This is a genomic window from Sphingomonas sp. (genome assembly GCF_013812825.1).
Taxonomy (GTDB): Bacteria; Pseudomonadota; Alphaproteobacteria; order Sphingomonadales; family Sphingomonadaceae; genus Sphingomicrobium.
The window spans coordinates 1-44399 of record NZ_JACCSU010000017.1 but is presented as its reverse complement, the minus strand read 5'-3'; the positions used below and the strand labels follow the sequence as shown (position 1 = coordinate 44399).

The following is a 44399-nucleotide window of genomic DNA, read 5'->3' as shown; positions in this document are numbered from 1 at the left end:
CCCTTGAGTTGCACAAGCATCATCGCGCGCTGGGGCTAGCGACCGCCCCGACCGGCACCCGCCGAGGTGCCGATATCGCCAAATTGCGTCCGGCCCAGCCGGTGACGCTCCTGCGTCCGCGCGCCGCGCGCCGCGCCGCCCGCTTCTTCGTCGAGAAGTTTCCGGGCCGCTCGCTCTATGCGGTCAAGGCCAATCCGTCGCCGGACCTGCTGCGGCTGCTGTGGGACGAGGGCATCACTCATTACGACGTCGCCTCGATCGGCGAAGTTCGCCTGGTCGCGCGGACTTTGCCGCAGGCGGTGATCTGCTTCATGCATCCGGTGAAGTCCGAGGAAGCGATCGCCGAGGCCTATTTCGACCATAAGGTTCGCGCGTTCAGCCTCGACTCGCTCGACGAGCTCGACAAGATCATGCGCGCGACCGCCAGCGACGGGGTCGCTGCGACCGATCTCTACCTGCTGGTGCGCCTGCAGGTCAGCTCGGAGCACGCCAGGCTCAGCCTGTCCGCCAAGTTCGGGGCCGAGCCGAACGACGTGAAGCCGCTGCTGTTCGCGGCCCGCCAGGCCGCGGACGCGCTCGGCATCTGCTTCCACGTCGGCAGCCAGGCGATGACCCCGGCCGCCTTCTCCGACGCCATGGCCCGGGTCCGCGACGCGATCGTCGAGGCGGCCGTCACGGTCGACGTCGTCGATGTCGGCGGCGGCTTTCCGTCGACCTACCCGGGGATGGAGCCGCCCCCGCTCGAGGCCTATTTCGACGTCATCCACGCCGGCTTCGAGGCGCTTCCGATCAGTTACTCGGCCGAGCTGTGGTGCGAACCCGGTCGCGCTTTGTGCGCCGAATATGCGAGCCTCGTCGTGCGCGTCGAGAAGCGCCGCGGATCGGAGCTGTACATCAACGACGGCGCCTATGGAGCGCTGTTCGACGCTGCGCACATCGGCTGGCGCTATCCGGTGCGGCTGCTGCGCGAGGCGCAATCGAATGTCCGGCCGATGGAGTTCAGCTTCTACGGCCCGACCTGCGACGACCTCGACCAGATGGCCGGGCCGTTCGAGCTTCCCGGCGACGTCGGCCCCGGCGATTACATCGAGATCGGCATGCTCGGCGCCTACGGCTGCGCGATGCGCACCGGCTTCAACGGCTTTGGAGTCGATGGCGTCGAAATCGTCGGCGACGAGCCGATGGCGACGCTTTATGGAGCGGCCGCCGAGCGCAAGCGTTCGAGAGCTGTGCGGCTTTAGAACAAGCGAGCCCCGGCGGAAGGCCGGAGCCCAGTCCGAAAAGCAAAGCTGCACCCCGGCGTTCGCCGGGGAACAGCAATATGGAGCGAAGAATGAACATCCCCGCCCCGGTCAACGACGCTCCGGTCAACGACGCCCCGGTCAACGACACCCGCAAGGCCGAGCTGCTGGCGAGCCCGGTCGAGCATATCGACATCACCAGCTTCGACGCTCGGCCGATCGTCGAGGCGATGGGCAAGATGAGCTTCACCAGCCGCGACCTGGCGCGCGCCACGGGCATTTACAATGCGATGCTCGAGGACCCCGACTGCTCGATCTTCCTGGTGATCGCCGGCTCGACCTCGGCCGGCGGCTGCATGGACCTGTACGCCGAGCTGGTGCGGTCGAACATGGTCGACGCGATCGTCGCCACCGGAGCGGCCATCGTCGACATGGATTTCTTCGAAGCGCTTGGCCACAAGCACTACCAAGCGCTTGAAATCCCCGATGATAAGGTGCTGCGCTCGCTGTACATCGACCGCATCTACGACACCTATATCGACGAGGGGGCGCTGCAGCAGACCGACTTCACGATCGGCAAGATCGCCGACGGGCTCGAGCCGCGGCCCTACTCTTCGCGCGAGTTCATCCGCGAGATGGGCAAGTGGCTGGTCAAGAACGGCAAGAAGGACAACAGCCTGGTCAAGCTCGCCTTCGAGCACGACGTGCCGATCTTCTGCCCGGCATTCACCGACAGCTCGGCCGGCTTCGGACTCGTCAAGCACCAGGTCGACGCCAAGAAGCGCGGCGGCCACTGGATGACCCTCGACAGCATCGCCGACTTCCGCGAACTGACGGACATCAAGATCGCCGCGGGAACCACCGGCCTGCTGATGATCGGCGGCGGGGTGCCGAAGAATTTCGCCCAGGACACGGTGGTTTGCGCCGAGATCCTCGGCCACGAGGACGTCGAGATGCACAAATATGCGGTGCAGATCACGGTCGCCGACGTTCGCGACGGCGCCTGCTCGTCCTCGACTCTCCAGGAAGCGTGCAGCTGGGGCAAGGTCGACACCGCGCAGGAGCAGATGGTGTTCGCCGAAGCGACCAGCGTTCTGCCGCTGCTGGCGTCCGACGCCTGGCACCGCGGCGCCTGGCGCGACCGGACCAAGCGGCGCTTCGCCAAGCTGTTCGACTAAAGCGCGTTTGCTTAATGCGTGTGTGTGCCGGCGGCGGCGGTTGAGACGCCGTCCGGCCGCCCCTTGCTTGCAAGCGCGTAGCCGGCGAGGCTCCGCTTGCGCCCCGGGGCCAGCTTGAGCGCCGCCGCATAGGCTTCGGCGGCCTCGGCTTGCCGGCCGAGCGCCGCGAGCTCGTCGCCGAGCAGCTCGAAGCTCGGTTTTTCGACCATCGGCGGACCGAACGGCACCTCCATCGTCCGCTCGATCTCCGCCGCCTTTCTGAGCGCGGCCAGGCCCTCGTCGCGCCGGCCCGCGGCGAGCGCGTCCAGCCCGTCGGCCTGCACGAGGATGATGTTCTGCCGCTTGGCTGCAAGCGGGTGCATGCCGGCGAACGGCGACTTGGCGGCCGCTGCCTTGAGGCGCGCGCGCGCGGTGGCGAGCGGCGCCGCCTTGCCGCGGACGAGCAGTAGGTCGCCATAGGCGAGGTCGAATTCCTGGGCCGGGAAGCGGGACGGATCGACCGCCAGCGCCGGGGTCGGCGCAGCGCCCGTCTCGACGATCGTCTGAGCGCGCATGGTGGCATATGAGCGCGTCGGGCTGCCCCGCCCGGGATCCTTGACTCCGGCAAGCTCCGCCGCCGCCCGCGTCCGACACGCCGCGAGGATTGGAGCCGCCTTGTCCGCCTGGTCGACCTGGAAATGGGCGTAGTGCATCCATTCGAGATAATGGCCGCACGCGCCAGGTTTGCGCCCCTCGGCGGCGCGATCCCTGTTCACCACCTCCATCGCCTTGCGGTTCGCCTGGATCGTCGCCGGCCAGTCGGGCAGCGCGATGAAGATGTGGCTGGTCATGTGCTGGGCATGGTGCGAGCCGGGCGCGATCTCGCCGTAAAGGCGCGCTGCGCGAAGGCCGAGCGGCGCATGCACGGGGTCGTCGTAGCTGTGGATCAGATAATGGACGACGCCGGGGTGCCGCCGGTGGCCCGGGAAATGCTCTTCGAGGATCGCGGCGGAGCGCATGTAAAGCCCGAAGTGGCGGCCCTTGTGGGCGAGCCCGAGCAGCGACAGCGCGTAAAAGGACGCCGCGTCGACGTCCCTGGGATAGGCCCGGTAGAGCTGCTCCATCCGCGCCGAATAGGCAAAGTCGCGCTGCTCCTTGCTGCCTTGGCCGTAGAGCGCCTCGACGGCTTCGAGGAAGCCGCGCTCGCGGGGGGTTTTCGCTTTCGCCAGCCGTGCCGCTCTGTTGGGACCCAGCTTGGCGAGCGCTGCGCGCGCTTTGTCCGGGTGCTGCTCCATCCAGACCGTATAATTCTCGGCCATCGCTTCGCCCCAATAGGCCATTGCGAAGCCCGGGTCGGCTCGCTGCGCTTCCTGGAAGGCCTTGACCGCCTGCGGGTACTGGAAGTTGTGGAGCAGGCCGACGCCGCGCTGGAAAGAGGCCTGGGCGGCGGGCGCGCCACTGTTGGCGAAAGCGACCTCGCCCTGCGATGCCGGAGCTTGGGCCGACACGCTGCCCGAAACCAGCCAAACGGCTGCCGCTGCTGCAAGCAAGGTGCTGCGTCGCATGACTCGACTCCCCCTGAAATCGTGCGCGGGAAGAAAGCACGAACCCGGCGCCTGCGCAACGCGGCGGTGCCATTGCACGCAGGCGCTTGGTGACGCACAATCGCGGCGGCAAACTAGGGGGTGAATGATGGACTACAGCCCGATTCTGATTCCGGTCGTGGCGCTGGTCGCCTGGTCGCTCGTGATGTTCCTGTGGATGCTCGCGGTGCGGCTTCCGGCGATGCAAAAGGCCGGGATCACATTGTCGAGCGCGCCGCCGGGGGCGAGAGGAAGCCAGCTCGACGGGGTCGTCGACGACCGGGTCCAGTGGAAGTCGCACAATTACAACCATTTGATGGAGCAGCCGACGCTGTTCTACTCGATCGCCATCACGCTTGCGCTGATGGGTATGGGCGAGGGCCTCAATTACTGGCTGGCGTGGGGCTACGTCGGCTTTCGGGTGCTCCACAGCATCGTCCAGGCGACGGTCAACCGCCTGGTGTACCGGACGCCGTTGTTCATGCTCGCCTCGCTGTGCCTGATCGCGCTCACGGTGCATGCCGTGATTCGAGTCCTCCACGACTGCGGCTTGATCTAGCCCGAGATGAGCCAATCGGCGGAGCGGTTGCGGCTGCTGAACTGGGCGGCGGTGCTGCTGTTCGTCGCCTACGGCGCGATCTACGTCTCGACCCTGGATTTCGGGCACCTGCTCCCGCGCGACTCGAAGCAGCATGTCATCGGCCGGGATTTCCTCAATTTCTGGATGTACGGCCGAGCGGCGTTCGAGGCCAATCCGGGGCAATATTATGACCTCCGGACCTACTGGGCGGCGGCCGATGCGGTCACCGGCCCCGGCTACCCGCCCCAGCTGTGGTCCTACCCGCCGAGCGTGATGCTGCTGGCCGCGCCGTTCGGGGCGCTGCCTTACCTGGTGGCGCTGGCGATCTGGACCGTCATCGGCATCGCCGCCTTTGTCGTCGCACTGAGGCTGTGGACCCGGGATCCGCGCTTGCTGCTCCCGCTCCTGCTCGCTCCGGCGGCCATCTTCGGGTTGGTCTCCGGCCAGTTCCATTATCTGGCGACCGCCGCGATCCTGACCGTCCTGCGCTGGCGGGAGTCGCGACCGCTCCTCGCCGGCCTCATCCTCGGACTCCTCACCGTCAAGCCGCAGATCGGGCTGTTCTTCCCGATCCTCCTGCTCGCGACACGCAGCTGGACGGTGATTCTCGTCGCCTCGCTGACCGCGCTTGCGGTGGCCGGGCTGACCGCCCTGGCCTGGGGCGTCGAGGTCTGGCTCGCCTATTTCAGCGCAGGGCTCGCCAACCAGTCGCTGGTCCTCACCGATCCCGAGAATCTGAGCGAGCAGTGGATGGCGACGCCGTTCATCAATGCTCGATCGGCGGGACTTCCGGTCGCTGCGGCGGGCGTGGTCCAGGCCGTCGCTTCCGCACTCGCGGTGGCGCTGGTGTGGCGGACCTTCTCACGCCGCCCGCGCGCCGACGATCTTCGAGCCAACGCGATCTTCCTCGCCTGCGCGACCTTCGGCACTCCCTACATGATGTCCTACGACACTCTGCCGCTGGTCGTCGGAATGCTGCTGTTGATGCCGATGGACCCCGTGGGGCGCCTGCTGACATTGCTCGCCTGGGGGCTTCAGCTGCTGCAGTTCGCTTTCGGAGTGCTCCATCTGCCGGGGCCGGCTCTGATCCCCATCGTCATCGCCCTCTATCTGGTGAAGCAGCCGGCCAATTCGACATGGGTTGACCAGCGGAACTGGCCGACCGGCCGCACCCAGGAGAGTGCGTAGCCGCCGCCAGCAAGCGTCTTGGCGTCGCGGGCGAAGGTCGCCGGGTTGCAGCTGACGTAAGCGATCCTAGGCACGCGCGACGAGGCCAGCGCGGCGATTTGTTCGGCGGCGCCGGCGCGCGGCGGATCGAGCACTACTACTTCGAAGTTCGCCAGCTCCGAAGCATCGAGCGGACGGCGATAGAGGTCGCGGTGCTCGGCCGCGATTGCCTTGCCGGACGTACCCGCCGCCCGCTTGAGCGCCAGCACCGAGTCGCGCGACGCTTCGGCCGCATAAACCTGACCGGGCAGCGACAGGGCGAAGGTGCCCAGCCCCGCGAACAGGTCGGCCGTTCGCTGAGCCGGTCCGGCCGCCTCCCGCACGGCGGCGACCAGCGCCGCTTCCCCGTCCTCGGTCGCCTGGAGGAAGGCGCCGGTCGGGAATGGCACCGGCGTCCCCGACAGGGTCACGGTCACCGGCACCGGCTCGTAGAAGGTTTCCGGCCCCAGTCCCTGGTCGAGGCTCATCCTTGCCAGCCGGTGCCGGGCGCAGAAATCCGTCAGCCGCTCGATCGCTTCGAGACCCGCCGCCTCGACGCCCTTGAGCCCGACGTCGACGCCCTGGTCGGTCAGCGCCAGCTGCGCCTCGCCGGTCTGCCGCGGCTTCAGCAGATCGCCGAGCAGCGCGCGCAACGGCGCGACCAGTGCGAACAATTCGGGCCGCAGGATGTGGCACTCGTGCATGTCGACGATCTGGTGCGAGCGCTCGGCGTTGAAGCCCAGCACGGCTCCCTTTCCGAGCCTCAGCGCCCGCAGGCTGGCCCGGCGGCGGCTGTTGGGCGGCGACAGATGCGGCTCGCGGATCTCGGTGGCGAGGCCGTGCTGGGCGAGAGCGCCCTCGACCCGCGACACCAGATAGCCCCGATAGGCGTCGTCGTCGGCGTGCTGCAGCTGGCAGCCGCCGCATTCCGGAAAGTGACGGCACGGCGGCACCTGGCGGTGCGGGCCGGGCTCGATCCTGCCGTCGTCCAGGAGCCGGTCGCCGGGAAGCGCGAATGGCACGTGGCGGCCGCTTTCCGAGACTCCATCGCCGCGCGCGGCGATGCGCACGATGGCCTCGCTCACAGCGCCGCCGGGATGGCGGCAGCCAGGTCGTCGGCGATCATCTCCGGGCCGGCGATCTGCGCCGAGCGGCCGTGAATCCACACCGCTGCGGAGGCGCCCTCGAACGCGTCCAGCCCTCTCGCCCGCATCGCCGCGATGATTCCGGCGAGCACGTCGCCGGTGCCCGCCGTGGCCAGCCAGGCCGGAGCCGGCGGGGCGAACCCGAGCCGCCCGTCGGGCGAGGCGACCACGGTGTCGGGCCCCTTGTAGACCACCACCGCGCCGCTGCGCCGCGCCGCTTCGGCCGCCTGGTCGGCCTTGCTGCCCTCGAGCTTGCCGAACAGCCGCTCGAACTCGCCCGAATGCGGCGTAATGATTGCATCCTGGCCGCGCAGCCGCTCGGGATCGCCGAGCAAGGTAATACCATCGGCGTCGATCACCTTGGGTGCCTTGCTGGTCAGCACCAGGGTCAGCAGTTGCGGGATGTCGCCCATGCCCGGACCGACTAGCAGGCAGCCGATCCGCGGGTCGTTGACCTCGGCGGTCTCGAGCTGGACGACGGCGGACGGAATCCCCTCGATCGGGCGGGACGTGCTGACCCGGACATAACCCGCCCCCGAACGCGCTGCCGCGGTCACCGCGAGCGCGATCGCGCCCGGCATCGTCCCGGCGAGCGCGTGAACGAGGCCCCGGTCGTATTTGTGACCGAGCGGATCGAGCGCCGGCAGTTGGGGCGGAGCGATCTCGTGCCAGTCGCCGGCCGCCGCGATGCCGATGTCCGCCAGCACCACCCGCCCGCAGCGCCGCATCGCCGGCATCAGCCGGTGCGCGGGCTTCAAGGCGCCGAAGGTGACCGTCAGGCCGAAATCCGGGACGGCGCTGAGCTCGGCTCCGGAATCGCTGTCGATCCCGCTCGGAACGTCGCAGGCGACGCTCGCCACGGCGGCGCCGCAAAGGCGCGAAAGCTGTTCAGTTACAGAATCTTCCAGCCCGCGCTTCAGCCCGGTCCCGAACAGCGCATCGATCAGCAGCGGCGCCGGCTCGGTGCTCGAGCCCAATTGCTCGACCCTTCCCTGCCAGTGCGAATGGCGGGCGGCTTTCGCCGCTTCGGTGCGGGGCTCGGCGAGCGCCGCAATGCGCACCGGCACCCCGCGCGCGGCGAGATGCCGGGCGGCGACATAGCCATCGCCGCCGTTGTTGCCGGGGCCCGCGAGCACCAGCGTCGGCCGCGGTCCGGCAAATCGCAAAGCGGCCTCGGCGAGCGCCGCACCGGCGCGCTCCATCAACTGCTCCACCGCAGTGCCGGCGTCGATCGCTTGCTGCTCGGCGGCGGCGATTGCGGATGCGGTCAGGATCGGGCGCCCGGCGGTCACGGCCGACCCCTTAGCGCAGGCTGGTCGCGAGGCGCCACCACTGCTCGGGAACGGCCGCGGCAGCCCGGTCGCGCTCGGCGTCGCTGGCGAACAGGGCGAAGCAAGCGGCCCCGCTGCCCGACATGCGCCCGAATTGAGCTCCGGGCTGGCCGCGAAGCCAGTCGAGCACCTCGGCAATCTGAGGCACCAGCGTGATCGCCGGCGCCTCGAGGTCGTTGCGGCCATCGCGCCAGTCGCCCAGCGGCCCGCGGTCGACTCCGTCCCAGCGCTGGAACACGTCGCGGGTCGACAATCCGACGCCGGGGTGGACGAGCAACAGCGGAGCCCCCGCGATCGACGGGTCATCGACGAGACGCAGCTGGTCCCCCGCACCGTCGCCGCGGCAGGTCATGCTGAGCAGGCAGGCCGGCACGTCCGCGCCAAGCCTGGGAGCAACCGCCGCCGCGTGCGCCGGATCGACCCCCCACATCGCCGTCAGCAATCGCAGCGCCGCTGCCGCGTCCGCCGAGCCGCCGCCGAGCCCCGCGGCGACCGGCAGTCTCTTTTCCAGCCCGAGCTTGGCCTTGCATTCGACCCGCGCCTGGCTGGACAGTTCGAGCGCGGCTCGAATGACGAGATTCTCGTCCTCGCTGTCGAACAGCGGGGCGGCGAACGGCCCGTCGATGGTCAGCTCGAGCTCGCCGGCCTCCTCGGCCGTCAGCCGGTCGCCGTCGATGCAGAAAGCGAACAGGGTCTCGATGGCATGGCGGCCGTCCGGGAGCTTGCCCCGGACATGGAGCGCGAGATTGATCTTGGCCGGAGCGATTTCCCGCCAGCGCGGCTCGCCTCCCTCGTTCACGGTGCCCCGCTCAAGGCGCGGCGGTCGCCGGGGTCAGCCCTGTGTCGAGTTTTGCTCGGACCCGGGCGGCGATATCCTCCTCGGCCGTGAGCAAGGCGGCGTTCCACGCGAAGCGCGCCTCGTACCGCCGGCCGCTCGCATAGAGCGCGTCGCCGAGGTGCTCGTGGATCTCGGGCTGCCCCGGGTCCTTGGCGGCGGCTCGCTGCAGAGCCTCGATCGCGTCGGCGTAGCGACCGCGCTTGTACAGCGCCCAGCCGAGCGAGTCGGTGATCGACGCATCGTCCGGGGCAAGCGCGCTCGCCTTGCGGATCATCGCCTCGGCCGCGTCGAGGTCCTCGCCGCGCTCGAGCTTCGCATAGCCGAGGAAATTGAGGATCAGCGGCTGGTCGGGCGCAAGCGCCATCGCCGAGTGCAGCGCCTGCTTGGTCTCGGGCCAGCGGTCGGCGTCCTCGAGCGCGCTCGCCTGCAGCAGATAGAGCGGCCAGAGCTCGGACTGCAGCCCCTGCGCCCGAGCCAGGTTGACCGCCCGCCCGTAGGCGTCGGCGGCCTCGTTGTAGCGCTTCATCCCGGCGTAGACGTCGCCGAGCCGGGCAAGGTCGCTGACGGTTGCATCGGAAGCGGACGCCTGCGAACGGGCCAGGCGAAACGCCTCGTCGAAGCGTTTTTCGTCGATCAGGATCCTCGCCGCGGTGTCCTGCGCCTGAGCGGCGAGCGGATCGGATGCCGGAACCGAGTCGAGCACCTGGAGCGCCTCCGCCGCCCGCCCTCTGCCGTCGAGCAGCAGAGCGAGCAGCACCGCCCCGGCGGCGTTGCCGGGATCGGCGTAGCGCGCGACCTGGACCATTGCGATCGGCAGCGAGCGATTGTCGAGCCGGTTGAGGTCGACGGCCATGCCGAGCAGCAGCTCGGCATAGGCCTTGGCCGGCTCGTCGATCGTCGAGCCGGTCCGCTTGCCGGCTTCGATCCGCCGTTTCGCGACTCCGGTCTCGGTGCCCATTTCGCGCACCATTGCCAGGGCGCGCTTGCGGTCGCCGGCGGCGAGGAAGCCGTCGGCCAGGGCCAGCCTCAGCCGAGTCTCGCGGGGCCCGGCGGCGGCGAGCGCCTTCAAGGCATAAGGTTCGGCGTCCGCGGCGCGGCGGAATTTGAGCAGGATGAAGGCGATATTCTCGTCGCGGAACGGGCCCAGCAGCGCGCTCGGCGGGATCTTTTCGAGGACCGCGAGCGCCCCCGCCAAGTCCCGGCGCTCGGCCGAGTTCCAGGCGGTGAGCAGCGGCGAGAAGAAGGACAGGCTGCCATCCGCCAGCGGCCCCGAAAGGAGCCCGATCGCCAGGTCGGAACGGCCGCGCTTCAGCTCGTCCGCGACCAGCAGCATGCGCCCGTCCACCGGCAGCTTGGCGAGCGGCAGCCTGCGCGCGAGGCGCAGCGCGAGCGGCATGTTGCCGGCGCTGATCGCCTCGGCCAGCGCCTTGCGGTTGATGGTCGTGTCGTCGGCGGTCATCTCGGCCAGCGCCGCGAGCAGCTCGGCCGAGCGCCGGTGATCGCCGCTCATCGCCGCGGCGCGCGCCTGGACGTAGGTCCACGCCGGGTTGTCGGTCGCGGGATTGCGAGCCGAGGCCGGCGCCGCGACCAGAGCCGCTGCTCCAATCATCGACGTCGTCAGTGACCTCGCGATCGATTTACATGTTGGGATAGTTGGGGCCTCCTCCGCCCTCGGGTGTCACCCAGTTGATGTTCTGCGTCGGGTCCTTGATGTCGCAGGTCTTGCAGTGCACGCAATTCTGGGCGTTGATCTGCAGCCGCATCTCGCCGCCGTCATCTTCGACAAATTCATAAACGCTCGCCGGGCAGTAACGCTGCTCGGGGCCGGCATAGACCGGAAGATTGATCGCGGTCGGTATGTCGGCGTCCTTGAGCGTCAGATGAACCGGCTGGTTTTCCTCATGGTTGGTGTTGGAGATGAACACCGACGACAGCAGGTCGAAGGTCAGCACCCCGTCGGGCTTGGGATAGGCGATCGGCGATGCATGCTCCTTGCGCTTGAGGCGGGTGTGGTCGGCATGGTGGCTGAGGGTCCAGGGAACGCCGATTCCCAGCTGGCCGAGCCACATGTCGAAGCCGGCGTAAACCGTTCCGAGAAGGCCGCCCCAGCGCGCCACCGCCGGCTGGGCGTTGCGGACCATGCGCAGCTCCTTGTCGACCCAGCTCGAGCGCAGCGCTTTGGGATAGGCGTCTAGCCGGTCACCGCTCCGATCGGCGCAAATCGCCTCGAACGCGGCCTCGGCGGCGAGCATCGCCGACTTCATCGCCGTGTGGGTGCCCTTGATCCGCGGCACGTTGACGAAGCCGGCCGAGCAGCCGACCAGCGCGCCGCCCGGAAACACCAGCTCGGGAATCGACTGCCAGCCGCCCTCGTTGATCGCCCGGGCGCCGTAGGACACGCGTTTGCCGCCCTCGATTTCGGCTCGGATCGCCGGATGGGTCTTCCACCGCTGGAACTCGTCGAACGGCGACAAATACGGGTTTTGGTAATCGAGCGCGATCACGAAGCCGAGGGCGACCTGGTGGTTCTCCTGGTGATAGAGGAAGCCGCCGCCCCACGCGTCCTCGAGCGGCCAGCCTTGGCTGTGGACCACTCGTCCGGGCTTATGCTTGTCGGCAGGAATATCCCACAATTCCTTGATTCCTATGCCGAAAACCTGCGGTCCGCTGTCCTTGCGCAGGTCGAAGATCTCGGTCAGCCGCTTGGTCAAATGGCCGCGCGCCCCTTCCGCGAAGAAGGTGTAGCGGGCGTGGAGCTCGATCCCCGGCTGGTAGTCGGGACGGTGGCTGCCGTCGCGGGCGACCCCCATGTCGCCGGTCGCGACCCCCTTCACCGAGCCGTCGTCGTGGAACAGGATTTCCGCCGCCGCGAAGCCGGGGAAGATCTCGACCCCCGCTTCCTCGGCCTGGCCGGCCAGCCAGCGGCAGAAATTGCCGAGGCTCAGCGTGTAGGTGCCCTTGTTGTGCATGAACGGCGGCAGCATCCACTCGGGCATCCGCCATTTGCCCTTGCTGGTCAGCACCCAGTGATGATTCTCGGTCACCGGAACGGTCAGCGGCGCGCCTTTGGCCTTCCAGTCCGGGATCAGCTCGTCGAGGCCTTTGGGGTCGAGGACCGCGCCGGACAGGATGTGCGCCCCGACCTCGCTGCCTTTCTCGAGCACGCAGACCGAAAGATCGCGCCCCGCCTCGGCCGCCAGCTGCTTCAGCCGGATCGCCGCCGTCAGCCCCGCCGGGCCGGCCCCGACCACGACGATGTCGTACGGCATTGATTCCCGCTGGGTCATCGGCTCCTCTCGTCCCCGCGCTCTGGCGCTGGTGCGTCTCGTCGCGGTCGCGGCACAACTCGACTCATGTGCACTGCCAATTCCTTGACCGCGCCGTCAATGGCCGGGAGGGTCGCCGGCGATGGGTGGGGACCAGGATCGGATCGGTGCGGCCGAGGCCGCGAGCGCGCTTGGTTGGTGGCTGGAAGCCGGAGTCGACGTCGCCGTCGCGGAAAGCCCGCGCAACTGGCTGGAGCGCAAGGCCGAACCGTCCAACGTGCGCGAGCCGTCGCCCCAAGCCGTCAGCCAGGCGCTGGAGACTCTCCACCTGTTCCGCGACTGGCTCGGAACCGCGCCTTCGCTGCCGCTCGGAAGCCTGGGCACCAAGCGGGTCCTGCCGCAAGGGCCGGAAGCGGCTCCGGTCATGCTGATCGCCGAAATGCCGGGGCCGGAGGACGCGGCCGAAGGCAGGCCGATCGGCGGCGAGGCGTGGCTGTTGATGACCAGGATGCTGGCCGCGATCGGGATCCGAGCCGAGGATGCGTACAGCGCCAGCCTGTCCTGCTTCCACTCGCCGGGCGCCAGGATGAACGCCGGCGAGCTTGCCGAATGCGCGGACATCGCCCGCCAGCATATCGCTCTCGCCAAGCCCAAGCGCCTGCTTCTGCTGGGCGACGCTCCGGCCCGGGCGCTGCTCGGCAAGCCGCTCGCCGCAGCGCGCGGCCATGTTCACAAAATAGAAGGGGTGCGTACGCTAGCGACCTTCCATCCGCGGTTCCTGATGAACCGGCCTTCGGACAAGGCGCTCGCCTGGCGGGACCTGTTGCTGCTGATGGAGGAAGAGGCTTGAAACCCGGTCTGTTCGCTCTTGCAGCGCTGCTGTGCGCTTCGCCCGCCTGGGGCCAGGACCCGCTGGCGCCGGTCCCGGAAACGCCGCCGCCCAGCGCTCCTGCGCCGGCGCCGACCGTCAGTCCGCCGCCGCAAGCTGTCGCTCCCCCGGCCATCGTCGCACCGGCGCTTCCGCCCATCCAGGTTCCGCTCGACTGGCGCGGAGTGTTCGCTGCGATCCGCGGCGGCAATTGGCGCGCGGCCGAGGCCGGCATCGCTTTGCTTCCCAGCCATGTCCTGTCGCCGGTCGCCAGAGCGCAGCTGTACACCGCCAAGGGCTCGCCGACGGTCGATCTGGGGCGGCTTCAGGCGCTGCTTGCCGAAGCTCCCGATCTTCCGCAGGCCGAGCAGCTCGCTCGGATGGCGCTGAGTCGCGGTGCAACCAACAGCCCGATGGTGATCCCGAAACGGCCGCTGGCGTGGCTCGGCTCAGCGCCCCGGCGCTCGCGCGCTCGGCCGGTCCAGGGCGAGCCGGCCGCCGACCAGCTGCGCACCGCGCTCGAGCCCCTGCTCAAGGTCAACTCGGCCCCCGAGGCCGAGGCGCTGCTTCTCCAGACGGCGCCGCTGCTGTCGGTCCAGGCCCGCGCCGAAGCCGGGCAGCGGATCGCCTGGGCCTATTACCAGCTCGGCCGCGACGTCGACGCCCGCCGGGTCGCCGATTCGTGGCGCCACGGAGCGAGCGGCGACTGGGCCGCCCATTCGGCGTGGGTCTCGGGACTGGCGTCATGGCGTCTCAACGATTGCGAAGCCGCCTCGCGCGCGTTCCGCGAGGTCGCCGGGACTTCGCGCGAGCGCGAGCTCGGCGCCGGCGGCTATTACTGGGCGGCGCGCTCGGAGCAGGCATGCCGACGGCCCCCGTCCGTCGCTCCACTGCTCAAGGCGGCGGCGCGGTCGACCGAAAGCTTCTACGGGCTGATCGCCCGCGAGGCACTGGGCCTCGACACGCGCCTGCCGCCCAATCCGCGCAGTCACTCGGCCGTCGTCGAGACTCTGCCGAACGTCCGCCGGGCGCTCGAGCTGGTCGCCATCGGCGAGCGCTGGCTGGCCGAGGACCTGCTTCGCCACCAGGCCCGGATCGGCCGCCCGGCCGAGCATCACGGCCTGATCGAGTTCGCCAAGCGGCTCGATCTCGCCGGCGCCCAGTTCTGGCTCGCTCACAACGGCCAGCCGGGCGCGGTTTCGGATCCGCGCGATCGCTATCCGGTGCCGCGCTGGGCGCCGATCACCGGCTGGCGGGTCGATCCGGCGCTGGCCTTCGCCCACGTCATCCAGGAATCGACCTTCCGAGCCGACGCGGTCAGCCCCGCCGACGCGGTCGGGCTGATGCAGGTCCGGCCAGGCACCGCTCAGGATATGGCGCGGGCGCGAAACCTGCCTTACTCGCGGGCCAGCCTGACCGACCCCGGCTTCAATCTCGAGTTCGGGCAGAGCTTCATCGAGCAGATGCGGCGCTCGTCGGCGACCGGCGGCCAGTTACCGCGCATCATGGCAGCCTACAACGCCGGCCCGACTCCGGTCGCCCGCTGGGCCTGGATTCCCGACCGCGGCGATCCTTTGCTGTGGATCGAGAGCATCCCCTATTGGGAAACCCGTTTTTATGTGCCGGCGGTGTTCCGCAACATGTGGGTCTATCAGGGGATCGCCGGAGCCGACGCGCCGACGCTCAAATCGATGGTCGAGCACAGCTGGCCCGCCTTCCCCACCGGCCGCACCGATTTTACCCAGTCCGTCGGCGGGAACTGAACGCCTTCAAGGTCGCTTAATAACCATAACGGAGGAGTGACCTATGTATATTGGAATTGGCGGCCTGATCCTGTTGATCATCATCCTGGTCCTCATATTCTGACGGAAACCAGGGCCCGCTAGCCGATCCGGGCTAGCCTTTGTTCTTATATGTTCTGCAGTCGGCGTACCTTCACGGAATGCCGGTTGAGTCGACCCGCGGGCGCGGAGCAACGCGCAATGCCGCCCCCACGCGCTTCAACCTGAAGGAGCGCGCGATCGATGGCGACTGGCTCGACACGGTCGAGGCGCTCGACGGCGTCCCCAGGCGGCGGACGACCGTGACCATCGAACGCCCCAAGTCGATCCTCACGCGCAACAGCTCCCCCGACGTCGGCTTCGACCGGTCGATCAACGCGTACCGCGGCTGCGAGCACGGCTGCATCTACTGCTTCGCCCGGCCGACGCACGCGTTCCACGACCTGTCGCCCGGAGTCGACTTCGAATCGCGCCTGTTCGTCAAGCCGAACGCGGCGCAACTGCTCCACTCGGCGCTGTCGCGGCCCGGCTACAAGTGCGCGCCGATCGCGATGGGCACCAACACCGACCCCTACCAGCCGATCGAGGAGCGCTGGCGGGTGACGCGCTCGGTGATCGAGGTGCTGCTTGAGACCCGCCACCCGTTCACCATCACCACCAAGTCGGACCGGGTGCTGCGCGACCTCGACCTGCTGAAGCCCGCGGCCGAGCTCGGAATCGTGGCGGTGGCGCTGTCGGTGACGTCGCTCGACCCCAGCATCGCGCGAACCCTGGAGCCGCGCGCGCCGAGCGCCCGCAAGCGGCTCGAGGCCGTTCGCCAGCTGAACTCGGCCGGAGTCCCGTGCAGCGTCGCAATCGCTCCGGTGGTGCCGCAGATCACCGACCACGAGCTCGAGGCGATCGTCGAGGCCGCGGTCACGGCCGGAGCGAGCGGCGGATTCTATCTGCCGGTGCGCTTGCCGCACGAGGTCGCGCCCTTGTTCCGCGCCTGGCTCGACGAGCATTACCCGGACCGGGCGGCGAAAGTGATGGCGACGATCAATTCGATGCGCGGCGGCCGCGACAACGACCCCAATTTCTTCAGCCGGATGCGCGGCCAAGGGCCGTGGGCGGAGCTGCTTGCAACGCGTTTCGAAATCGCCGCGAGGAAATACGGCCTCGGCCAGGCCAAGTTCGAGCTCCGCCGCGACCTGTTCCGCCCGCCCGAGGGCGCTCAGATGCGATTGCTGTAAGCTCGGCGAGAAGCTAGGCACGAGGCCTGAAACGCCGTCCGCGGCGTTGACAGCCAGCCAAGGAGAAAGCCGATGCGTGCTGCAATCATCCTCCCCGCCCTTCTGCTCGGCGCGTGCCAGGTGAGCACCGACGACGCCAACGATTCGATGACGGTCGCCTACAACCAGGATCTCGCCGAGAATGCCGCCGCGGACGCCGCCAACACCGCCCAGGACATCGGCGGCGACATCGCCAACGACGTCGAGCGGACCGGCGACAAGGTCCAGAACGAGGTCGGCGACGTCGATGTCGACGTCGACGTCGACGTCGATCGCAACGCGCCAGCCAATTCCAACTAAACGGCCAATTTGAATTAGGGCTGTTCAGCTCCTCGGCGGATGGTCGGGGAGACAGGATTCGAACCTGCGACCCTCTGCTCCCAAAGCAGATGCGCTACCAGGCTGCGCCACTCCCCGACGCGTCGGCCAGTTAGCAGCGGTTGGACGGGCCGTCACGGGAGTAAATCCCGTGACGTCGATCGATCCGGCTTGGCGCCGGTCGTCGGCCGGCTCTTGCTGTAGTCACGATTGGCTCGCGCTAATCGTGCTCAGCGCGAGCGGTGGGCCCGGAGGGAATCGAACCCCCAACCAAGCCGTTATGAGCGGCCGGCTCTACCGTTGAGCTACAGGCCCTGCCCGGCTTCCAACCGATTAGCGGTGCGCGAGGCCCCAGCGCAAGTCACAGGCCCGCAAGTGACGCCGCAAGTTACAGCTCCGGCAGAGCAAGCGTGATCCGCGCCTTGGTGATCGTCAAATTACCGCCGGCGATCCGCGCCAGGCCGCGCACCAACCGCAGGCTGAAGCCGCCGCTGGCCGGATCGCCGTTCGATGAGTCGAGTCCCGGCGGCGGCCGGACCCACAGCAGGCAGCGGCCATTGCTGTTGTCGAGATGGACGGCAACCTGCTTGCCGTCGGCCGCAGCGCTGAGCAGCGCGGTGCAGAAGCGGGTGATGAGCCGCTCGGCGAGCGCGGGCTCGAGCGCGCAACGGCGCCTGCGGGTCTCGATCGACAGCTCGAGCTGCGGAGCGTCGCTCGATGCGCCCTGGCGCATCCCCGCCCCGATCTGCTCGAGCAGCATGGCGAGATCGGTCCCGCTTCCCGGCCGGTTGCGGTCGGACTGCAGCTTGGCGGCGAAGTCGAGGTCGTCGATCGCCGACAGGAGCAGCCTCGCTTGGGCGACGATTTCGGCGGCCCGGGTTCGGTAACGGCGATCGGCCGGCCCGAGGAGCTGGGCGTCGATGATCTCGGCAAAGCCGATGATCGCGTTGAGCGGAGTCTTGATCTCGTGGACCAGCTCGCGCAGCGAATTGGGGTCGGTGAGCAGCCCCGACTGGCCGTAGCGGGCCGGGTCGAGCGCTGCGCCGGCCTCGCGAAGCGCGATCCCGCGATAGCCGGCAAATCGGCCGTTGGCGGGCTCGAAGGCCGGGACTCCGCTGATCTTCCATTCTCCGGCCAAGGTGCCTTCGCCCGGGAGCGAGAAGCGCGCGTCGCGGAACGGCGAGCGCATCGCGAATGCGCGCTCGACTTCCTGCTCGACGCCTTCGCCTTCCTCGGCGCGGCCGATCGAGCGGCCGATCAGCGGGCCGCGCGGCGCGCCCTCGACCCAGATGATCTCGCCCGACGGTCCGCACTCCCAGCGAAACAAGGTCGGAGCGCCGGCCGCGGCGGCCGCGGCCTCATCTGCGCCGGCCGCAGCCTGCGCCCGCCCCCGCCGAAGCCGCTCGATGCGGGCGACGACGTCACTGATCGACGGGACCTGCGGGGCCTCGGCCGGTTCGACATGTGGCTCCTCGGGTGCAGGCTCCACATGCGGCTCCTCGGGTGGTTCAACATATGACCCGGCGGGTGCGCGCTCGGCCGCGGGCTGCGGAAGCGGCAGGTCGGGATGAAGCGTCAGGATGAACCGGCGGGTCTCTTCGTCGGCCAGCGTCAAGAGCCTCTGCCAGTCGTCGCGCTCGAGCCGGGCGGCGGCGAGGATCGGGGCCGAAACCGCCATCGTGTCGGATGCGAACAGCGCCACCAGCTCATAAGGCAGCGGCAGCGCGGCGACGGCCCGCGCCGCAGCCGCCCGAAGCGAATCGTCCACCAGCGGCCGGTCGGACCGGATCAGGTGCAGCGCCTGTTCGACCAGCGGGTTGTCGGCCTGGCCGCCGGCGCGTGCGACGAGGTCGACGAGTTGGCGCCACCGCACCGCCCGATCGTGCGGATCGGTGGCCGGCTGGTCCAGCACCGTCATCAGGCGATCGTCGAAGCGCACCGGCTAGTTCCGCATCCTCAAGGTCGGCATGGCGGCTTGCTCTATCCGACGTGCGCGGGCGCGTAACGAGGCGGCTCTTAACCATCCCGAAATGGGACAGGAGTTTGGAAGGTCGCACGGCGGGTTTCTGGAGCGCCGGCCAACGCCCCAGATCACCAATAGTCTGTGCGGTTACGCCTGCTTGCTAGGTACGCGCCGCAACGTAGACGAGCCAATATTTGGCAAGCTCGGCCCGCGGTCCCGTGACCGCGTTGAGCGCCGCGGTCGCGCCGGCCTTGTCGCCCGCGCGGGCGAGCGCCATTCCAAGGTGGAGATTGATCAGGCTCGTGTCGGCGCCGGACTTGCTCAGCGCCGCTCGGTAAAGCTCGGCCGCTTTTGCATATTCGCCGTAGCCGTACAGCGCATCTCCAGTCCGGACCGCCAGCCTCGCCGCCGGGTCCGCGAGGGCGTTCCTGGTCAGTTCCGGCAAGGATTCACGGGTCATCGACCGGTCGGCGCGAAGAGTGGCGATGATATCCTTGAAAAGCGGCTTGCCGGGATCGATCTGCCTGGCCGCGACCGCCTCATCGACCACCGCCCTCGCCTCGCCCGCCGCCGCGTTCTCGGCGGCGGTGAACGCGTAGACGTGGAAGTCGGCATCGCCCTCCAGGGCCCCGGTGGCCCGGGCGAGCCGCAGAGTGTCAAGAGTCGTCAGCTCGTCGGGTTTCGCGAGCTTTCGGTAGATCCTCAGCGCATCGCGCCAGCTGGCCGGCGACGGATAGGCCGCGACCCACTGCCGGCTGAGCTCCATCGCGCTTGGAAGCTGCGCCTGGTAGGCGATCGCGATCGCGCGCTTGTACCAATTCTCCTCGGCTTTCTGACCGCCCGCGGACTTGGCGCTGATGGCGCGCTGCATGAGGCCCGCGGCCTGGCTTGCCTGGCCTTGCGAGTTCTTCGTCTCGGCGAGCAGGGCCAGTGCGTCGGCATTGTTGGGCTCCCCCGCCAGAACGCGCTCGAATGCGGCGGCCGCTTTCGAATAGTCCTTGTTCTTGAAATGGATATTGCCAAGCTCGCGGGTGAAGGCAGTGATCTTGGCCGGCTCGAGTCCGCCCGAAGCGAGCATCGCCTCGATCGCGGCGGCGATGGCGGCCTGGTCTTTCGATTGAGTGGCGGCCTTGAGCTGCATTCGGGCGACGAAATATTTTTCGTCGGCGGTCCGAGCGACGGCCTGGGCAGCCGCGAGCCGGGCCGGAATATTGGCCACGTCGTTCGATTCGACGGCCGCCTGAAGCTCCTGCAACGCCTTTGCGGCTTGCCGGGAGATGTCGATGGTGCGCTCGGGCCCCGGGCTTTGCGCGGCCGCCGGGATCTCCTGTCGCGGCGGCGGCGGGGCGTTGTACTGGGCGCTTGCCGGGGCGCCGGCGAGCGCGGCTGCAGCCAGTGCCAGCGGAGCGTTGGTCAGCGTCGACTTCATCAATTTCTCCTGTCCGCCCGGATCGGCTCCCGCCGCGGCTCCCGCCCTTGGCAGGCGCCCCATAAGCCTTGCCGCCTCGGCAGCAAAGCGGCACGCACAGATTCCCGCAAATGGCGGTGTGGGGAAGCTGAGTCCCGCGCCGAACCGGGCGATTGCCCTTCGTGCGCGTGCCTGCGCGTGCCCGCGCGCGCGGGGTGGCGCTCGCGGTTTTGATCGGCTAGTCGATGGACGGTGGGGCGCGTCCCGAACGGCGCATCCAGACCCTGTACGGTAATCTCTAGCTCAGGATAGACAGCACTTGGCCACCGAACCGCCGGTCGAGGACCGCGACGACAGCAGCAGCGGCGGCCCCGGAGGCGGCGGAGGCGGCGCAGGCGGCGATAGCGACATCGCCCCGATCTCCATCGTCGAGGAGATGAAGACCAGCTACCTCGACTATGCGATGAGCGTCATCGTCAGCCGGGCGCTTCCCGACGTCCGCGACGGCCTGAAGCCGGTCCACCGCCGGATTCTCTACTCCGCCTACGAGAACGGCTTCACCTACAACCGGGGCTACCGCAAGTCGGCGCGAATCGTCGGCGACGTCATCGGCAAGTACCATCCGCACGGCGACACGGCGATCTACGACGCGCTGGCGCGAATGACCCAGAGCTGGTCGATGCGGGTGCCGCTGATCGACGGCCAGGGCAATTTCGGCTCGATGGACCCCGATCCGCCCGCGGCGATGCGCTACACCGAGGCGCGGCTCGCCCGGGTCGCCAATTTCCTCCTCGGCGACCTCGACAAGGACACCGTCAACTTCCAGCCCAATTACGACGCCAACGAGACCGAGCCGCAGGTCCTTCCGGCGCGCTTCCCGAACATCCTCGTCAACGGCGCCGGCGGAATCGCGGTCGGGATGGCGACCAACATCCCGCCGCACAATCTGGGCGAGGTGCTGGCCGCGTGCCGTGCCTACATCGACGACCCGGCGATCAGCTCCGAAGGCTTGATGGAGCATGTGAAGGGCCCGGACTTCCCGACCGGAGCGCTGATCCTCGGACTGAGCGGCATCCGCAGCGCCTACACCACCGGCCGCGGCTCGATCCTGCTGCGCTCGCGCCACAAGGTCGAGGAAGGCCGCGGCGACCGAGTGTCGATCGTCCTCACCCAAATCCCGTTCCAGGTCGGCAAGAACGGCCTCGTCGAAAAGATCGCCGAAGCCGCCAAGGACAAGCGCATCGAGGGCGTCAGCGACATCCGCGACGAATCCAACCGCGACGGCGTGCGGATCGTCATCGAATTGAAGCGCGATGCGACTCCCGAGGTCGTTCTCAACCAATTGTGGCGCCACACGCCCGCGCAATCGTCATTCCCGGCGAACATGCTCGCGATCCGCGGCGGCCGCCCGGAAACGCTGACCCTGCGCGATTTCATCGAGAGCTTTGTCCGCTTCCGCGAGGAAGTCATCACCCGGCGCTCGAAGCACGAGCTCGCCCGAGCCCGCGAGCGCGCCCACATCCTGCTTGGGCTGGTCGTCGCGGTCACCAATCTCGACGAGGTGGTCAAGCTGATCCGCGGCTCGGCGAGCCCGGCCGAAGCGCGCGAAAAGCTCCTCGACCGCAAATGGCCGGGCGAGCAGATCCGGCCCTACATCGCGCTGGTCGAAGCGGTCGAGCCGCAAAAGGCCGGCGAGAGCTATCGCTTGTCCGAAGCCCAGGTCAAAGCGATCCTCGAGCTTCGCCTCCACCGGCTGACGGCGCTCGGCCGGGACGAGATCGGCAAGGAGCTCGAGACTCTGGCCGCCTCGATCGGCGAATTGCTCGAAATCCTCGCCAACCGGGCCCGCCTCTACGAGGTGATGCGCGAGGAGTTCGACGAGGTCGACTCAGAATTCTCGACTCCGCGGATGAGCGAGCTGGCGGCCGCCGCCGACGGCATCGAGGACGAGGATCTGATCGAGCATGAGGACATGGTCGTGACCGTGACCATGACCGGCTACATCAAGCGCACTCCGCTGGCCGTGTTCCGCGAGCAGAAGCGCGGCGGCAAGGGCCGGTCGGGAATGACGACCAAGGACGAGGACGCGGTCACCAACCTGTTCGTCACCTCGACCCACAACCCGGTGCTGTTCTTCTCCAACCTGGGCCGGGTCTACCGGATGAAGGTCTGGCGGCTGCCCGAGGGCGGCCCGAACGCCAAGGGCCGGCCGATGGTCAACCTGCTTCCGCTCGCCGAGGGAGAAACGATTTCGACCGTGCTGCCGCTGCCCGAGGACGAGTCCGAATGGGGCGGGCTGCACATCATGTTCGCGACCGCCCACGGCACCGTCCGCCGCAACAGCATGGACGCGTTCACCAACGTCCCCACCGCCGGCAAGATCGCCATGCGCTTCGGAGTCAGCGACGGCGAGACCGAAGGCGAAGAGCCCGGCGACCCGACCGACCGGCTGATCGGAGTGGAGCTCCTGACCGAGGACGACGACGTGCTGCTCGCCACCCGCAACGGCAAGGCGATCCGCTTCCAGTCAACCGACGTGCGCGAGTTCCAGGGCCGGACCTCGACCGGGGTGCGGGGAGTCCGGCTGCTCGGCGACGACGAGGTGATCTCGATGTCGATCCTTCACCGCGTCGGCACGTCGCAGGAGGAGCGCGAGGCCTATCTCAAATGTCCGGTGTGGCGCGAGCGCGAGGACGTCGAATGCTCGCTTGCGGCTGAGCGCTTTGCCGAGATGGCCGAGAAGGAGCAGTTCATCCTCACCGTCACCGAGAACGGCTACGGCAAGCGTTCGTCGGCCTACGAATATCGCCGCACCAACCGCGGCGGCCAGGGGATCACCAACATCGACACGTCGGAGCGCAACGGCCGGGTCGTCGCCAGCTTCCCGGTCAAGCCCGGCGAGCAGCTGATGCTGGTCACCGACCAGGCGAAGATGATCCGCACCACGGTCGGCGACATCCGGATCATGGGCCGCAACACCCAGGGCGTGACGATCTTCCGGGTCGGCGAGGGCGAGCGAGTCGTCAGCGTCGCCCGGATCGAGGAGACCGACGACGAGATCGAAACCGAGGCGGGCGACGAGCTTGCGCCGGACGAGGGCGCGACCATTGGCGAGGACCTTGCTGCCGGGAGCGGCGAATTGAGCGACGAGCCGAGCGACGAGTAGCGGAACGGCGCGAAGGGCCTCCGCGTTCGCCTTGGTGAAACGACCAAGGAGAAACTCATGGCCCTTCCCCACAATGCGCTGGTTCTGGTCGCGGACGGCCGCAAGATGCTGTTCCTGCGCAATCACGGCGACGAGGCGCAGATCGACTTGCGCACCGAAGCCCACGACAAACGCGAGGATTCGAAGGACAGCGAGCTGAAGACCGACTCGCCCGGCACCCAGTCGCCGCGCGTCGGCATCGGCCGCGACACGATGGAGGAGACCGATTACCACCAGCAGGAGGAAGACATCTGGGTGAAGGAGGCCGCCGACCAGCTCAAGAAGCGCGCGCTGCGCAATGATTTCGAAGCGCTGGCGATCATCGCCCCGCCCAAGGCGCTCGGAGTACTTCGCAAGGAGCTGCACAAGGAGGTCGAGAAGCGCATCGTCCTGACCCTCAACAAGGAAATGACGGACCGGCCGATCCCCGACATCGAGGAGCTGCTGGTCGGCGAAGCCGCGCCGCCGGCCTAGGAGCTGGCGCCCCGCCTTGTCCCTTGAGCCGGATCCCGGGAAGAATGGCCCGCCGCTGTTCACCGTCGGCCATTCGACCCGAACCATCCCGGAATTCGTCGACGTCCTACGGCTCGGCGAGGTCGATCTGGTCGTCGACGTCCGGTCGATCCCGCGGTCGCGGACCAACCCCCAGTACAACCTCGAGAACCTGCCAGGCGCCCTCGCCCAGTTCCAGGTCCGCCATCACCGCATTGCCGAGCTCGGCGGCCTCCGCGGCCGGGCCCACGACGTCGCGCCCGAGGTCAACGTCTACTGGCGCAATCGCAGCTTCCACAATTACGCCGATCATGCCCTGTCCGACGAGTTCGCGGCCGGGCTCGACGAGCTGCTTCGCCTGTCGGCCGAGCGGCGCACCGCGATCATGTGCTCGGAAGCCGTCTGGTGGCGCTGCCATCGCCGGATCATCGCCGATTATGCGCTGTTGCGCGGACGGCGGGTGGTGCACCTCATGAGCAACACCCGAATGGAGCCCGCCAACATGACTCCGGGGGCGAAGGAGCAGGCCGAGCGCCTGGTTTACCCCGCCGCCTGATCGTCGGTCAGGCGAACAGGTCGACCACCTCGGCGTGCGGCGCGACGGCGGCCAACAACAGCGTCCGGTGGCACCCGGCGGGGTCGCGCTCGTAGCACAGCAAGGCGCTCGGTTTTTCCCGCGCCAGCTCGACCATTTGCGCGCCCGCCGCGATCGCCTCGGGAAGCTCGAGCTGGCCGGCGTAGATGCGCTTCAAGTCCTCGTGCCGCCCCTTGCGCGCCGCCTCGCGCCCCGCCGCCGGCGTGCCCAGCGCGCGCAGATGCACATATTCGATCCCGGCCTCGGCAAGGGCGTTGCGCAGCGGCGTCTTCGAAAAGCCCGGCCGGCGTGAATTGGCAACCGCCCGCACGTCGATCACCCGCTTGACGCCGGCGCCCTGTAGCGCCGCAATGAACTCACCCGTGGTGGTTGCTTCATAACCGATGGTGAAGATGCGCATTTCTTCCCCACTGCCGTTCGTCCCGAGCGAAGTCGAGGGGCCGCGTCTCGACTTCGCTCGACACGAACGGATAAAGGATGGCCATGCCCCACGACATTCACATCATCGGCGGCGGGCTCGCCGGCTCCGAAGCCGCGTGGCAGCTCGCCGAGGCCGGTCTACGCGTCCGCCTCAGCGAAATGCGCGGCGGCGGGGATTCCACGCCCGCCCACGAGAGCGACCAGCTCGCCGAGATGGTCTGCTCGAACAGTTTTCGAAGTGACGATTGCGAGCACAACGCAGTCGGCCTGCTCCACCAGGAGATGCGGGCCCTGGGCTCGCTGATCATGCGGGCAGCGGACCAGCACCGGGTGCCCGCGGGATCGGCGCTGGCGGTCGACCGCGAAGCCTTCGCGGCGGAGGTGACTTGCGCGGTCAAGCAGCATCCCAGGATCACGGTGGCGCGCGAGCGGGTCGATGCGCTCCCCGATCATCCGGCGATCATCGCCACCGGCCCGCTGACCGGCTCGAAGCTGGCCGAGGCGATCGCCGCCGAGACCGGCAGCGACGCCCTCGCCTTTTTCGATGCGATCGCGCCGATCGTCCACCGCGACAGCATCGACATGGACATATGCTGGATGGCGGCCCGTTGGGACAAGGGAGGGAAGGACTATATCAACTGCCCGATGGATCGCGGCCAGTACGAGGCCTTCGTCGCCGCGCTCAATGCCGGTAAGAAGACCGAGTTCAAGGACTGGGAGCGTGACACGCCCTATTTCGAGGGCTGCATGCCGATCGAGGTGATGGCGACACGCGGAGTCGACACTTTGCGTCACGGGCCGATGAAGCCGATCGGCCTCGACAATCCGCGCACCGGGCGCTGGCCGCACGCGGTGGTCCAGCTGCGCCAGGACAATGCGCTCGGCACGCTGTGGAACATGGTCGGCTTCCAGACCAAATTGAAGCACGGCGAGCAGGTGCGGATCTTCCGCTCCATCCCCGGGCTCGAGCAGGCCGAGTTCGCTCGGCTGGGCGGGATCCACCGCAACAGCTTCATCAATTCCCCCAAGCTCTTGGACGGGGAACTTCGCTTGAAATCCCGGCCGAACATCCGCTTCGCCGGGCAGATCACCGGCTGCGAAGGCTATGTCGAAAGCGCCGCTATCGGCCTCATCGCGGCCCGCTTCGCGGCCGCGGAGCACACCGGCGAGCGGCTCCCCGCCCCGCCGCCGGAGACCGCGATCGGGGCGCTGCTCGGCCACATCACCGGCGGCGCCGACGCCGACACCTACCAGCCGATGAACGTCAATTTCGGGCTGATGCCGCCGATCGAGGCGAGGACCAGAAAAGCCGACCGCAAGAAAGCCTACACCGACCGCGCGCGGGCGGCGCTCGCCGAATGGCAAGGGGCCATCAACACAGCCCCCGCGACCGTTCGGGCTGAGCTTGTCGAAGCCCTGCCCTTGTCGGCCAAGTAGAAGACAGCCCTTCGACGGGCTCAGTGCGAACGCTGTGGGTGCGGCTCAGCAGGCGCAGCGCTTCTTCTTCGGCGGCGGCGGGGCGGTGCTTGCATATTCGGCCGGCGTCAGCCAGCCCGAGCGGTCCTTGTCGGCGCCGCCGAACTTGTCGAGCGTCTTTACCGCCCATTCCTCGAACGACAGCTGGCCGTTGCCGTTGGTGTCGAGCTTGGCATAGGCCTTGCGCCGCGGGGTCAGCAGCTCCTCCCTGGCGATGCGACCGTTCTTGTCCTTGTCGGCGCGCGAAAAGCGCTTCTGCTCGCGGCTCTTGGGGGTCGCCTCGGGCGCCTGCGGAACCCCGCTCGCAACGACCATCGACGGCTGACCGGAAACCGCGGGCGGCGCTTCGGGCAGCACGGGAGAGTCCTGGGCGCGGCCCTGCCAGAGGAGGAAAGCCCCGGTGATGAACAGGAAGCAGGCCGCGGCCCCGGCAAGAAAGCGCGCCATGAGGATCTCCTTGGAGAGGAGATTCGGCGCGGACATGGTCCGCTTCGGCGGCACTCATGTCAATCTAAGTCACGATCCGGTGGTGTCTCAGTTTGAATTGACCGTCGGGTGACGGGTGCGAATGCGGCCAAGCCAGTGGATGCGCTTTTCGAAAGATTTGCGAAGGTAGCTTGTTGGGGCAATCTTAAGCCGCATCTCGCAACGCGCGATCTCAGCGTCCAGCTCTTCAAGCGAGAGCTTCAGAATGTCGGATTCGTGATCCAGAACGCCAGAGCGTTTGCCCATTTCAGCCCCGCTTTTTGTAGGGGCCTCGTTTTGCGGGCGCCGGGGCCATTTCGTCAATCTTCGCCACGATATCCTCAAGCGACCACAGCCGATCAGTGATGCCAGCGGCCATTGCCGGGGACACTTTGAGTGTCTTGTGGATGCGGCAGAAATTGTAGAACGCGAAGTAGAGCGCCAGCGCGTGAAGATGATTGTCGAGCTTCTTTGAGAAGGCATTGGTGAGCCGAGTGAAACGGCGCATCGACATGCGCATGGTTAGGTTCTGGCGCTCAACGTAGCTGGTTGAAACGTGGTCAATGTCGGGATTGCCTTCGACGCGGACCTTGCGAGTGCCGCAGCATTCGCCGGGGCTGTAGCGGCGCTCATTGGCCGTGCCTTTCGGCTCGCCATAGATTTTCACGAGCTGTGCAAAGTCCACATCAGCTCCAAACGCGCCTTCCACGGCCTCGAAATAGGCCCGGTGACCGTCAGTGGTGAGCTGGACGCGATTGGCGAGGCGGTCGCGCAGGTCGTCCATCAGGATGATTGCCGACTGGCTGGAACGGTCGCCAACGAAATAGGAGACGATCAGCTTGGTATCGGCATCAAGGGCGGTCCAGGTCCACACGTCGCCAGCGCCCTCCGGTGCGTCCTTGGCGAGCTTCACGTTCTTGTCCTTGGCGTAGCAGAACGACCAGATTTCATCGCACTGGACGCGGCTCGCTTTGACGTTGCGCACGGTTTCGTCGTGAATGGCGAGGCAAGCAGTGCCCGCTTCGACTAGCAGCTTCGAGACGGTGTTGATCGACACGTCCGCAACGCGGCTGATCGACCGCATGGACGATCCTTCGCACAGCATAGCGAGGATTTGAGTGCGCTTGGCGAGTGGGAGCTTGTTCATACCCATTTGAGTATGAGCTTTCTTGCTTACCGTCAAGCATATTCGCTCAGTTTCGAATATCAAACTCGTAGATGACGCTGTCTATGCCGCCTTGGATCATGTGGAGCTTGTACGCTCCCAATCCCTCGGATCGCCACGGCATAAGCTTCCAGACGATGAGACCGGCATTGGTATCGACGTCGCCGAGTACGCCCATAAGTCCCCAATCCGTTTCATTCATTTTCTCACCGGCGGGTCCCTCAATCCAAGTGGATACCGCAACGGCCTTCCGGTGAGGCAACGTGGCCCTTATGTAGAATGCCAGCGGCCCAATGAACCGCGGCGTGTTGGCTGGAATGACAACAGTCTCACTGTAAACTCCGATAAGAATGTTTTTCCCACCCTCCTCGGTTCTGATGTCATCACACAGAACAACATAGTTGATCTTGATCGGAGACTTTTTCACGCGCCAATCGCATCCGGCTGCCGGCTGTGCGAAGTAATCCAAGGATCAGGAGTGTCGTTGACCTCATCGCGTGTCAGACGCTCAAAAATCGATGCGTTCTCACGTTTCCGAGCTTCGTAGCTATAGTTCGGCTTTCGAAGGTCGGCCAACGGGACCAGCGCGATTTGGAGTCTGTAATTGGCCGCTCGAGCAATGTTATGGAGCGTTCGGAGCGTGACATTGCTTTTTTTTCCGCTGAGGACCCGGTTAAATTGGCCGGGGTCCATATCGATGCGATCGGCGATCAGTTTCTGTTCTACGTTAAGCGTGCTGACGGCTTTTCTGACCGCGCGCCAGGTTTTGAGCCGCAGAGAAAACCAATGCTCGTCCAAGTCCGCTTGGCTTATGGGCGAGAAATTCACCTGATCACTCATGTGTAGCCTCCGCAGTCGGTGATGCATTGATCCAGCGGCCAACAGCGGAAACGCGGATGGCCCGGGAACAGTCGGTTCCAGGTATAGTGCACCTTCTCCATGGCGTCCTCGAACGGACACTTGTCGCGCAGCCGGCTTGTGATCGCGACAAAGCAATCCTGGCCGGCAAACGCGCCGAAGATGCGCGCCTTTGGAGCGAAGGTAATTTTGATTTCCCATATGTCGGTGAGATGAGGATTCCTCCTAGGCGTCAGTCGTTTGAAGAACTGCTCGTCGTCCTCGATCTCCTCTCCGATGACGTACTCTTTTAGGACCGCGCGGACGTTCGCAAAATAGTCGCGTTGGTGCGCCGGATGGTTGTAGATCCGGTTGCGCGTGTCCTTGGACAGGTAGAGTCGTCGTTTTTCGCATTCGTCCTCGTCAAAGGCCGGCTCGAATCGTTTTAGAGCGCCGGAGACCTCAGCCTCGGCTAAAATTGTTTCGATTGACTTAAAAGTCAACCGCCCCAGCGGCGCTTCGCCGCGTTTCGGGCTATTTCTGCCCGTCGCTCGGCGCTTATTTTAGCCGCCCTGGCTTTTCCGCCACGCCGTCCGAGCTCGGCTGCAGCAGATTTGATCTCGATGGTTTCTTCGATTTCGCGGGTAGCTATTCTCGCCACCATCACGGCGCGAGAGACGGCATCAGCCGGTCGCTTCTGACCTTGTGGTCCCTTTGGCATTGTTGAGCTCCTTACCGCTAAGCATATGGGCCGACAAGCCGAAGGGCGAAAGGGTCAGCTAATTTGAAACTGAGACACCACCCACGATCCGCCCGCTAATCCGGTGTCGGATCAGCGCCCACGACCGGCCCGGCGTTGCTTCGGGTTCGAGCGGCGGCGGCTGCTTCAAGTCGCGTGCGGCCAGCGCCGCAAGCGCGGTCAGCGGCCTCAGCCGCTTCGGGACGCGGTGCGTCGACAGTCGGTTCAGCTCGTCCGTCGGCCAGTGCTCGGTGATCAGGCCCCGCCTGGCGGCATTCGCACAGCCGTAGAGCCGCCCGGCCGGGTCGATCAGCGGGTCGGTCGCATCGAGCAGCTGTGCGCCGATCGAAAACAGCCGGGCACCGCCCTCGGCGATGCGTTCCACTTCGGGCTCTTGATCGAGCAAGGTCGCCCGGCCGTCCGTCAGCTCGGCAAGGTCGGCGCCGCGAACCCCCCGCGGCAGGAGCTCGGCTGCTACGGCTCGAAGCCGCGGCTCGGCGGGAATCTCGCCTTGGTCGAGTTCCTCGAGCCGCTCGCGCCACCAGGCCAGCTTGATTGCGGCAAGCGTCGGCTCGGTGGCCCGCGCGACCACTGTGGCCATCGCGTCATCCACGTCGAGCAGAGCGTCGAAAGCGGGCCGCAAGGCAGGCGGCCAATAGAGCCGTACGAGATCTCGGTCGGTCAATTGGTTCAACCTCTACCCCGTTCGTGTCGAGCGAAGTCGAGACACGTCCCTCGACTACGCTCGGGACGAACGGGTTTCAGCGGATGGCTCAGCGATAGCAGACGGCCTTTGCCGCCGAGACCACGTCGTCGACCTTGATCAGCGCCATCTTCTCGAGGTTGGCGGCATACGGCAGCGGCACATCCTGGTTGGTCACCCGCATCACCGGGGCGTCGAGGTCATCAAAGCCGTCTTCCATGCAGATGGCGACGATCTCCGAGGCGATCGAGCACACCGGCCAGCCCTCCTCGACGACGACCATCCGGTTGGTGCGCTTGAGGCTGGCGAGCACCGCTTCCTTGTCGAGCGGGCGCAGCGTCCGGAGGTCGACGACCTCGGCCTCGATGCCTTCGCCAGCCAGCTTGTCCGCTGCTTCGAGCGCCACCCCGACGCCGATCGAATAGCTGACCAGGGTCACGTCCTTGCCCGGCCGAACCGTCCGCGCCTTGCCGATCGGCACCGTGAAATCATCGAGCTGCGGAACATCGAAATTGTGGCCGTAGAGCAACTCGTTTTCGAGGAACACGACCGGGTCCTCGCTGCGGATCGCGGCTTTCAGCAGCCCCTTGGCGTCGGCCGCGCTGTAGGGCGCCATCACCACCAGCCCGGGGACCGACGCGTACCACGGCGCGTAATTCTGGCTGTGCTGGGCGGCGACCCGCGACGCGGCGCCGTTAGGCCCGCGGAACACCACCGGACAGCGCATCTGGCCGCCCGACATGTAATTGGTCTTGGCCGCCGAATTGACGATATGGTCGATGGCCTGCATCGCGAAATTGAAGGTCATGAACTCGACGATCGGCCGAAGCCCGCCCATCGCCGCTCCGGTGCCAAGGCCGGCAAAGCCGTATTCGGTGATTGGAGTATCGACCACGCGCCTCGGGCCGAACTCCTCGAGCAGCCCCTGCGTGACCTTGTAGGCGCCCTGGTACTCGGCGACCTCCTCGCCGATCACGAATACCCGCTCGTCGCGGCGCATCTCCTCGGCCATCGCGTCGCGCAGCGCCTCGCGGACGCTGGTCTGCGCCATCGCCGTCCCCTCGGGCACTTCGGGGCCGACCGTCTCCTTGGGCTCGACCATCAGCTGGTCGGTGCCGGTCTCCGCTTCTTGCGGGCCGGACGTCTCGATCGCGCTGTGCTCGGTCTTCTGGTCCGAGGGCCGCGGCTGGTCGGGCACCTCGTCCGCTTTCGGAGCGGGAGCGGGCGTCGCGGCCGCCTGATCCGGTTCGCTTTGGCCGCCGCCCCCGGCAGCAGCGTCGCTCACCGCCTCACCATCGCCAGCGAGCACCGCGATCGGGGTCCCGACCTTCACTCCGTCGCTGCCTTCCGGCACCAGGATCCTGGCGATCGTCCCCTCGTCGACCGCTTCGAACTCCATCGTCGCCTTGTCGGTCTCGATCTCGGCCAAAATGTCGCCCGAGCTGACCGTGTCGCCTTCCTTGACCAGCCATTTGGCGAGCGTCCCCTCCTCCATCGTCGGGGACAGCGCCGGCATGGTGAGCTCGGTCGCCATCAATCGCTCCCGACCAGGACGTCGGTGTGGAGCTCGGATGGATCGGGCAGTGGCGTGTCTTCAGCAAATTTCGCAGCTTCGACGACGATGTCCTTGATCTGCTTGTCAATTGCCTTGAGCTCGTCTTCGCCGACTCCGAGCTCCGCCAGGTCCCTGGCGGCATTGCCGATCGGGTCGTTGCGCTCGCGGAATTCCTGCACTTCCTCGCGAGTCCGGTATTTGGCCGGATCCGACATCGAATGGCCGCGATAGCGGTAGGTCTTCAGCTCGAGGATGATCGGCCCCTTGCCGCCGCGCACCCAGTCGAGCGCGACCTGCGCCGCGCCGCGAACCGCCAGCACGTCCATGCCGTCGACCTGGATGCCCGGGATCCGGAAGCTTTCGCCGCGCTTGTAGAGGTCGGGCTCGGAATGCGACCGGGCGACGCTGGTGCCCATCGCATATTGGTTGTTCTCGATCGCGTAGATCACCGGCAGGCGCCACAGCTTGGCCATGTTGAACGCTTCGTAGACCTGGCCCTGGTTGGCCGCTCCGTCGCCCAAATAGGTCAGGCAGACGCCGCCGTCCTCGGCATAGCTGTGCTTGAACGCCAGGCCGGTGCCGAGCGGCACCTGGGCTCCGACGATGCCGTGGCCGCCGTAAAAGCCGTGCTCGACCGAAAACATGTGCATCGAGCCGCCCTTGCCCTTGGAGATGCCGGCTGCGCGGCCGGTCAGCTCGGCCATGATCACCTTGGGGTCGATGCCGTAGGCGAGCATGTGGCCGTGGTCGCGGTAGCCGGTGATGACGCTATCCTTGCCGACCGTCATCGCCGACTGGAGGCCGACGGCGATCGCCTCCTGGCCGATATACAGGTGGCAAAAGCCGCCGATCAGCCCGAGGCCGTAGAGCTGGCCGGCGCGCTCCTCGAAGCGGCGGATCAGCAGCATCTGCTTGTAGAGGTCGAGCAGCTCGTCCCTGGACGCCTTGTAGCGCTCGGGCTCGGGCGGGCGCTCCCGATTGGTCTCGGGCGAACTCACACGTTTCCCCGCGGCCGGCGATTTGTCTGGAGTCTTCGGCTTTGCTGCGCGCGCCAAGGCGTGGCCTTTCATCGGGCTGGGAGGCGGCAGGCTCTATAGGAAAGCCGCAGCCCAACTGGCAACTGCGCCCAGCTGGCAACCGCCCGGGGCCCGCTAGTCGAGCGGGATGATCACTTCATCGGGGCGGACCAGGCCAAGGTCGCGCCGGACCAGCTCGTCGGCCATGTCGGGGTCCGCCTTCTTGGGGTCGAGCAGGGCGGAGCGGTGGCGAAGCTGGGCGCGCTCGGCCTCGAGGCGGGCGAGCTCGGCTTTGCGTTCATCGAGGTCGCGGTGATAGCCGCCCCACGCAAGCAGGCCGTTGGGGCCGGCGACCGCATAGCCGGCGAAATTGCCGACCACGATCAGCGCCAGGGCGGGCATCGCCGCGCGACGGATCAGTCCCCTGGTTCTTCGTGCAGCCCCCATCCGCTCCAGAGAATCACGATGACGTCATGAAGGCAAGCGAAAAGAGTGGTTTGGTGGATAAAGCTGTGGATCGGCTGTGGGTCAGCGCGGCGAATAGGCCTTCAGCGCCTCGCGTCCGGCGTAGCGCGCGGTTTCGCCCAGCTCTTCCTCGATGCGCAGCAACTGGTTGTACTTGGCGGTGCGGTCGGAGCGCGCGAGGCTGCCGGTCTTGATCTGACCGCAGTTGAGCGCGACCGCGAGGTCGGCGATGGTCGAATCCTCGGTCTCGCCCGAACGGTGCGACATGACCGCGGTGTAGCCCGAGCCTTGCGCCAGCCGGACCGCGGCGATGGTCTCGGTCAGGGTGCCGATCTGGTTGACCTTGATCAGGATCGAATTGGCGATACCGCCCGCGATGCCCTCGGCGAGGCGCTTCTCGTTGGTCACGAACAGATCGTCGCCGACCAGCTGGACTCGATTTCCGAGCCGCTCGGTCGCCATCTTCCATCCGACCATGTCGTCTTCGGCGAGCCCGTCCTCGATCGAAGCGATCGGATAATCGGCGAGCAGCGCTTCGAAATAGTCGACCATCTGCTCGGGTGTCAGTGACTTCTCCTCGCCGGCGAGCACATAGGCGCCGTCCTTGAAGAATTCCGTCGCCGCCGGGTCGAGCGCGATCAGGACGTTCTTGCCGGCGCTGTAGCCCGCGGTTTCGACGGCTTGCAGGATGAAGTCGAGCGCTTGCCGCGCGGACCCGATGTCCGGTGCAAACCCGCCCTCGTCGCCGACCGCGGTCGACATTCCGGCTTGGTGCAGCGCGCTCTTGAGCGAATGGAAGATCTCGGCGCCGCAGCGAAGCGCTTCGGAAAAGCTCGCAGCGCCGGCCGGCATGACCATGAATTCCTGGAAGTCGATCGGGTTGTCGGCGTGGGCGCCGCCGTTGAGGATGTTCATCATCGGCACCGGCAGAAGGTCGGCGCTGACCCCGCCGACATAGCGGTAGAGCGGCAGCCCGAGCGATTCCGCGGCCGCCTTCGCGCATCCCAGGCTGACCCCGAGGATCGCGTTAGCGCCCAGTCGGCTCTTGTTCGCCGTGCCGTCGAGATCGATCAGCGCCGAGTCGATGTCGGCCTGGTCCTCGGCGTCGCGGCCGACGATCGCCTCGGCGATCTCGCCGTTGACCGAGCGGACCGCTCCCTCGACTCCCCGGCCGCACCAGCGAGAGTCGTCCCTGTCGCGGAGCTCGACGGCCTCGTGAGCGCCGGTCGAGGCGCCCGACGGCACCGCGGCTCGTCCCATGCTGCCGTCCTCGAGTGTCACATCGACCTCGACCGTCGGGTTGCCTCGGCTGTCGAGGATCTGGCGGCCGTGGACGTCGATGATCGCGGTCATGGATAGCCTTCTTGCGGAAGCGTAATGAAATCGGCGCGCAGCGTGCTTATATGGCCCGGGTTGGAGCGTGCAACTTTCACCCTCGCTCGCCGGAACGAAGCCGCGCGGCTCTGGGTTGAGGTCGAGAAGGAGGATTCAGATGCAGAACAACAACAGCGAGCTTCCCGAAGGCACGGACAAGGTCGTCTCCGGAGCTTCGACGCCGCCCTCGGCGGACGGCGGGGACGGCGACGTTTTGCTGGTTGCCGATGTCGGCCCGTCGACCGGGCGCACCTCCGGAGGCGCGTCGGGTGGCGCGTCGGGGGGCACCGGCGGCCGCACCGCGGGCACTCGCGACGCGATCGTCGACAAGATCCGCACCGGCCGCGACAAGCTGTCGAGCCAGGCGGCGGACAAGACCCGCGGTCTGGTCGGCCAGGGCCTCGAGCGCGGCGCCGAGGCGCTCGCCAACGTCGGCAAGCTGGTCGGCGACACCGCCGACGGCCTCGATGAGCGGCTCGGGCCCGAGTACGGCGAGTATGCTCGCCGCGCCGCCAGCGCTCTCGAGGACACCGCCAACAGCATCGCCAGCAAGGATGCCGACGAGCTGATCGACGACACCCGCGAGTTTGTCCGCAAGAGCCCGGGAGTCGCCCTGGCCGGAGCCGCCATCGTCGGCTTCGCGATTGCTCGGCTGATCAAGTCGGGCCTCGCGCAAGACGATGACGATGGCGACAGCGGTAACGGCCGCCGCGGCGGCGGCTCGCGCGAGACTTGATGCTGAAACCGACCGATCCGCCCATCCGGTCGCCCGAGCCGGGGGACGAGCGCCCGATCAGCGAGCTCGTCCACCAGCTGGTCGAGGACGGCAAGGCCTATGCCTGGGCCGAGCTCGGGGTCGTCAAGGCCGTGGCTTCGGCGAAGGCCGGCGGCCTGAAGGTGCCGGCGATCCTGCTCGGAGCGGCGCTGCTGTTCGTTCAGGCCGCGGTGACGATCCTGACGGTGGCGACGTTCTTCGCGCTGCTGCCGGCGATTGGGCCGGTGCTCGCGGGGCTACTGGCCTTCCTGATTTTTGCCGGCATCGGAGCTGGCATGGCATGGCTGGGAATCAGCAAGGCAAGGCGCGACCTGTGAGCAAGGAAACGCCCGAGATGGCGGCGGCGGGCATCGAGGCCGAGCGAGCCCGAGCCCGGCTGATGGAGACGGCACGCGAGCTCCAGGAGCGGCTCAGCCCGGCCGTGCTCGCCCAGAATGCCTGGGAAGGCGCCAAGTCGAAAGGCGCCGACCTTGCCGAGGACGCGGTCGACGCGGTCCGCCGCCGGCCGGCGATCGCCGGCGGAATAGCGGCCGCGATCGCCTTGTTCCTCGCCCGCGAGCCGCTGATCGACATGGCCGGCAAGCTGGCCGACGGGGTGACCACCAAGCGCAAGTCGAAAAAAGCCGGAGCCGGGTCGCCGAAAAAGGCCGGAGCCGGGCCGCGCAAAACCGACAAGGAAGCGAAAAAGACGGAGACGATCGAATGACTGACCAGGACAACAACCGGGCGGACAATGCCTCTGATGGCGGCGTCCGCCAGCGCGCGATCGAAGCCTATGACGAGGCTCGCGACAGCGTCGCCCAGGCTGGCCGCAAGGCCAATGACGCAATCGACGAAGCGCCGCTGATCGCGCTTGCCGGCGGGCTTGCCGTCGGCGCGATCTTGGCCGCGCTCCTCCCCCGCACCGAGAGCGAGACCCGGGTGCTGCGCCCGGTCGGCGACAAGCTGACCGGCACCGCCAAGGCCGCCGCCGCGGCCGCCAAGGATGCTGGCAAGTCGCGACTCGCCGAGCTTGGCCTGACCCGCGAAAAGGGCGCCGAGACCCTGCGCTCGATTTTCGAGGACGCCAGCGAGGCCGCGAAGACCTCGGCGCAGGCGGCACTGAGCGGGGCCCGCGAGCGCGAATGAGCAAGCTTCATCTGGTGTTCGGCGGGCGGGTCAAGGACCCGCGCGGGCTCGAGTTCGTCGACCTCGACAACATCGACCTTGTCGGCCTCTACGCAAGCTATGCCGAGGCCGAGGATGCGTGGCGCGGCAAGGCCCAGCGCACGGTCGACGACGCCGAGATGAAATATGTCGTCGTTCACCTGCACCGGCTGCTCGAGCCCGACGCGGAAGCGATGCCGGCGGCGGCCCCGCCGGCGGAGAGCGCTCAGGCGGAGCGGTAGCGCCACAGGAGCAGCGGCCGCTGCATCAACAGCCCGGCGAGGAAGCCGCCGACATGCGCGGCCGTGGCAAGCAGCACTCCGCGGCTGCCGGCCAGCAAGCCGACCATCATCTGCAAGACGACCCAGGCGGCCAGCAGCCAGGCCGCATTGATCAGCCGATTGAGCCGCGGCGACCGGGTGAGCGCCCTCGCTTCGCCGAAGCTCAGGGCGAACGCCCCGATCACCGCGCTGACCGCGCCACTGGCGCCGATCATCGGGACGATCGAGGCCGGATCGACCAGCCACTGAGCGATCGCGGCGGTATAGGCGCCGACACCGTAGAGAAGCAGCAGCGCGCCGCGCCCCAGCACCCGCTCGACCGCGCTGCCGCACCACACCAGCATCAGCAGGTTGAAGGCGACGTGGAGCAAGCCGCCGTGGACCAGGGTCGAGCTCAGCGGAGTCAGGAGGGCCGGCATTGCCCCCGACAGGTCAATGAAGCCGCTGAACCGCGCCGGGATGAACCCCCACAAGGCGGCCGCGGTGTCGCTCGCGCCGATCGCCGCGGCCAGCATCCAGGCGAGCGCGGTGACGGCCGCGATGACGATGGTGGCCGTTCGGGGGATCCGCACGATCCGGCCCCCGCTCAGACGAATTCGATGGCTTTGATCTTGTAGTAGCGGTCGCCCGACGGGGTCGAGACCTCGACTTCATCGCCGACGTTGCGCCCGATCAGCGCCCGGCCGAGGGGCGAGTTATAGCTGATCCGGCCGACCCTGGCGTCGGCCTCGGTCTGGCCGACCAGCTGGTAGCGGATCTTCTTCTTGTCCTCGTCGATCAGGGTGACGGTCGCCCCGAACACCACCCGGTCGCCGGACAAGGTGGTCGGGTCGATCACCTGGGCTCGGCTCAAGCGGTCCTCGAGGTCGGCGATCGTCGCCTCGATCTGGCCCTGCCGTTCCTTGGCCGCGTGGTACTCGGCGTTCTCGGCGAGGTCGCCGTGGGCGCGCGCCATCTCGATCGCCTCGATCGCGGCGGGCCGCTCGACGCTCTTGAGATGCCGGACCTCGTCGTCGATCTTGCGGTGGCCCTCCGCCAGCATTGGCACTTTGTCGGCAGTCGCCATTGAAAAAATGCCTTTCTTCCAAAATCCCGCTCCTGCGCTGCCGGACCGGCTCGCGGATCGAGGGGCGGATTGTCAGGATCAGTTTACGGAAGCGGAATAATAGGACTGAAGCGAGGCAACTTCAAGCGCGTGGCCGCGAACCGCCTCGATCGAGCGCGCCGCGGCAAGGCTCGCGGCGGCGGTGGTGAAATAAGGCACCTTGCGGGCCAGCGCCGTCGCCCGGATCGAGTGGCTGTCCTTCAATGACTGCCAGCCCTCGGTGGTGTTGAACACCAGGTCGACGTCGCCGTCGAGCAGCCGGTCGACGATGTGCGGCCGCCCCTGCGCGACCTTGTTGACCCGCTCGACCGGCAGGCCCCGCGACGCAAGATGCTCGGCGGTTCCGCCGGTGGCGATGATGGAAAAGCCAAGCTCGATCATTTTCTCGACCGCCGGGATGATATTGTCCTTGTCGGCGTCCTTGACCGATACGAAGGCGGTTCCGCCGTTGGGCAAGGCCATCCCCGATCCAAGCAGAGCCTTGCTGAAGGCGATGTCGAAATCATGATCGATTCCCATGACTTCGCCGGTGCTCTTCATTTCCGGTCCAAGCACCGGATCGGTGCCTGGAAAGCGCGCGAACGGAAATACCGGGGCCTTGACGGCGATGTGGCCGATCGCGCGGTCGATCGGGTCGAACGCCGACAAGGGCTCGCCGGCCATCACCCGGGCGGCGATCTTGGCGATTGGACGCCCGATCGCCTTGGCGACGAACGGCACGGTGCGGCTGGCACGCGGGTTGACCTCGATCAGATAGACCTGGTCGTCCTTGACCGCGAACTGGACGTTCATCAGCCCCTTGACCTTCAGCGCCAGCGCCAGCGCCTTCGTCTGCCGCTCGATCTCGGTGATGACTTCGGCCGACAGCCCGTGCGGCGGGATCGCGCAGGCGCTGTCGCCTGAATGGACCCCCGCCTCTTCGATGTGCTGGAGGACTCCGGCGACCGCGACCTCCTTGCCGTCGCAGATCGCGTCGACGTCGACTTCGATCGCGTCGCGCAGATAGCGGTCGATCAGCACCGGGCTGGTGCCCGAGACCGAGACCGCGGTGGCGATGTAATGGTCGAGCTGGAGCGGGCCGTCGACCACCTCCATGCCGCGCCCGCCGAGGACGTAGGAGGGGCGCAGGAGCACCGGATAGCCGATCCGCTGGGCGACCTGCAGCGCCTCGTCGCGGCTTCGGGCGATGCCGTTGGGCGGCTGCAGCAGCCCGAGCCGGGCGACCAGCTTGGCGAAGCGCTCGCGGTCCTCGGCAAGGTCGATCGAATCGGGACTGGTGCCGAGGATCTCGACGCCGGCGGCCTGCAGCTCGGCGGCAAGCTTGAGCGGCGTCTGCCCGCCCAGCTGGACGATCACCCCGAGCAGCTCGCCCGACGCCTTCTCGCGCTCGACGATTTCGATCACGTCCTCGGCGGTCAGCGGCTCGAAATAGAGGCGGTCGGAAGTGTCCGGGTCGGTGCTGACCGTCTCCGGGTTGCAATTGACCATGATCGTCTCGAGCCCGGCGCCATCGCGGCCCAGAGCGAACGCGGCGTGGCAGCAGCAGTAATCGAACTCGATCCCCTGGCCGATGCGGTTGGGCCCGCCGCCCAGGATCATCACCTTCTTGGCGCCGCTGACCTCCGCCTCGTCCTCCGCCTCGCCAAAAAGCGGCGCTTCATAGGTCGAGTAGAGGTAGGGCGTGGCCGCGTCGAACTCGGCGGCGCAGCTGTCGATGCGCTTGAACACCGGCCGCACGCCGAGCCGCAGCCGGTGGGCGCGGACTTCGGCCTCGGTCACTCCGCCGGTCAGCGCCTTGAGCGCATCGTGGACCACCCCCGACCCGCGGGCGCTCTTCTCGCTCATGTCGCGCGGCGCCTTGGCGGAGCGAAGCGCGAGCTCGCCCAGCCGCGCGTCGGAAAAGCCCATCGCCTTCAATTCCCGCATCCCGGCGGGGTCGCGCGGCAGCCCTTTCGCCCTCACCGTCTCTTCCGCCTCGACGATTTCCTGCAGCCGCTCGATGAACCACGGGTCGAAGCCGGCGATCTGGTTGATCCGCTCGACCGTGAAGCCCTGGCGAAGCGCCTCGGCGGCGACCAGCAGCCGGTCCGGAGTCGGCCTCGCAAGCGCGCTCTCGATCGCTGCCGGGTCGCTGTGCTCGAGCGCGCGCACGCGGTCGAGCCCGGTGAGCCCGATCTCCAGCCCGCGCAGCGCCTTTTGCAGGCTCTCGGCAAACGACCGCCCGATCGCCATCACCTCGCCGACCGACTTCATCGACGTGCTCAGGCTCGCCTCGGCGCCGCTGAATTTCTCGAACGCGAAGCGCGGGACCTTGGTCACCACATAGTCGATGGTCGGCTCGAAGCTGGCCGGGGTGGCGCCGCCGGTGATGTCGTTGGCGATCTCGTCCAGCGTGTAGCCGACCGCGAGGCGCGCGGCGACCTTGGCGATCGGGAAGCCGGTGGCCTTCGACGCCAGCGCCGAGGACCTCGAGACGCGCGGGTTCATCTCGATCACCACCATCCGCCCGGTCTTGGGATCGATTGCGAACTGGACGTTGGAACCGCCTGTTTCGACACCGATTTCACGCAGGACCGCGATCGATGCCGAGCGCATCCTTTGATATTCCTTGTCGGTCAGGGTCAGCGCCGGCGCGACGGTGATCGAGTCGCCGGTGTGGACGCCCATCGGGTCGACGTTCTCGATCGAGCAGACGATGATCGCATTGTCCTTGGCGTCGCGGACCACCTCCATCTCATATTCCTTCCAGCCGAGCACCGATTCCTCGATCAGCACTTCGCTGGATGGACTGGCTTCCAGCCCGCCGCGGACGATCGCCTCGAACTCCTCGCGGTTGTAGGCGATTCCGCCGCCGGTGCCGCCGAGCGTGAAGCTCGGGCGGATGATCGCCGGAAGCCCGACGCTGTCGAGTGCAGCCACGGCGTCCTCGACCGAATGGGCGATCGCCGAGCGCGGGCTCTCGAGCCCGATGCGGTCCATCGCCTCGCGGAACTTGAGCCGGTCCTCGGCCATCTCGATCGCCGCCGCATTGGCCCCGATCAGCTCGACCCCGAGCCGCTCGAGGGTCCCGTCTTTGGCCAGCGCCAGCGCGGTGTTGAGCGCCGTCTGCCCGCCCATCGTCGGCAGCAGCGCGAAGCCTCCGGGAGAGTTTGGCCTCTCCTTCTCGAGGATCTTGGTGACGATCTCCGGAGTGATCGGCTCGATGTAGGTGGCGCCTTGCTCTCCCTCCCCGCCGACCAGCTCGGGGTCGGTCATGATCGTCGCCGGGTTCGAATTGACGACGATCACCCGGTAGCCCTCGGCGGTCAGCGCTTTCACCGCCTGCGATCCCGAATAATCGAACTCGGCCGCCTGGCCGATGATGATCGGCCCGGCGCCGATGATCAGGATCGAGGAAATGTCGGTGCGCTTGGGCATCGGCTCGCCGTCAGCTCTCTTCGGGGAAGTTGATCGCCTCGACGATCACCGTCTTCAGGCGGTTCTTGCGCGCCCAGCGGACCACGCAGGCGCGTTGCTCGATGGTCGCTCCCGGCTTGAACAGGAACACGAGCCGCTTCTCGCTTTCGTCCTGGAACAATTCGCCGAGCGCCAGCCCGCAGTCGCGCCCGACCGTCGCCAGCTCTTCCTCCGAATGAAACCGAGCCGTCGCGCAGCCGGCAAGAAGCAGGGTCACCAATGCGATCGTGCCGACCTTCATTTCCCCATCGCCCCGACGAATTTCTCGAATAGATAGAAGCTGTCCTGCGGGCCGGGCGAGGCTTCGGGGTGGTACTGGACGCTGAACGCCGGGCGGTCGGTCAGCTCGAAGCCGCAATTGGAGCCGTCGAACAGCGACACGTGGGTCTCGCGCGCATTTTCCGGCAGTCCTTCGCGCTCGACCGCGAAGCCGTGGTTCATGCTCGTGATCTCGACCTTGCCGTCGGCGAGGCGCTTGACCGGATGGTTGGCGCCGCGGTGGCCCTGGAACATTTTCGACGTTTTCCCGCCGACCGCCAGCGCAAGCAATTGATGCCCGAGGCAGATCCCGAACAGCGGTTTCCGGGTCTCGAGCATCGCCTGGATCACCGGCACCGCGTAGTCGGCCGTCGCCGCCGGGTCGCCGGGCCCGTTCGACAGGAAGAAGCCGTCCGGCTCGTGCGCCATCACGTCCCCGAAGCTCGCTTCCGCCGGGACGATGGTCACCCGCGCCCCGGCCTCGACCAGGTTGCGGAAGATGTTGCGCTTCGAGCCGTAGTCCACGGCGACGACATGCGGTGCCTTGGCGCCATTGCCGCCGCCCATGTCATATCCCTTCCCCCACGCCCACTTGCCGCCGGTCCAGCGCTCGACCTGGAGCCGGCTGACGTCCCTGGCGAGGTCCATGCCTTCGAGCCCCGGCCAGTCGGCCGCCATCCGCCGCAGCTCGTCGAGATCGAACTTGCCGTCGGCGCGGTGGGCGATGGCGATGGTCGGCGGGCCTTCGCGCCGGACCAGCCTGGTCAGCGCCCTTGTGTCCACACCGGCGATTCCGATCCGCCCCCATTTCTTCATCCACGCCGCGAAATCCTCGCCGGCGCGATAGTTGCTCGGCCTCGTCACCACCTCGCGCACCAGGCAGCCGAGCGCGTGCGCTTCGGCCGCCTCGACGTCCTCGTCGTTCGCGCCGACATTGCCGATGTGCGGGAAAGTGAAGGCGATCACCTGCCTCGCGTAGCTGGGGTCGGTCATCACCTCCTGGTAGCCGGTCATCGCGGTGTTGAAGCACAGCTCGCCGACCGTCTGCCCCTCGGCGCCGAAACCCCGCCCCCACACTGTCCGGCCGTCGGCGAACACCACGACTCCGGTCGCGCCGTCGGGTTGCGGCGCGGGCGCCCCTCCGTCAGACGTGCGTCGAGCGTCGGCCATGGGCTGGAGGAGCCTTTCCGCGGGCGGTTTTGCAGCAATGTCGCTAAGCCGTGATGGCTAGGGGGCGCGGGGCTTCAGGTCAACGCTGTAAAAGGGCCGCGGCGGGCGCTACCAGCGCGTTTTCCGCTGACAGGAAACGGGCACACGATGATTCGCGATGACATCAAGGCCGCGACGATCGAGGCGATGAAAGCCGGCGACAAGGCGACGACCGGCACCCTGCGCATGGTCCAGTCGGCGATCAAGAACCGCGACATCGAGGCGCGCACCGGTGCGGCGGCCGCGGACGACGACGCGATGGTCATCGAAGTGCTCCAGAAAATGATCAAGCAGCGCCGCGAATCGGTCGACATGTATCGCAAGGGGGCGCGAGAGGAGCTGGCCGCGGCCGAGGAAGCCGAGATCGCCGTCATCGGGCGCTTCCTCCCGAGGCAAATGAGCGACGAGGAAGCCAAAGCGGCCATCCAGGCGATCGTCGCCGAAACGGGCGCCAGCTCGATGAAGAACATGGGCAAAGTGATGGCCCTGGTCAAAGAGCGCCACGCCACCGCCATCGAGCCCGCCCGCGCAAGCGGGTTGGTTCGGGAGATATTGGGCTAGACAGATGCGTCGCCAGCCTCAAATCTGCGGCGCGTGACCCTCTCGCCCACTTCACTTGAAAGGCTCACCCCGTGAGCCTGTCCGTTCAGTTCCTCGACGAACTCCGCGCCCGGACCCTGCTATCGGCGGTGATCGCACCATCGGTGAAGCTGCTGAAGGCGGGGCGCGAGTTCAAGGCGTGCTGTCCGTTCCACCAGGAGAAGACTCCGAGCTTCACGGTCAACGACGAGAAGGGCTTTTACCACTGCTTCGGCTGCGGCGCCCACGGCGACGCGATCCGCTTCCTGACCGACTCGCGCGGAATGCCGTTCATGGACGCGGTCAAGGAGCTCGCCGGGCGGGCCGGCCTCGAGGTCCCCGCTCCGGATCCCCGCGCGCGCGATCAGGCCGAGCGCGCCGCTTCGCTGACCGATGTCATGGCCGCGGTGCAGAAATGGTTCGCCGACCAGCTCCAGGGCCTCGAGGGCGCCGAGGCGCGCGATTATCTCGCTAGGCGCGGCATCCAGCCAAGCACCATCGCCCGGTTTGGATTGGGCCTCGCGCCCCAGGGCCGCGCCCGGCTCAAGCGGGCGCTCGGCCATCTCGGCGAGGAAGCGCTGGTCGAGATCGGGATGCTGATCCGACCCGAGGACGGGGATAAGGAAACCTACGACCGCTTCCGCGGCCGGTTGATGTTCCCGATCCGCGACCAGCGCGGGCGAGTGATCGCGTTCGGCGGCCGGATCATGGGCGACGGCGAGCCGAAGTACCTAAATTCGCCCGACACGGTCCTCTTCGACAAAGGCCGAACGCTCTACAACATCGACCGCGCAGGCCCGGCCAGCCGAAGCGCCAAGCGGCTGATCGTCGTCGAAGGCTATATGGACGTCATCGCCCTCGACCGCGCCGGGATCGCCGAGGCCGTCGCCCCCAACGGGACCGCCGTCACCGAGGCGCAGCTCGAGCGCATGTGGCGGCTCGATCGATCGCCCATCCTGTGCTTCGACGGCGACAGCGCCGGGCGCAAGGCGGCGGTCCGGGCGGCGCTGCGCGCGCTTCCCCACATCGGCCCCGACCGCACGCTGCGCTTCGTCGAGCTGCCGCCCGGCCAGGACCCCGACGACGTCGTTCGAAGCGCCGCGGCAGCGGTTGGCGGGGATGGAGCC

45 protein-coding genes and 2 tRNA genes are annotated in these 44399 nt (G+C 67.5%); 19 read left to right on the top strand and 28 right to left on the bottom strand.

The window, feature by feature from the left end; all coding sequences use genetic code 11:
- The first annotated feature begins 8 nt into the window (after positions 1 to 8).
- Both H0T81_RS02185 and H0T81_RS02180 read left to right on the top strand, forming a co-directional pair.
- Positions 9 to 1241 carry a type III PLP-dependent enzyme gene (locus H0T81_RS02185; protein WP_294009310.1) on the top strand — a complete coding sequence of 411 codons (1233 nt, stop codon included), beginning with the start codon at positions 9 to 11 and terminating at the stop codon, positions 1239 to 1241.
- Positions 1242 to 1333: 92 nt separating this feature from the next.
- Positions 1334 to 2419 carry a deoxyhypusine synthase gene (locus H0T81_RS02180; RefSeq protein ID WP_294009306.1) on the top strand — a complete coding sequence of 362 codons (1086 nt, stop codon included), beginning with the start codon at positions 1334 to 1336 and terminating at the stop codon, positions 2417 to 2419.
- A gap of 11 nt (positions 2420 to 2430) precedes the next feature.
- Here H0T81_RS02180 and H0T81_RS02175 read toward each other — a convergent pair whose 3' ends face one another.
- Positions 2431 to 3963, bottom strand: a complete 1533-nt coding sequence (locus H0T81_RS02175) for a hypothetical protein (protein ID WP_294009304.1) — start codon at positions 3961 to 3963, stop codon at positions 2431 to 2433.
- 124 nt (positions 3964 to 4087) lie between these two features.
- Between H0T81_RS02175 and H0T81_RS02170 the strand changes: the two genes are divergently transcribed.
- Together H0T81_RS02170 and H0T81_RS02165 are read left to right on the top strand one after the other, a co-directional pair.
- Complete coding sequence (locus H0T81_RS02170) at positions 4088 to 4540, top strand: MAPEG family protein (RefSeq protein WP_366474080.1); 453 nt, start codon at positions 4088 to 4090, stop codon at positions 4538 to 4540.
- Between the two features lie 6 nt (positions 4541 to 4546).
- Positions 4547 to 5749: a glycosyltransferase family 87 protein gene (locus H0T81_RS02165; protein ID WP_294009302.1), complete on the top strand. Its 1203-nt coding sequence runs from the start codon at positions 4547 to 4549 to the stop codon at positions 5747 to 5749.
- Here H0T81_RS02165 and H0T81_RS02160 read toward each other — a convergent pair.
- Genes H0T81_RS02160 through H0T81_RS02140 form a run of 5 tightly spaced genes read right to left on the bottom strand, consistent with a single transcriptional unit; the run spans position 5668 to position 12368 of the window.
- A complete protein-coding gene (locus H0T81_RS02160; RefSeq protein WP_294009300.1) occupies positions 5668 to 6852 on the bottom strand; it encodes a class I SAM-dependent RNA methyltransferase in 1185 nt (394 codons plus the stop codon). The two genes, H0T81_RS02165 and H0T81_RS02160, sit on opposite strands and share 82 nt — an antisense overlap.
- A complete protein-coding gene (locus H0T81_RS02155; protein ID WP_294009298.1) occupies positions 6849 to 8204 on the bottom strand; it encodes an NAD(P)H-hydrate dehydratase in 1356 nt (451 codons plus the stop codon). The genes H0T81_RS02160 and H0T81_RS02155 overlap by 4 nt, the downstream gene beginning before the upstream one ends.
- Positions 8205 to 8214: 10 nt before the next feature.
- Positions 8215 to 9042: a 4-(cytidine 5'-diphospho)-2-C-methyl-D-erythritol kinase gene (locus H0T81_RS02150; protein ID WP_294009297.1), complete on the bottom strand. Its 828-nt coding sequence runs from the start codon at positions 9040 to 9042 to the stop codon at positions 8215 to 8217.
- Between the two features lie 10 nt (positions 9043 to 9052).
- Positions 9053 to 10690, bottom strand: coding sequence for a tetratricopeptide repeat protein (locus H0T81_RS02145; protein WP_294009295.1), 1638 nt, complete (start codon positions 10688 to 10690; stop codon positions 9053 to 9055).
- Between the two features lie 28 nt (positions 10691 to 10718).
- Positions 10719 to 12368, bottom strand: coding sequence for an electron transfer flavoprotein-ubiquinone oxidoreductase (locus tag H0T81_RS02140; RefSeq protein WP_294009293.1), 1650 nt, complete (start codon positions 12366 to 12368; stop codon positions 10719 to 10721).
- Between the two features lie 121 nt (positions 12369 to 12489).
- Between H0T81_RS02140 and H0T81_RS02135 the strand changes: the two genes are divergently transcribed.
- The 4 genes from H0T81_RS02135 (at position 12490) to H0T81_RS02120 (ending at position 16567) form a co-directional block, all read left to right on the top strand.
- On the top strand, positions 12490 to 13197 hold the full coding sequence (locus tag H0T81_RS02135) for a uracil-DNA glycosylase (protein WP_294009289.1): 708 nt from the start codon (positions 12490 to 12492) through the stop codon (positions 13195 to 13197).
- Entirely contained in the window at positions 13194 to 14978 is a 1785-nt protein-coding gene (locus H0T81_RS02130; RefSeq protein ID WP_294009287.1) for a lytic transglycosylase domain-containing protein, read from the top strand. Before H0T81_RS02135 ends, H0T81_RS02130 begins: the two co-directional genes overlap by 4 nt.
- Positions 14979 to 15157: 179 nt before the next feature.
- Positions 15158 to 16228 (top strand): PA0069 family radical SAM protein, encoded by a 1071-nt coding sequence (locus H0T81_RS02125; protein WP_294009286.1) that lies wholly within the window; start codon positions 15158 to 15160, stop codon positions 16226 to 16228.
- 72 nt (positions 16229 to 16300) lie between these two features.
- Positions 16301 to 16567, top strand: coding sequence for a hypothetical protein (locus H0T81_RS02120; protein ID WP_294009284.1), 267 nt, complete (start codon positions 16301 to 16303; stop codon positions 16565 to 16567).
- Positions 16568 to 16607: 40 nt separating this feature from the next.
- Here H0T81_RS02120 and H0T81_RS02115 read toward each other — a convergent pair.
- From H0T81_RS02115 to H0T81_RS02100, 4 genes are all read right to left on the bottom strand, one after another.
- Positions 16608 to 16684: transfer RNA gene (locus H0T81_RS02115), tRNA-Pro, on the bottom strand.
- 144 nt (positions 16685 to 16828) lie between these two features.
- A tRNA-Ile gene (locus H0T81_RS02110) sits at positions 16829 to 16900 on the bottom strand.
- Positions 16901 to 16973: 73 nt separating this feature from the next.
- Complete coding sequence (locus tag H0T81_RS02105) at positions 16974 to 18524, bottom strand: histidine kinase dimerization/phospho-acceptor domain-containing protein (protein WP_294009282.1); 1551 nt, start codon at positions 18522 to 18524, stop codon at positions 16974 to 16976.
- A 184-nt stretch (positions 18525 to 18708) separates the two neighbouring features.
- Positions 18709 to 19977, bottom strand: a complete 1269-nt coding sequence (locus H0T81_RS02100; RefSeq protein ID WP_294009280.1) for a tetratricopeptide repeat protein — start codon at positions 19975 to 19977, stop codon at positions 18709 to 18711.
- Positions 19978 to 20365: 388 nt separating this feature from the next.
- On the opposite strand from H0T81_RS02100, the gene gyrA reads away from it, so the two are divergent.
- The 3 genes from gyrA to H0T81_RS02085 are packed head-to-tail and all read left to right on the top strand — an operon-like array spanning position 20366 to position 24209.
- Positions 20366 to 23122, top strand: a complete 2757-nt coding sequence (gene gyrA, locus H0T81_RS02095) for a DNA gyrase subunit A (protein ID WP_294009308.1) — start codon at positions 20366 to 20368, stop codon at positions 23120 to 23122.
- A gap of 57 nt (positions 23123 to 23179) precedes the next feature.
- The gene (locus H0T81_RS02090) at positions 23180 to 23635 is read left to right on the top strand and encodes a host attachment family protein (protein WP_294009278.1); all 456 of its coding nucleotides are present in this window, start codon (positions 23180 to 23182) and stop codon (positions 23633 to 23635) included.
- Positions 23636 to 23651: 16 nt separating this feature from the next.
- Positions 23652 to 24209: a DUF488 domain-containing protein gene (locus tag H0T81_RS02085; RefSeq protein ID WP_294009276.1), complete on the top strand. Its 558-nt coding sequence runs from the start codon at positions 23652 to 23654 to the stop codon at positions 24207 to 24209.
- 7 nt (positions 24210 to 24216) lie between these two features.
- On the opposite strand, the gene H0T81_RS02080 is transcribed toward H0T81_RS02085, so the two are convergent.
- Positions 24217 to 24648 (bottom strand): DUF488 domain-containing protein, encoded by a 432-nt coding sequence (locus tag H0T81_RS02080; protein ID WP_294009274.1) that lies wholly within the window; start codon positions 24646 to 24648, stop codon positions 24217 to 24219.
- An 83-nt stretch (positions 24649 to 24731) separates the two neighbouring features.
- On the opposite strand from H0T81_RS02080, the gene trmFO reads away from it, so the two are divergent.
- Positions 24732 to 26105 (top strand): methylenetetrahydrofolate--tRNA-(uracil(54)-C(5))-methyltransferase (FADH(2)-oxidizing) TrmFO, encoded by a 1374-nt coding sequence (gene trmFO, locus H0T81_RS02075; RefSeq protein ID WP_294009272.1) that lies wholly within the window; start codon positions 24732 to 24734, stop codon positions 26103 to 26105.
- Positions 26106 to 26150: 45 nt separating this feature from the next.
- Here the strand turns inward: trmFO and H0T81_RS02070 are convergent, their stop codons facing one another.
- The 12 genes from H0T81_RS02070 to eno all read right to left on the bottom strand — a co-directional run bounded on the left by H0T81_RS02070 (position 26151) and on the right by eno (position 34442).
- Positions 26151 to 26591: a hypothetical protein gene (locus H0T81_RS02070; RefSeq protein ID WP_294009270.1), complete on the bottom strand. Its 441-nt coding sequence runs from the start codon at positions 26589 to 26591 to the stop codon at positions 26151 to 26153.
- A gap of 87 nt (positions 26592 to 26678) precedes the next feature.
- Positions 26679 to 26876 (bottom strand): hypothetical protein, encoded by a 198-nt coding sequence (locus H0T81_RS02065; protein ID WP_294009268.1) that lies wholly within the window; start codon positions 26874 to 26876, stop codon positions 26679 to 26681.
- Between the two features lies 1 nt (position 26877).
- Positions 26878 to 27756 carry an IS1 family transposase gene (locus tag H0T81_RS02060; RefSeq protein WP_294009266.1) on the bottom strand — a complete coding sequence of 293 codons (879 nt, stop codon included), beginning with the start codon at positions 27754 to 27756 and terminating at the stop codon, positions 26878 to 26880.
- Positions 27757 to 27802: 46 nt separating this feature from the next.
- Positions 27803 to 28201, bottom strand: a complete 399-nt coding sequence (locus tag H0T81_RS02055) for a hypothetical protein (RefSeq protein ID WP_294009264.1) — start codon at positions 28199 to 28201, stop codon at positions 27803 to 27805.
- A complete protein-coding gene (locus H0T81_RS02050) occupies positions 28198 to 28614 on the bottom strand; it encodes a hypothetical protein (protein WP_294009262.1) in 417 nt (138 codons plus the stop codon). The genes H0T81_RS02055 and H0T81_RS02050 overlap by 4 nt, the downstream gene beginning before the upstream one ends.
- Positions 28611 to 29114 carry a hypothetical protein gene (locus tag H0T81_RS02045; protein ID WP_294009260.1) on the bottom strand — a complete coding sequence of 168 codons (504 nt, stop codon included), beginning with the start codon at positions 29112 to 29114 and terminating at the stop codon, positions 28611 to 28613. The genes H0T81_RS02050 and H0T81_RS02045 overlap by 4 nt, the downstream gene beginning before the upstream one ends.
- Positions 29111 to 29332, bottom strand: a complete 222-nt coding sequence (locus H0T81_RS02040; protein WP_294009258.1) for a hypothetical protein — start codon at positions 29330 to 29332, stop codon at positions 29111 to 29113. Before H0T81_RS02040 ends, H0T81_RS02045 begins: the two co-directional genes overlap by 4 nt.
- Positions 29333 to 29390: 58 nt before the next feature.
- Positions 29391 to 30035 (bottom strand): squalene/phytoene synthase family protein, encoded by a 645-nt coding sequence (locus tag H0T81_RS02035; RefSeq protein WP_294009256.1) that lies wholly within the window; start codon positions 30033 to 30035, stop codon positions 29391 to 29393.
- An 88-nt stretch (positions 30036 to 30123) separates the two neighbouring features.
- Positions 30124 to 31587 (bottom strand): pyruvate dehydrogenase complex E1 component subunit beta, encoded by a 1464-nt coding sequence (locus H0T81_RS02030; protein WP_294009254.1) that lies wholly within the window; start codon positions 31585 to 31587, stop codon positions 30124 to 30126.
- The gene (gene pdhA / locus H0T81_RS02025) at positions 31587 to 32606 is read right to left on the bottom strand and encodes a pyruvate dehydrogenase (acetyl-transferring) E1 component subunit alpha (RefSeq protein ID WP_294009252.1); all 1020 of its coding nucleotides are present in this window, start codon (positions 32604 to 32606) and stop codon (positions 31587 to 31589) included. Before pdhA ends, H0T81_RS02030 begins: the two co-directional genes overlap by 1 nt.
- A gap of 153 nt (positions 32607 to 32759) precedes the next feature.
- Complete coding sequence (locus tag H0T81_RS02020; RefSeq protein WP_294009250.1) at positions 32760 to 33071, bottom strand: septum formation initiator family protein; 312 nt, start codon at positions 33069 to 33071, stop codon at positions 32760 to 32762.
- A gap of 81 nt (positions 33072 to 33152) precedes the next feature.
- A complete protein-coding gene (eno, locus tag H0T81_RS02015; protein WP_294009248.1) occupies positions 33153 to 34442 on the bottom strand; it encodes a phosphopyruvate hydratase in 1290 nt (429 codons plus the stop codon).
- A gap of 139 nt (positions 34443 to 34581) precedes the next feature.
- Between eno and H0T81_RS02010 the strand changes: the two genes are divergently transcribed.
- Genes H0T81_RS02010 through H0T81_RS01990 form a run of 5 tightly spaced genes read left to right on the top strand, consistent with a single transcriptional unit; the run spans position 34582 to position 36626 of the window.
- Positions 34582 to 35199 (top strand): hypothetical protein, encoded by a 618-nt coding sequence (locus H0T81_RS02010; protein ID WP_294009246.1) that lies wholly within the window; start codon positions 34582 to 34584, stop codon positions 35197 to 35199.
- Positions 35199 to 35555, top strand: coding sequence for a phage holin family protein (locus H0T81_RS02005; protein ID WP_294009245.1), 357 nt, complete (start codon positions 35199 to 35201; stop codon positions 35553 to 35555). The genes H0T81_RS02010 and H0T81_RS02005 overlap by 1 nt, the downstream gene beginning before the upstream one ends.
- Positions 35552 to 35944, top strand: coding sequence for a DUF3618 domain-containing protein (locus H0T81_RS02000; RefSeq protein WP_294009243.1), 393 nt, complete (start codon positions 35552 to 35554; stop codon positions 35942 to 35944). Before H0T81_RS02005 ends, H0T81_RS02000 begins: the two co-directional genes overlap by 4 nt.
- Entirely contained in the window at positions 35941 to 36366 is a 426-nt protein-coding gene (locus tag H0T81_RS01995; protein ID WP_294009241.1) for a hypothetical protein, read from the top strand. Before H0T81_RS02000 ends, H0T81_RS01995 begins: the two co-directional genes overlap by 4 nt.
- Positions 36363 to 36626: a DUF4170 domain-containing protein gene (locus H0T81_RS01990; protein WP_294009239.1), complete on the top strand. Its 264-nt coding sequence runs from the start codon at positions 36363 to 36365 to the stop codon at positions 36624 to 36626. The genes H0T81_RS01995 and H0T81_RS01990 overlap by 4 nt, the downstream gene beginning before the upstream one ends.
- Here H0T81_RS01990 and H0T81_RS01985 read toward each other — a convergent pair.
- The 5 genes from H0T81_RS01985 to carA form a co-directional block, all read right to left on the bottom strand.
- A complete protein-coding gene (locus H0T81_RS01985) occupies positions 36611 to 37237 on the bottom strand; it encodes a rhomboid family intramembrane serine protease (RefSeq protein WP_294009237.1) in 627 nt (208 codons plus the stop codon). The two genes, H0T81_RS01990 and H0T81_RS01985, sit on opposite strands and share 16 nt — an antisense overlap.
- A 14-nt stretch (positions 37238 to 37251) precedes the next feature.
- On the bottom strand, positions 37252 to 37731 hold the full coding sequence (gene greA, locus H0T81_RS01980; protein ID WP_294009235.1) for a transcription elongation factor GreA: 480 nt from the start codon (positions 37729 to 37731) through the stop codon (positions 37252 to 37254).
- Positions 37732 to 37809: 78 nt separating this feature from the next.
- Complete coding sequence (carB, locus tag H0T81_RS01975) at positions 37810 to 41187, bottom strand: carbamoyl-phosphate synthase large subunit (RefSeq protein WP_294009233.1); 3378 nt, start codon at positions 41185 to 41187, stop codon at positions 37810 to 37812.
- A gap of 10 nt (positions 41188 to 41197) precedes the next feature.
- Positions 41198 to 41467 (bottom strand): hypothetical protein, encoded by a 270-nt coding sequence (locus H0T81_RS01970; RefSeq protein ID WP_294009231.1) that lies wholly within the window; start codon positions 41465 to 41467, stop codon positions 41198 to 41200.
- Entirely contained in the window at positions 41464 to 42654 is a 1191-nt protein-coding gene (gene carA / locus H0T81_RS01965; RefSeq protein WP_294009229.1) for a glutamine-hydrolyzing carbamoyl-phosphate synthase small subunit, read from the bottom strand. Before carA ends, H0T81_RS01970 begins: the two co-directional genes overlap by 4 nt.
- A 147-nt stretch (positions 42655 to 42801) precedes the next feature.
- On the opposite strand from carA, the gene H0T81_RS01960 reads away from it, so the two are divergent.
- Positions 42802 to 43254, top strand: a complete 453-nt coding sequence (locus H0T81_RS01960) for a GatB/YqeY domain-containing protein (protein WP_294009228.1) — start codon at positions 42802 to 42804, stop codon at positions 43252 to 43254.
- A gap of 71 nt (positions 43255 to 43325) precedes the next feature.
- On the top strand, positions 43326 to 44399 hold a 1074-nt coding region (dnaG, locus tag H0T81_RS01955), incomplete at its 3' end, for a DNA primase (RefSeq protein WP_294009226.1).

Bases quoted from the DNA above. Each gene is read 5' to 3' on its own strand.
- H0T81_RS02060 (WP_294009266.1), bottom strand. From the start codon at position 27,756: ATGAACAAGCTCCCACTCGCCAAGCGCACTCAAATCCTCGCTATGCTG.
- H0T81_RS02070 (WP_294009270.1), bottom strand. From the start codon at position 26,591: ATGGCGCGCTTTCTTGCCGGGGCCGCGGCCTGCTTCCTGTTCATCACC.
- H0T81_RS02080 (WP_294009274.1), bottom strand. From the start codon at position 24,648: ATGCGCATCTTCACCATCGGTTATGAAGCAACCACCACGGGTGAGTTC.
- carB (WP_294009233.1), bottom strand. From the start codon at position 41,187: ATGCCCAAGCGCACCGACATTTCCTCGATCCTGATCATCGGCGCCGGG.
- H0T81_RS01960 (WP_294009228.1), top strand. From the start codon at position 42,802: ATGATTCGCGATGACATCAAGGCCGCGACGATCGAGGCGATGAAAGCC.
- H0T81_RS02170 (WP_366474080.1), top strand. From the start codon at position 4,088: ATGATGGACTACAGCCCGATTCTGATTCCGGTCGTGGCGCTGGTCGCC.
- H0T81_RS01990 (WP_294009239.1), top strand. From the start codon at position 36,363: ATGAGCAAGCTTCATCTGGTGTTCGGCGGGCGGGTCAAGGACCCGCGC.
- H0T81_RS02030 (WP_294009254.1), bottom strand. From the start codon at position 31,587: ATGGCGACCGAGCTCACCATGCCGGCGCTGTCCCCGACGATGGAGGAG.
- H0T81_RS02135 (WP_294009289.1), top strand. From the start codon at position 12,490: ATGGGTGGGGACCAGGATCGGATCGGTGCGGCCGAGGCCGCGAGCGCG.
- H0T81_RS02010 (WP_294009246.1), top strand. From the start codon at position 34,582: ATGCAGAACAACAACAGCGAGCTTCCCGAAGGCACGGACAAGGTCGTC.
- H0T81_RS02020 (WP_294009250.1), bottom strand. From the start codon at position 33,071: ATGGGGGCTGCACGAAGAACCAGGGGACTGATCCGTCGCGCGGCGATG.
- eno (WP_294009248.1), bottom strand. From the start codon at position 34,442: ATGACCGCGATCATCGACGTCCACGGCCGCCAGATCCTCGACAGCCGA.
- H0T81_RS02050 (WP_294009262.1), bottom strand. From the start codon at position 28,614: ATGAGTGATCAGGTGAATTTCTCGCCCATAAGCCAAGCGGACTTGGAC.
- H0T81_RS02090 (WP_294009278.1), top strand. From the start codon at position 23,180: ATGGCCCTTCCCCACAATGCGCTGGTTCTGGTCGCGGACGGCCGCAAG.
- H0T81_RS02175 (WP_294009304.1), bottom strand. From the start codon at position 3,963: ATGCGACGCAGCACCTTGCTTGCAGCAGCGGCAGCCGTTTGGCTGGTT.
- H0T81_RS01995 (WP_294009241.1), top strand. From the start codon at position 35,941: ATGACTGACCAGGACAACAACCGGGCGGACAATGCCTCTGATGGCGGC.
- H0T81_RS02005 (WP_294009245.1), top strand. From the start codon at position 35,199: ATGCTGAAACCGACCGATCCGCCCATCCGGTCGCCCGAGCCGGGGGAC.
- H0T81_RS02040 (WP_294009258.1), bottom strand. From the start codon at position 29,332: ATGCCAAAGGGACCACAAGGTCAGAAGCGACCGGCTGATGCCGTCTCT.
- trmFO (WP_294009272.1), top strand. From the start codon at position 24,732: ATGCCCCACGACATTCACATCATCGGCGGCGGGCTCGCCGGCTCCGAA.
- H0T81_RS02180 (WP_294009306.1), top strand. From the start codon at position 1,334: ATGAACATCCCCGCCCCGGTCAACGACGCTCCGGTCAACGACGCCCCG.
- greA (WP_294009235.1), bottom strand. From the start codon at position 37,731: ATGGCGACTGCCGACAAAGTGCCAATGCTGGCGGAGGGCCACCGCAAG.
- H0T81_RS02065 (WP_294009268.1), bottom strand. From the start codon at position 26,876: ATGGGCAAACGCTCTGGCGTTCTGGATCACGAATCCGACATTCTGAAG.
- H0T81_RS02120 (WP_294009284.1), top strand. From the start codon at position 16,301: ATGCGTGCTGCAATCATCCTCCCCGCCCTTCTGCTCGGCGCGTGCCAG.
- H0T81_RS01970 (WP_294009231.1), bottom strand. From the start codon at position 41,467: ATGAAGGTCGGCACGATCGCATTGGTGACCCTGCTTCTTGCCGGCTGC.
- H0T81_RS02165 (WP_294009302.1), top strand. From the start codon at position 4,547: ATGAGCCAATCGGCGGAGCGGTTGCGGCTGCTGAACTGGGCGGCGGTG.
- carA (WP_294009229.1), bottom strand. From the start codon at position 42,654: ATGGCCGACGCTCGACGCACGTCTGACGGAGGGGCGCCCGCGCCGCAA.
- H0T81_RS02125 (WP_294009286.1), top strand. From the start codon at position 15,158: ATGCCGGTTGAGTCGACCCGCGGGCGCGGAGCAACGCGCAATGCCGCC.
- H0T81_RS02145 (WP_294009295.1), bottom strand. From the start codon at position 10,690: ATGATTGGAGCAGCGGCTCTGGTCGCGGCGCCGGCCTCGGCTCGCAAT.
- H0T81_RS02140 (WP_294009293.1), bottom strand. From the start codon at position 12,368: ATGACCCAGCGGGAATCAATGCCGTACGACATCGTCGTGGTCGGGGCC.
- H0T81_RS02100 (WP_294009280.1), bottom strand. From the start codon at position 19,977: ATGAAGTCGACGCTGACCAACGCTCCGCTGGCACTGGCTGCAGCCGCG.